Raw genomic sequence first — 44,500 nt, 5'->3', positions numbered from 1 at the left:
TCCTCCCGATCCATCCGGCGCGCGGCCTCGACGATCATGGCCGCCGAGTCGCGCGGGCTCAGCGCCATGGCGCGCAGCTGATCGAAGATGACGCCGAAACGGCGGATCTCGGTGTGGCCCTCGATCAGTTCGTCACCGGCCAGACCCTCCACATAGACCAGCTCGGGGTCGGCGGGATCGGGGAAGTCCAGCAAGGTGAACGAGCCCGCCATGCCGGGGTGCGCGCCCGCGTCGAACGGCAGGATCTGCAGGATCACGTTCTTTCGCTTGATCTCCTGCAGCAGCCGGTCGAGCTGGCCCCGCATCACCGCGGGGCCGCCCACGGTGCGCCGAATCGCGGCCTCGTCCAAGACCACCCACAGCTCGAGCGGCTCCTCCTTGGTCAGGTTGACCGCGCGGTCCATCCTGGCCCTCGCCCTGCTCTCCATGACCGACGCCTCGAGTTTCGGCATCGAGGTGTCGATCACGGCGGTGGCGTATTCGTAGGTCTGCAGAAGCCCTGGGATGAAGGAGGTCTGGTAGTGCCGGGCGGACAACGCCTCGGACTCGAAGTTGATGTAGGCGGCGTAGACCTCCGACACGCTGCCCTCGTACGCGCGCGACATGCCCGGCTTCAGCGCGTCGGACAGCAACTCCAAGGCGTCTTCGCGCTGTTCGTCACCGATGCGGTAGAGATCGAGCATCGCCATGAGGGTGCGACGCTGCGGCCGCGCCTGCGCGGTCTCGATCCGGTACAGCGTGGTGACGTTGATCCCGGTCTTCGCGCTCACCTCTTCCTTGCTGAGCTGGGCGTTTTCGCGCATCTCGTGCAGCATCGCCGCAAGCCGCCGCAACCGGACGGTCAGGACGGTGCGCTTGCCTGCCATCAGTACAACCCCTTCGGTCTGCGCACTTGCTGGAACGCGTTATCACGTTCGCCCTCGAATGCGGCCTGCGTGCAGCGGATCTGTGCCGAGTGTGGGCACAGCAACAGAGACTACCTCCCGTGATGCACGTTATGGTCGGTGTTTTCGTGGGACTCTGCGTTCGGTGGCCGACTCTGCGGGGCAAACCCGACCGACTGCTCGATCGACTCGGTGTGCGCATACTCCCGACCTGCTCGGCCTCGTTACGCGAACGGGCGGAACGCCGCGCTGCCGGAATGCGACCGCAGGATGCCGAAGCGCGCCCGCGCTCTCCGATCACGCGCGTGGCGGCTCGAGGTGTGGGCGTGGCCGTGCGGGGCGATGGCGCTCGGCGCACTCGCGGCTACGGTCAGGTCACCGGTCTCGCGGACCGGCGTGCCGACGGCCGCACAGCCCGTATTGCAGATCAATTGCTATAAAATTCAAACCTATCCAACATAATCAATCCTTCCAGGTTAAGCGCATATTTTGGAGGATGCGGAGAGTTTGCCACAATTTGATTTCATCTCGTGTTCCCGGCCGTGGGCCGCGAGCGCCGATGGATAATGGCCGCGTGACGAGGATGGATCACCTCGCGCTGAGAAGCGCCTCCGCGATAGAGAGTGTCATCGCGGGCACGCCGCAGAGCGTGGGTACCTTCCGCTTCTGGTTCGAGGATCAGCGATGGGAATGGTCGGACGAAGCGGCGGCCATATACGGCTACGCCGCGGGGAGCGCGCTACCCAGCACGGAGTTGCTGCTGGCGCACAAACATCCAGACGACCGCGAGCCGGCCGCCCAGTCGATCGCCGCCGTGCGCCGCGGTGAGCCGTTCTGCGGGCGCCACCGCGTCATCGATACCGCCGGGCGCACCCGTCACGTCATCGTCGTCGCCGATCGCATGCGCGACGAAGGGGGGCGGGTGATCGGCACGGCGGGCTATTTCATCGACGTCTCCGACATCCTCGAGGAGAATCGGCAGGAGATTCTCGACGACACCCTGCCCGAACTGGTCGAGTCACGGGCGGTGATCGAGCAGGCCAAGGGCGTGCTCATGGTCGTCTACGGCATCAACGCCGAACAGGCGTTCCGGGTGTTGCAGTGGCGCTCCCAGGAAACCAACATCAAGTTGCGGACGCTGGCGCGACAACTGGCCGGTGAGGTTCCCGCCATGGGCGGCGGCCCGGCCGCGCAACGGGCCCGCTTCGATCATCTGCTGTTGACCATGCACGACCTGCTGGCATCGAAGTGAGCGCGGCGCCGGAGACCGGCCCCCGATAGATTCCCCGGTGGGAGGAGGGCGGGCATCCGGCGACAGCGGCGCCGTATTTCCCTGCCGCGTCCGGAATCGGTCGCTTGCCTGCATGCGCCACGGCGACTCGCGTCGCGGCGCCCGCCGGGGGCCGCGAACTCGCCGTTTGCCACTGTGTCGCCGTCAAATGATCAGTGCGGCAACGTCATCGAGGGCGCGAGTGTTGCGTGATCTTCGCCCTTCGATCGATCCCACTACCGATAAGTCGGAGACAATTCATCAGAAGTCACCATAGTGGGAGGAAGTCGTTGTGGTCAGTGAGTACACATCGGCACTCGAGCGGGAAATCGTCACCATGCGCGGGCAACACGAGGCGTTGCTGCGCACCGGGCGGCAGTGGTCGTTGCGCACGATGTTCGGTACGCCCGACTGGGACATCGTCGATTACTGCCGCGACTTCCGGCCCAACCGGTTCGGCGACCGAGCGTGCGCGGAGGTGGAGCGCTTCTGCCGCGAGCACGGCATCTGGCTCGAGCCCGCGGGCCCGCATTACAACAGCATGACGCCCTACCTGCACCCCGGCGCCGTCAGCGCTGAACGGATGACGATCATCGGCCTGTACAACGCGATCCTGTTCTGGCTCAACGACACCGTCGGCCGGGAGAAGTTCGGCCACCTGGACGACGACGAACAGCGACAGGCGCGCGTGGCGATCGACCGGCTGTGCGTGCTGCTGCGCACACGCTCCGCGCCGGAGGACGCCACCCCGTTGGAGACCTCGACCACGGCGTTTCTCACGATGCTGTCCGCCCTCGCGGACCCGGACTGGCTCGACGGGTTCGTCGAATCGACCATCGATCACCTGCGGCCCGCGATCCAGGACCAGAACGCCCGAGCGCGCGGCGGGTTGCTCAGCGTCGAGGAGTACATCGATCTGCGGTCCCAGGTGTCGGGAATGTACCCGGCGATCGCGCTGTGCGAGTTCGGCCGGGACGACTACCTGCCGTGGCACCGGATCGGGCACACCGGGCTGGCCGGCGATCTCCATCGCCTGCGGGTGCTGACCGTGGAGATCGGCGCGCTGATGAACGACGTGTTCTCCTTCGAGAAGGAATGCATCGTCGATCTCGCGGACTTCAACTTGATCCCGGCGGTACTGCTGAACCACCCTGGATGGTCGCTGGAGGACGCCGTGCAAGGCGCCACCGAGATCGTGCGCGCGCGGCTGGCCGAATTCCGGGAGGTGGGCGCGATGGCCGCCGAGCGATGTGACCGCCTGGCCGCGGAGGACGCCGGCCTGGCGGCCACGGTCTCGACCCATCTCGCCGATCTGATCGCGTGCGTGCAAGCGACCTGGGTCTGGCAGGTCAAGACGCTGCGGTACAAAGGTGCGTCGATCTTCCGGGAGAACGGGTTGCCGTAGCCCGCCCTCCTCACCATGCCTGGGAATGCTTCCGGGCGGCAGTACTCGACGGTCTCGAACATGTGTGGATACGATGCGTCGGGGGCTATCTCCGGCCTGAATGGTGAGGGGGTTGCGGTGGAACAGATCGAACTCGCCAGGATGGCGAAATTGTGGTGGCGCGCGCTACAGGCCGTCACCGATGGGTCGGTGTCCGTACCGGACCCCGAGGTCGTGCTGCTCGGGATGGTCGAGGAGCTGGTTTCCGGCCTGGAAGCCGAACCCTTCGACGCGAGCGTCGGGCTTCGCGTGGGCGCGCGGCTGGCCTCCGCCGGGCTGGCCGGAGCGGCCGTGCCCAGTACGTCCGCGCAGGTGCTGTACGGGCTGGCCGAACGCGAGACGGCTCCGGACACCGGGCGGCGGCTCGCGGCACTGCTCGCGGCCGTCGGTCAGGGCTACGAGGCGCAATCGCAACACGCCGCCAGCGACGCGCGCCGGTCCTACGACGAACGGTTCCGCGTCGTGTTCGACAACGCGGCGATCGCGATCGCCATCGGTGACACCGACGGCACGCTGCTGGACGTCAACCGGGGCTTGGCCGAGATGATCGGCGTCCCGGCGGAAGCCTTGCGCGGGGTGTCGGTCTACGACTTCGCGCACCCCAACGACCGCGAGGGCATCCGCACGCTGGTGTACGAGAAGCTGGTCCCCGCCGGGGCGGGCACGGTGAAACTGGAACAGCGGATCCGTCGCGCCGACGACAGCTATGGGTGGGCGTCGTTCGCCATCACCTTCGTCAAGGGCGTCGACGGACAGAGCGACTATCTGCTCGCGGTCGGCGAGGACGTCACCGAGCAGCACCGGATGCGCGAGGAGCTGCATCGGCAGGCCCGCCACGACCCGCTCACCGGACTGCCGAACCGGCGGCATCTCATCGAACGGATCGACGCGATGATCGCCGAGGCCCGCAACGGGGACCGCGCGGGGTTGTGTTTCGTCGACATCGACCGCTTCAAACACATCAACGACCGCTACGGCCACGGCACCGGCGACCAGATCTTGACCGCGGTCGCCGGGCGCCTGCAGGACAGTGTGCGCGGATCGGGGTGCCTGGTCGCCCGCATCGGCGGCGACGAGTTCGTCGCGCTGATCCCGCCGCCTGCCAGCGACCACCGGGTGGCAACCGTGGCGAACAGCCTGCTCGAGGCGCTGGTCGACCCCATCACGGCCGGTGACCGGCGACTACGCATGTCGATCAGCATCGGCGCGGTAGTCACGGCGGTGGCGGGCGCGGACGCCGAATCGCTGCTCGACGCCGCCGATACCGGCCTCTACCGGGCGAAAGCCGACGGTAAGGGCCGGTGGGTGTTGCACATCCTGGACACCGACACCTCACGAGGTCCGCAACCGGTGTTGTGAGCAGCGGAGACGATATCGCGCGACGGTTCAGCGGGCCAGCAATCGGTGCAGGAACCTCGGCGAGACCATCGGCCGTTCCTCGGGCCACCGTCCCTCACGCGAGTCGTAGTCCAAGCTGTGCAACAGCGACATGACCAGGTGCCCCTCGTCGACCAGCGGCCGGATGAGCCCGGCTTCGGCGTACCGGACCACCACCGGGACCAGCTCGTCCTTCGCCTCTTCGGTCCGGCCGGCCGCCGCGAGACAGGAAGCCAGCAGCAGCGACGCCTGCGCTGCGGCTCGCGGGCGGCGATCGGCGTCGATCGAATCCCGCAACTGCCGGGCGCGCGCCGAGGCGGTGACAACCCGTTTGGCGGCGCCCGAACGCAGCAGCATGCGGATCGCGGAATCCTCGCGCATCTCCGCGGCCATCGTGGCGATGCCGCTCTCACCGGCCGGCGGTTCGGTGACATAGGTGGCCGTCAGGCCCAGCCGGACCTGCTCATTCGCGACGCGGGTGGCCAGTCGCGGCAGCTTCAGGGCCTGCGCCACCTCCGCGCCTTCGTCCAACCGTCGCGCGGCGGCCGCCAGGTCGCCGCGCAGGGACTTGATCCGGGCGCCGGTGGCGTAGTTCGCCATCAGGAAGTCGACCGGGCCGCCCTCGGTGCCGAGCCTGCCCGCTTCGTCGAGCAGGCGCTCGGCCGCGGCGAGCTGATCGCGTTCGTAGAGCAACTCACCGAGCAGAGCGCCCGCCAGACGAGCGGCGTAGGAACGGGGGCCGGAGGAGGTGGTGGCGATGTCGAATGCGGTGCGGAAGCTGCGTTCCGCCGTCGCGATGTCGAGCTGTTCGCGCGCCGCGACGCCGACCAGGCTGTGGCTGTACATCAGGATGAACGTGCTGCGGGTCTGCCGGTAGAACGGGGTGGCCCAGTCGTGCCATTCGCGCGCCCCGTCGTAGTCGAACCGGCTGAACGCGGAGAATGCGGCGAGGTTCGCGGCCTCGCACAGCACCCACGGCCCCAGCGTGTCGGCGCGGCCCAGACATTTGCCGACCACGGCGTCCACGCCTTCGGGACGGTCGCCGAACGCGCGTTCCACGCACTCGACGAGGTCGGCCTCGAGTGCCAGATCGGGGTCGTCGACCGGGGCCTTGTCCAGCGCCGCGCGCACCAGCCGCAACGCGGCGTGCAGCTCCGTGGGCTGCCGCAGCACCACGTGGGTCCACGCGATCGCGATCTGCAACCGCGGGCGCGCGGCGGCGGCCGCGGGCGGAAGTTTCGCGAGCAGGCCGAGGAAGGTCGCGAGTTGCGCGTCCTGCACCAGAGCGCGGGCTTTCGCCTCGAGGATGTCGACGGCCATCTCGCCGTCGTCACCGGCCAGCGCGTGGTCGATGGCCTCGCTGAGCATCCCGTGATCGCCGAACCATTTCGCCGCCGTGCGATGCAGCGCGGCGACCTCGTCGGGATGGTCTCGCTCCAGTCGCTGGCGCAGAAACTCGGCGAACAGATGGTGGTAGCGGAACCAGTCGCCGCTCTCGTCGACTCGCCGCAGGAACAGATTGCGGCGTTCGAGATTCTCCAGCAGGTCCTGTCCGTGCGGCCTTCCGGTGAGAGCCGTGGCCAGACTGCCGGAGACTCGTTCGGGGAGGGAGGTTTTCAGGAGAACGTCGCGTAGCTCGGGTTCGACGGTGTCCAGCACGTTCTCGGCCAGGTACTCGGCGATGGCATGGTTGCGACCGGACAGGTGCGCGATCAGCGAGGCCGGGTCCGGGTGCTCGCGCAGCGACAGCGAGGCCAATTGCAGGGCCGCCGCCCAGCCTTCGGTGTAGTCGCGCAGCTCGGCGCTCTCGGCGTCGGCCAGGGTGAGGCCGGTTTGCTCGGCGAGGAACGTCCGCGCCTCCTCGGCATCGAATCGCAGTGCGGCGGCATCGATTTCGACGAGCTGGTGACGGACGCGCATGGTGCCGAGCGGCAACCCTTCCAGCGACCGGCTGGTCAGGATGATCTGCAAATGTTGCGGACCCTCCTCGATCAGGTAGTGCAGGGCCTCGACGGCGGCGGGATCGGTGATCCGATCCCAGTCGTCGATCACCAGGGCGAATCGCTCGTCGCGGGCGTGGATCGCGTCGATCAGCGTGGTGAGCACGTAGCGCGCGGCAGCGGCGTCGCCCTCCTCGAGGACGGGCGTGAGGTCCGGGGCCAGCGCTGGGCTCACGCGGTTGAACGCCTCGATCAGATGGGTCAGCAACCAGACGACGTTGTTGTCGTCCCGGTCGACGTTCAACCAGGCCACCGCCACCTTCTCGGTCTCGGCGAGACGCTTGGCCCACTGGGCCGCCAGGGTGCTCTTGCCGAACCCGGCCGGGGCGTGGATGACGGCCAGGCGCGGCGGCGGCACGGTCTGCAGCGCGTCGATCAGGCGCGCACGCTGGACCAGCGGCCGAGTCGGCATCGCCGGGCGGAACTTGGTCTCGGGCGTCGGCGGTGTCTTCGGATGCGGAGTGGAGAACCGCGCGGTGGCGGTCAACGGCCGTGTGCTGAGGTCTTCGGGCGCGGGCCGGTCACCCGCGGGCAGTGTCATGTGCTCGACCTGCATGTCGTTGCCGCGCTGGATATCGCGCAGCATCTCGCCGAACGCGGCGGCCGAGGGCGGACGGTCCGCGGGATTGTGCGCCATGCTGGTCTCGATGGCGGCCGCCACCTCGTCGGGGATGCCGTCGAGCCGCAGATCCGGCAGCGGGTCGGCGGCGATGCGGAGGAACTGCGCGACTACCTGCTCGCCGGAACGACGCTCGTATGCCGCGTGCCCGGTGATCATGGCGAACAGGGTCGCGCCGAGGCCGTAGACGTCCGAGGCGACCGACGGGACGCCGGAGCGCAGCACCTCCGGCGCGGTGAACGCGGGCGACCCGGTCACCACGCCCGTAGTGGTCTCGAATCCGCCTTCGATGCGGGCGATGCCGAAATCGGTGAGTTGCGGCTCGCCGTAGTCGGTGAGCAGGACATTCCCCGGTTTGATGTCGCGGTGCAGAATGCCCGCCCGGTGCGCGGTCTCCAACGCGCCGGCCAGCTTCACGGTGATCCCGATCGCCTCGGGCAACGGCAGAAAACCCTCCCGGCGAATACGGTCTTCCAGCGAGCCGTGCGAGTGATACGGCATCACCAGGTAGGGCCGTCCGCTGCGGGTGGTCCCCACCTGCAGGATCGGCACGATGTTCGGATGCCCCGACAGCGCGCCCATGGCCTGCTGTTCGCGCAGGAACCGTTCGACATTCTCGGGTTCGAGATCCGGTCGCGCGGTGAGAACCTTGACCGCGACGCTGCGATTCAACGCCCGCTGCCTGCAGCGGTAGACGACGCCGAAGCCGCCCTTGCCGATCACTTCGGGGTCGTCGAGACCCGCGCCCTCCAGTTCCCGCTCGATCCCTGGAGGCCGATCGTGCTGTGTGGCGAACGGGTCCGAACCGGCCATGGCCCTGCTCTGCGTCGGATGTCTGTGGTCCTGCGGGTAGATACCCAGTTTATGCCCAGCGAACCTCGTCCTTGTTAATACGTTCGGTATAGAAGATGAGGTAGAAGCGGGTCCTGTGCCGCAGTGATGCCGTGGTTGTGGGGTGGCAGCCGGACACCGGCAACGCGAGGGGAGTCGTGCCGGCGGGTGGGAAGGTCTTTCGGAGGGCGTCGGAGCGACGTCCGGTGCTACGACGTGTGCCAGAATCCGCGCATGACGATCGACGTCTGGGCGCAACACCCGACCCGGCGATTCCTGGCCAACGACATGTTCGACTCGCTGCGTCGGTGGACCGGAGCGGTGATACCGACCGACGAGATCCCCCTGTCGGTCACCCTCGACGCGATGGACGCCGCGGGCGTCGACCGGGCGCTCATCTCGGCCTGGCACGCGCCGGAAGGCGTGCTCATCTCCAACGACGAGGTCGCGGCCTGGGTGGCCGAGGCGCCCGATCGCCTGCTTCCCATCGCGTCGGTGGACCTGCGCAGGCCGATGGAAGCGGTACGGGAACTGCGCCGCCGCGTGGACCAAGGGTTCAAGGGGCTGCGGGTACTCCCGTGGCTGTGGGAGTTGCCGCCGACGGATCGGCGTTTCTATCCGCTGTTCGCGGCCTGTGTCGATGCGGGGATCCCGTTCTGTACGCAGGTGGGGCACACGGGTCCGTTGCGCCCGTCGGATACCGGTCGCCCCATCCCGTACATCGACCAGATCGCCCTCGACTTCCCGGAGCTGACGATCGTCTGCGGGCACATCGGTTATCCGTGGACCGAGGAGATGATCGCGGTCGCGCGCAAGCACGAGAACGTCGTCATCGACACCTCGGCGTACACGACGAAACGCTTTCCAGCGGAACTGGTCTCGTATATGAAGTCCGGCAGCGGGCGCCGGAAGGTGCTGTTCGGCACGAACTATCCGATGATCTTCCCGCAGCACGCGCTCGACGGCTTCGCGGCCCTCGGTCTCGACGACGAGACCCGCGAGTTGTACCTGGACGGCAACGCCCGCCGCGTTTTCGGACTGGCCGGTTGACCGAATTCGCGTGGCGGCGTGTCGGCGGTGTGTTGCGCGAGCTTTCCCGGCTCGAGCCCATAGGATGCCTCGGCGCGCCGGAGTCGACCGGGCCGTCGTGCGGAACACCGGATGATCGGTTGCCGGTCTTCCCGGTCGGCGCATCGTGAGGAGGTCGAATGCTCTGGGTGGTACAAGTGTTCGCCGCCGCGGCCGCTGTGCTCCATGTCGGCATCTTCGTCATGGAGTCTGTGCGGTTCGGTGACCCCAAGGTGTATCGGGGGGTCTTCCGGCTGTCGGAAGCCGAACTGTCCTCGGCGCGGCCGTGGGCGTTCAATCAGGGCTTCTACAACCTGTTTCTGGCGGTGGTGACACTCGTCGGCGTGGCGATCCTGCGGTCGATACCGGAGGCCGGGTGGGCGCTGGTGCTCGCCGGATGCGGGTCGATGCTGGCCGCGGCGGTGGTCCTGGTGGCGCACGACCGCCGTTTCGCCAGAGGCGCGGTGGTGCAGGGCGCGCTGCCCGCGCTGACGCTGCTCGCGGCCGCGACCCAGCTCTGATTGTGGCCTGGCGGTCGGCGAGCACGCTGAAGACCGGTGCACCGCTTCGCGATCGGTCGCAGTGCTCGCGTCGCCGGGTCCGGTGCGCGTCATCGGCACACTGCCGGTGACCGAAGGTCCGCAGTGGTGGGTGAATTCGTACTCGCGGGCGGGCGTGTGGCCCCGAATGCCGACCGGGGGTCGGGAACAAGGAGTGTGTTCGCCCTCGCCGTCCGGGTCGGTAATCGGTCGGCTCCCGTGCCGAAAACGGTTGCGGCCGGTGTGCTCTCGGCGTTCAGGTGCTGTCAGGAGGCCTTGACCGCAGAAATGCAGACGCAATCTTGCGTTCTTGCATCTGTACGTGCATGATCCAGCTAGCCTAGTTGTGACAACCGATCCGATGGCCGGGATAACCGAATCGAGAGCCAATTATGTTGGTACAAAGAGCGTTGGTGTCGGGTGAACTCGGAGTGCGGCGGTGAGCGCGCCGACCGTCGGCGTCTTACCGACCGCACCGCAATTGCTGTGTGCTTTCCAAGGGCGTCGTTTCCAAGACCGGGAACTGCTGCGGTCCGCACACGCACTCGCCGAGCTGCATCAGCGCCGCGTGCAGGTGGCGGACGCCGCACTCATCGCCGAAATAGACTGCAGGCGCCGCGAACTCGTCGACGACATCAACGACTGGGTCGCGCAGGAGATCCCGCAGCACCGTAACGGGGCCTCGCTGCACACCGAAAGCCTCGGCGCCGTGGTGGACCGGATGGCGCGTAGCTGGGTGGACGCCAATCAGGTCATTCACATCGAGGGCGGGCGCAGCGACAATACCCATAAGCATTGGTACCAACTGGCCGAACTCGTCGACGGGTACACTGATCTGGTAACCGACGTGGCCGGTGGCCGCCGCCGTTTGCCCGAACAATGATTTCGTCGCGACGGAGGTCTCGTCCGCGGTAGTGACACTGCCCCGCAGCGTCACTCGTCCGAATGGCGACATCCCGGTGCCGAGTCACCCGACCAGTGGCTTCCCCGGGTGGTCCTGTCGCCGGCACAGTGACGGCGGGCGCAACGGGGCGCCCCGCCCGGCGTGCCGCGTGGTCGACTGGCGCGGCACGCCCGTGAGGGTTCCGCTACCTGGCAATCATTCCGCGACCAGAGCGCGGTCGCCTGCGCGCGCTGCCCGGCGGGCGCGCCGCCGCCGCAGATAGCGACGGATCCGGCTGGCGCAGAAGTACACCAGCGCCACCCCGATGACGAGCAGCACGGCCGCGATCACCGCGGCGGTCAGCGGATGGAACACGGCGAGGGTGACCACGCCGGCCACGGTCACGTCCTCTGCGGTGCTCACCACGATGTTGCTGGCGGGCTCGGGGGAGGTGTTGACCGCCATCCTGGTCCCCGCCTTGACCAGGTGGCTCACCAGCGCAGCCGTTCCGCCGACCGCGCCCGCGGCGAGTTCCGGCAGCGAGCCGTCCTGTCCGGCCAGCAGGGCCGCGACCACAGCGCCCGCGATCGGGCGCACGACGGTGTGCACCGCGTCCCAGAACGAGTCGAGATACGGGATCTTGTCGGCCACGGCCTCGATGAGGAACAACACCGCCGCCGCGATCAGGACGTCGGTGCGCTGCAACGCTTCCGGAACCGAGTCGGTGAAGCCGAACCGGCCGAAGAGGCCGAGCAGCAGAACCACGGCGTAGGCGTTCACGCCGCTGGCCCAGCCGGCGGTGAAGATCAACGGTAGAGCGGACACGAGCCCATGGTATGGGGAGCCAGCGGCGGCGCGGCACGACGTCGTGGGCGAGGTCGATGCGTATCGACAGCCGCGATGTCCGGCCGGGTGATCGCCGGCGCGGGGTGCCGATGGATGTCCCTCCGGCGACCTCGGGACGGGTCCTTTGGACGATGCGCTGGACCGGGTGGAACCGGACCGTGGTCCGAGGCTGTTCCCGCTGGCCCTCGGCAGCGGCGCGGTCGTCCGATTACGCTGTTCGCTATGTCTGTCCGCACTCGCAAGCCCCTCGTACCCGGAACGTTGTCACCGACCCGTGAAGTGCCGCGCGCCATCGAGCGCCCGGAATACGCGTGGAAGAAGACCGCCGACGAGGGACGCGAGCCCTGGGTGCAGACCGCGGAGACGATCGAGAAGATGCGGATCGCGGGCAAGATCGCCGCGCAGGCGCTGGAGGAGGCGGGCAAGGCCGTCGCGCCCGGCGTCACCACCGACGAACTGGACCGCATCGCGCACGAGTACATGTGCGACCACGGGGCTTACCCGTCCACCCTGGGTTACAAAGGCTTTCCGAAGTCGTGCTGCACCTCGCTGAACGAGGTCATCTGCCATGGCATCCCGGACTCGACGGTGATCGAGGACGGTGACATCGTCAACATCGACGTCACCGCCTACATCGACGGCGTGCACGGCGACACCAACAAGACGTTCCTCGCCGGTGACGTCGACGAGGAGGTGCGCCTGCTGGTCGAGCGGACCGAGGAGGCCACCATGCGGGCGATCAAGGCGGTGCGGCCGGGCCGGGCGCTGAACGTGATCGGCCGCGTCATCGAGTCCTACGCCAACCGGTTCGGCTACGGCGTAGTGCGCGACTTCACCGGCCACGGGGTCGGCCCGACGTTCCACAGCGGGCTGGTCGTGCTGCACTACGACCAGCCCGCGGTGGAGACGGTCATCGAACCGGGCATGACGTTCACCATCGAGCCGATGATCAACCTCGGTGGCATCGACTACGAGATCTGGGACGACGGCTGGACCGTCGTCACCAAGGATCGCAAGTGGACCGCGCAGTTCGAGCACACCTTGGTCGTCACCGACTCGGGGGCCGAGATCCTGACCCTCCCGTGACCGGCCCGGCCGGTCGCGGTCCGGTGGCCGCACGCCGGATGGCCGGACCGCGATGAAGGGCGCGCTGCTGGTCGCGGGTACGACCTCGGACGCGGGCAAGAGCGTCGTCGTGGCCGGGATCTGCCGGATGCTGGCGCGGCGCGGCGTGCGCGTCGCCCCGTTCAAGGCCCAGAACATGTCCAACAACTCCGTGGTCACGCTCGACGGCGGGGAAATCGGCCGGGCGCAGGCTTTGCAGGCCCAGGCGTGCGGGCTCGAGCCGAGCGTGCGGTTCAATCCCGTGCTGCTCAAGCCCGGCAGTGATCGCCGCTCCCAGCTGGTGGTGCGGGGCAAGGCGATCGGCACCGTCGGCGCGGAGGACTATTTCCGGCATCGCCGGGAGCTGCGCGACGTGGTAACCGCAGAACTCGCCGCCTTGCGCGCCGACTTCGACGTGGTCGTCTGCGAGGGCGCCGGGTCACCCGCCGAGATCAACCTGCGCGCGACGGACCTGGCGAACATGGGTCTGGCGCGCGCCGCGCAGCTGCCGGTGTTGCTCGTCGGGGACATCGATCGCGGCGGGGTACTCGCGCATCTGTTCGGCACCGTCGCCATCCTCGAGCCCGAAGACCAGCGATTGATCTGCGGGTTCGTCGTCAACAAGTTCCGGGGCGCGGTCGAGCTGCTGCGGCCGGGGCTGGAGCGTCTCACCGAACTCACCGGTCGGCCGACGCTCGGCGTCCTGCCGTATGCCGAGGACTTGTGGATCGACGCGGAGGACTCGCTGGGCACCCTCGCCGACGCGCCGGTCGGCCGTCCGCGGCCACCGGTGGGCGCCGAATGGCTCACCGTCGCCGCCATCCGGCTGCCGCGCATCTCCAATTCCACCGACGTGGAGGCGCTGGCCTGCGAACCCGGCGTGGCGGTGCGCTGGGTGGCCGAACCGTCCCGGTTGGCGGACGCGGATCTGGTGGTCCTGCCCGGCAGCAAGGCGACGGTGTCGGACCTGCGGTGGTTGCGGCGTACCGGCATCGCCGACGCACTGCGGGCCCGGGCCGCCGCGGGCAAGCCGATCCTCGGCGTCTGCGGTGGATACCAGATGCTCGGCACCCGCATTCTCGACCGCGTCGAGTCGGGTGCGGGTGAGGTGGACGGGCTCGGACTGCTCGACCTCACCGTGGAATTCGACGAGCCGAAGGTGCTGCGCCGCAGCGCGGGGCATGCCGCGGGAATTCCGGTGCGCGGCTACGAGATCCATCACGGCCGGGTCACGCACCACGCGGATCCGGCCTGGCTCACCATCGACGGCGAGCCGGAGGGCAGCGTCCGCGGCGCGGTGTGGGGCACCCACCTGCACGGGTTGCTGGAGTCCGACGACTTCCGCCGCGGGTGGCTGCGCACGGTGGCCGGGGCGGCGGGCCGGTCGGGTTTCGTTGCGGCCGCAGACGTCTCGGTCGCGACGGTGCGTGCCGCCCAGCTGGATCTGCTGGCCGATCTGATCGAAGACCATCTCGACCTCGCCGCGTTCGAGCGCCTGCTGGCCGACGGCGCGCCCGCCGATCTGCCCGTCCTGGCCACCGATACGGTGCTCGCGAGCGACCGCATCGGTTGACGCGAACCACCCTGCGCCTTACCTTGCAGTAAGGATTTCGGCTCCAAGTAAGGCGGAGTCGATCGGCATGGTCGGGTGAGGATGATGGCGGCGGAGAAGAGACCCAGCAGCCGAGGGGCGAATGTGGTGTCGGCAACGGTCACGAGCAAGGGGCAGATCACGATTCCGATCGACGTGCGGGTGGCGATGGGCCTGCGCACGGGCGTGCGGGTCGCGTTCGTCCCCACGCCCGGCGGCACCTACGAACTGGTGCCCGAGACGCGCACCATCAAGGCGCTCAAGGGCATCGTGGGCTGGTCCGGTTCGTCGATCGGCCTCGCCGAGATGAACGAGGCCATCGCGGGCAACGTCGTGGAAGGCAAGCACGGATGATCGGCCTGGACGCGAATGTACTGATCCGCTACCTCACTCAGGACGACCCGGAGCAGTCCGCGCGGGCCAATCAGGTGATAGACGGGCTCACCGAGAGCAAACCCGGCTACATCACGATGATCGTGCTCGCCGAGATCCACTGGGTGCTGCGCCGCGGCTACAAGCAGGACCCGGAGGCCGTCACCGACGTGCTGCTCGGACTGCTCGATTCGAGCGAAATCGTGGTGGAGCGCGCCGACACCGTGCGCCAGGCGCTGCGCCGGGCCGCCGACGGCGCGGACTTCGCCGACGCGCTGATCCAGCAGCTCGGTCAGGAGGCCGGCTGTGAGCTGACCGTCACCTTCGATCCCAACGCAGGTGAGCGGGCCGGGATGCGCCTGCTCGCCTGAATCCGGCACCCCCGACCCACCGCCGCGGCGCCGTGATCCGTGTAGCGTGATTCGGCATGGAATCTCGGCAGATCACGGTGGGTGACCGGGCGTGGACCGTGCGGATCGGCGGGCCGGAATCCCGGCACAGCGTGCTGCTGCTGCCCGACGCGGGCGACCCGGCGGATGTCTTCGATCAGGTGTGCGCCCGGCTGCACAATTCGGATCTGCGTACCTTCGCGGTGGAGTCGATCGAGGGTCTGGACGCGGCCGGCGTCACCGCGATCCTGGACGCCCTGGGGCTGCCGTGGGTGAACGTGGCCGGGTGCGGTGCGGGCGCCGTGCTGGCCTGGCAGGCGTGCGCGCGCGGATTCGGCCGTTTCCAGAGCCTGGTGGTGGCCGATCGCGGTCATCCGGCCACCCCCGGCGCCGACGGGGCGGTGGCGGACGCGGCGACCGGCCCGGTCGAGGTGCCGACCACGCTGCTGGTCACCAAGAATCTGCCGCGCCAGGTGGCCGACACCTCGGGGCGGTTCGTCTACGGCGAGTTCCGGGTGGTGGAGGTGGACGTCACCGACGTGGCCACCGAGGCCGACCACGAACTGGCCACCGAGATCGTGCTACGCACCAGCCTCTGGTGAGTTCGCGTCCGCCTGATAGGCGGCCAGCCAGTCCAGCCAGCTGTCGAGTTCGCGGAACGCCTGGGCCAGCGGTTTGGGGCCGGAGAGAAACACATCGTGCTTGGCGCCGTCGATCGGCACCATGTTCGTGCGATCGCCGAGGCAGCCCGACCAGCGCTGGATCTGCCTGACGTCGAGCACCGCGTCGGCCACGTCCACGGCGGGGCCGTACTCCTTGGCGAACTTGGTCATCCGGGAGCGCAGGATGAGCGAGGGGACGCCGATGTCGAGGCCTTGGTGCAGCCGAGCGTGGCCGTTGCGGATCGCCCGCAGCCAGCCGAGCCGGACCGGGAAGCCGTGCAACGGTTTCCAGTCCAAGTTGTAGTTCCACTCGCCGGACACCGAGTGGTGCAGGCTGTCGCCGTAGGCGCTGATCTTGCCGCCGGGTAGCTGGGCCATCTTCCTGAACCGTCCGACCGCTTTGATGATCGGCGTTCCGATGCTGCGGTAGTACGCCGGACCCTGCAGGTCGAACCACGGGCTGTTGAGCACCACACCGGTGATGCCGGCCGCGGCCGTTCCCTCGGCGCGGTTGAGCCGATCCAGCCACAGCGACACGACCAGACCGCCCGTGGAGTGGGCGTTGAGCACGACCGGAGCACCGGTCTCGGCCCGGATGATCCGCAGTGCCTCGGCCAGCTCCCGGTCGTAGAAAGCGAGATCCGTCACATAGTGCGGGGTGTGCCCATCACGCAGGGACCGTCCGCATTTGCGCAGGTCGAGTGCGTAGAACTGGAACCCGCGCGCGGCGAAGTGCTCGGCGAGGTGCTCCTGGAAGAAGTAGTCGGTGAAGCCGTGGACGTAGAGCACCGCGCCCGCGGTCTGCTCGACGACGCCGGAGGGCACGTAGCGCACCAGTGTGGCGACCACCTCGCCCTCGCCCTCGCCGTCGGGATCGGGGCCCAGGGGCAGCGTGCGCTGCTCGTACTGCGGACCCAGGACGTCGGGGCGCCAACCTTCGCCATCCGGCGAAGTGCTGACCGGTTCGGCAAGCGACTGTTCGTTCGTCACGCGACCAATGTATTGGACAGCGTCACGCACCGACAGACCATGGCCGCCCGCCCGCCGCCCGAGTGACGACGATCTCTGTCGCATTCCGCACATTCGGCAGGTTCGCTGCGGGGTGGCGGCGTGGTGAGGTGCACAATTGGGCTTAGGTGAACGACGGGTAACCTAAATCCCGCCATGCCGTTCGGGGCCGGCGGTCGCCGGAACCGAGCCACAACCACACCGTGCCCAGGCAGGTCCACCCGCCCGGTGGGCCCGCGCAGAAGGACAAGGAAGTCGATCTACCCGTGCCGAACGCTGCCATGACTGAAAAGACCGATGTAGTACTCATCGGTGCCGGCATCATGAGTGCCACTCTCGGCGCGCTGCTGCGGCAGCTGCAGCCGGACTGGTCGATCTCCCTGTTCGAGCGGCTCGACGCCGCCGCGGCGGAGAGCAGCGATCCGTGGAACAACGCGGGTACCGGGCACTCCGCGCTCTGCGAGCTGAACTACAGCCCGCAGCTGCCGGACGGCTCGGTGGACATCACCAAGGCCGTCGACATCAACGAGCGGTTCCAGGTCTCCCGCCAGTTCTGGTCCTACGGCGTGGAGAACGGCATCCTCCGTGACCCGTCCGCCTTCATCAACCCGATCCCGCATGTCAGCTTCGTGCACGGCGCCGACAACGTGGAGTACCTGCGCAAGCGGTACGAAGCCCTGGCGCCGCACCCGCTGTTCGAGGGCATGGAGTTCATCGACAGCCCCGACGAGTTCACCCGGCGGTTGCCGCTGATGGCGCGCGGACGCGACTTCAGCGACCCGATCGCGCTGAACTGGACCGACGGCGGCACCGACATCGACTTCGGCTCCCTCACCCAGGAACTGCTCGCCTATCTCGGCGCCTCCGGCGCGGACCTGGCCTTCGGGCACGAGGTGCGCGACCTGTCCAAGCAGTCCGACGGGTCCTGGCTGGTTACCGTGCGCAACGTGCGCACCCGGGAGACGCGCACGCTGATCAGCAAGTTCGTCTTCGTCGGCGCGGGCGGCGGCGCCCTGCCGCTGCTGCAGAAGGCAGGCATCAGGGAGGCGAGGGGATTCGGCGGGTTCCCGGTCAGCGGTCAGTTCTTCCGCTGCGTCAACCCGGCGCTGATCCAGCAGCACGAGGCCAAGGTGTACGGCAAGGCCGCGGTCGGCGCCCCGCCGATGTCGGTTCCGCACCTGGACACCCGCGTGATCAAGGGCAAGCCGGGCCTGCTGTTCGGCCCGTACGCGGGCTGGACGCCGAAGTTCCTCAAGGACGGCAAGAACACCGACCTGTTCAAGTCGGTGCGGCCGAACAACATCTTCTCGCTGCTCGGCGTCGGCGTCACCGAACTCGGCCTGACCAAGTACCTGGTCAGTGAGCTGCTGAAGTCCGAGGCGGGCAAGGTGGTCACGCTGTCGGAGTTCATTCCGCGCGCCGAGGCCAGGGACTGGGAGCTGATCACCGCCGGCCAGCGCGTGCAGGTCATCCGCCGCAAGGGCGTGGGCGGCGTGCTCGAGTTCGGCACCGCCGTGATCGCCGCGCAGGACGGCACCATCGCCGGTCTGCTCGGCGCCTCCCCGGGCGCCTCCACCTGCGTCACCGCCATGCTGGACGTGCTGCAGCGGTGCTTCCCGCAGGAGTACGCCGAGTGGACGCCGAAGCTGAAGGAGATGGTGCCCTCGCTGGGCGTGAAGCTCTCCGAGGACCCGGCGCTGTTCCACGAAGTGTGGGATTGGACCTCCAAGGCGCTGAACCTGGTCGACGGCGGCGACAACACGCCGAAACACGCGGGGGTCGCGGCGAACGCCTAGGTTGTGATAGCAAGGCGCGATGATGTCAACGGTTGCTCTCAAACGTTCCTGGGCGCAGGATCTCGATACCGCGACGCTCTACCAGCTGTTGAAACTTCGCGTCGAAGTCTTCGTCGTCGAGCAGAAGTGCGCGTATCCCGAACTGGACGGGAAGGATCTGCTTCCCGAGACGCGGCACTTCTGGCTCGATGACGAGGGCGAGGTCATCGCCACACTGCGGCTGTGCGAGGAGCACCACGACGGTGTGAAGAGTTTCCGCATCGGGAGGCTCTGCACCGCGGCGCCCGCCCGCGGGCACGGATACACCACGCGCCTGCTGCAGGCGGCGCTGGCCGAGGTCGGCTCGGCGACGGTACGTCTGAGCGCCCAGAGCTACCTGATCGACCTGTACACCAAGCACGGCTTCAAGGTCGACGGCGAAGAATTCGACGAGGACGGCGTCGCGAACGTGCCGATGCGCAGGGGAGGGGAGTAGCAGCCTCCGTGCCGCCACTTCGCGCCCGCTCCGGAAATCTCCGGGGCGGGCGCCGCGTTTTCGGCCCCCCGTCGCATCGGTTCTGAATCGAAGGGCACTGTCGGGTCGATGAGGCCGCGCCCTTAGAGTTGGGGCGTGTCCGTGTCCCATGCCGAAACAGTGCCGACGTCCGACCAGCACAGCCGAACGCTTTCCGGTTCGGACGGTGAGGCGGGCTTCCCCTTCTCGGCGGTGGTCGGGCAGGAACGGCTGCAGCTGGCGCTGATCCTGTGCGCGGTGCATCCCGGCATCGGCGGCGTGCTGGTGCGTGGTGAGAAGGGCACCGCGAAGTCGACCGTGGTGCGCGCGCTGGCGCAGTTGCTGCCGCCGGTGGTGGACGAGACCGGGGCGCGGCCCGCCCGCTTGGTAGAGCTGCCGGTGGGCGCGACCGAGGACCGCGTGGTCGGCTCGCTGGATCTGGAGCGCGTGCTGCGAGACGGGGAGCAGGCGTTCCGCCCCGGTCTGCTGGCCGCCGCCCATCACGGCGTGCTGTACGTCGACGAGGTCAACCTGTTGCACGACCATCTGGTGGACGTGCTGCTGGACGCCGCGGCGATGGGCCGGGTGCACATCGAGCGCGACGGTGTGTCGCACTCGCATCCGGCGCGTTTCGTGCTGGTGGGCACCATGAATCCGGAGGAAGGCGAGCTGCGTCCGCAACTGCTGGACCGGTTCGGGCTGACCGTGGATGTGGCCGCATCCCGGGACGTGGACGTCCGCATGGCGGTGGTGCGCCGCAGGCTGGACTACGAGGCCGACCCGGACACATTCGCCGCGCGGTACGCCGCGGCGGACCACGAGATGGCCGAGAAGATCCTGGCCGCGCGCGACCGGCTGGGCCGGGTGACGCTCGACGACGTGGAACTGCGCCGGATCGCCGCGCTGTGCGCCTCCTTCGACGTCGACGGGATGCGTGCCGACCTGGTCGTGGCGCGCACGGCGACGGCCCACGCCGCCTGGCGCGGGGGCGACGCGGTCACCGAGGACGACGTGCGGGTGGCCGCCGAACTGGCGCTGCCGCACCGGCGCAGGCGCGATCCGTTCGACGAGCCCGGCATCAGCGAACAACAGCTCGACGACGCCATGCGCGATGCCGCCGACCAGGCGCGACGCGAGGAGGAGACGTCCACGCCCAGCGGCGCGTCCGAGCCGGACGGCGCGCCACGGGACGCCGGGGAGCCGGACAATGCTTCCGGCGACGACACCGACGGCCCTGACGACCCGTCGCCGCCCGACGGTCCGGGCAGCGGCCATGCGCCGGAAGGCCGCAGTGGCGCACCGGTTTCCGCCGGTGCGCGGACACCGCGCTGGGAGGTGCCCGGCGTCGGCGAAGGCGCTCCGGGACGCCGCTCGCGCGCGGAATCACGGCACGGCCGGGTGGTGCGCTCCAGCACCGATACCTCCTCGGGCCTGCACCTGCTCGGCACGGTGTTCGCGGCCGCCCCGCATCAGCGGTCCCGCGGACGCGGCGACGGGCCGTTGTTGCTGTCCGCCGACGATCTCCGTGGGGCGTATCGCGAAGGGCGGGAGGGCAATCTGATCGTCTTCGTCGTCGACGCGTCCGGTTCGATGGCCGCCCGCGACCGATTGTCCGCCGTCACCGGCGCGGTGGTCGCGTTGCTGCGTGACGCCTATCAGCGCCGGGACAAGGTCGCCGTGGTCACCGTGCGAGGCGCGGAAGCCGAGCTCGTGCTGCCGCCCACCTCGTCGGTCGACATCGCTGTGCGCAGGCTGGCCGGCATGCGCACGGGCGGGAAGACGCCGCTGGCCGCGGGCCTGTTGAAGGCCCGTGAGGTCGTGCTCCGGGAGCGCGTGCGCGATCCGCGTCGCAGGCCGATGCTGGTGCTGCTCACCGACGGTCGCGCCACGGGCGGCGTCGACCCGGTTCCCCGCGCCCGTGCTGCCGCCCGTCTGCTCGCCGGAGAGGCGGTCGCCTCGATCGTGGTCGACTGCGAACGCGGCATGATCCGGCTCGGGCTCGCCGCGGATCTGGCGCGCGACCTGCGCGGGGGATATCTCCGATTGACCGAGCTGACCGGCGATTCGGTCGCCGACGTCGTTCGCGCCGGTTCCGGAGGCCCGAGCGGAACGTCGGTGTGGGCGGCGTGACTTCGGTGTGTCGGGTCCAGGCCGTCGCGTCGGCGGCGCGCTCGGCCCGGCCGGTGGAGAGCACGCGTCGAACGGGATGTCGGCAGGGGCCGAGCACGGCGATCACCGGCGTTCCCGGCGCGGACGCGGTGTAGTGATCCGAGGACCAGCAAGGAGATTCGATGCCCAAGGGTGTTCCGGAGACCGTTCCCGACGACGGGCTGACCACGCGGCAGCGGCGCAACCAGCCGGTGCTCGCGGTGCACACCGGGCCGGGCAAGGGTAAGTCGACGGCCGCGTTCGGGATGGCGCTGCGGGCCTGGAACCAGGGTTTCGACGTGGCGGTGTTCCAATTCGTCAAGAGCGCGAAGTGGAAGGTCGGGGAGGAAGCCGCCTTCCGCGCCCTCGGCGCGCTGCACGAACAGACCGGCGCGGGCGGCTCGGTCGAATGGCACAAAATGGGCGAGGGCTGGTCCTGGACCCGAAAACAGGGCACCGAGCAGGACCACGCCGCGGCCGCGCTGGCCGGCTGGCAGGAGATCGCCCGCCGCCTGCGGGCCGAACAGCACCGTTTCTACGTACTCGACGAGTTCACCTACCCGCTCAAATGGGGCTGGGTCGACCTGGCGGAAGTCGTCGACACCCTCCGCAACCGCCCAGGCAACCAGCACGTCGTCATCACCGGCCGAGACGCCCCCCAACCCCTCCTGGACGCCGCCGACCTCGTCACCGAAATGACCAAACTCAAACACCCCATGGACGCCGGCCGCAAAGGCCAACGAGGCATCGAATGGTGATCGCCGCGAGTGGCACATCCGTGCGGCGAATCGCGAGAGGCCCGCACAAGGGTGTGCCACTCGCGCAGCGGAGGCGGGGATGAGGGCCGTGGTGGTGGCCGCGCCGGCGTCGGGGAGTGGGAAGACGACGGTGGCTACGGGGTTGGTGGGGGCGTTGCGGCGGGTGGGACATCGGGTGGCGCCGTTCAAGGTGGGGCCCGATTACATCGATCCGGGATATCACGGGCTGGCCGCGGGGCGGCCGGGGAGAAATCTGGATCCGGTGCTGGTAGGGACGGAGCGGGTGCTGCCGCTGTTCCGGCACGGTGCGCAGGGGTGCGACCTCGCTGTGGTCGAGGGTGTGATGGGGTTGTTCGACGGCCGGATCGATGACGACCACTCCGGTCCGGTGGCGGAGGGGTCGACGGCGCAGGTGGCGGCTCTGCTGGGAGCGCCGGTGGTGCTCGTGGTGGACGCCCGGGGGCACAGCCAGAGCCTGGCGGCGCTGCTGCACGGATTCGCCACCTTCGACAGCGGAGTCCGGCTGGGAGGCGTGATCCTCAACCGGGTCGGCAGCGAACGGCACGACCAGGTGCTGCGCGCCGCCTGCGATCGCGTCGGGTTGCCGGTGCTCGGCTCGCTGCCGCGGCTGGCGGACCTCGAGGTCCCGTCCCGGCATCTCGGGCTGATCCCCGCGGTGGAACACGGTGCGGCCGCGACGGCGGCGGTAGCGGCGATGACCGAGCTCGTCGCCGCGCATGTGGACCTGCACGCCATCGCGGCACTCGCACGCGCGTCGGTCAACGGACCGGCGTGGGATCCGGCCGCGGCCGTGCGTGGGCTCGAAGGGCTGTCCGCCACGACATCCCTCGATGGAGCCGCCATCTCGCGGGCGACGGCGTCTGCGGAGGGAGCCGGACCCCGGGAGCCGTCGACGTTTCGTGGGGGAGTCGCCGGGGGCGCCGCTGATCGGGAGGGGCCTTGGATCGCGGTTGCCGGGGGCCCGGCGTTCACGTTCGGTTATGCCGAGCACCGTGAGCTGCTGGTGGCCGCGGGGGCGCGGGTGGTCGTGTTCGATCCGCTGCACGACGAATTGCCTGATGGAACAACGGGATTGGTGTTGCCGGGTGGTTTCCCCGAGGAACATGCCGCGGAGCTGGCCGCCAATTCCGGCCTGTTGCGCGCGGTGGCCGAAGCCGCCCGGCACGGGATGCCGGTGCACGCCGAATGCGCCGGGCTGCTGTATCTGACCCGTTCGCTGGACGGGCATCCGATGGCCGGGGTGGTGGAGGCCGACGCCGCGTTCGGGCCGCGCCTGACCCTCGGTTACCGGGACGCCGTCGCGCTGGCCGACTCGCCGCTGTGGCGGGCCGGGGAACGGGTTCGCGGTCACGAATTCCACCGCACGGGCCTGGTGTCCGCGCCGTCACGGACTCCGGCGTGGGGCTGGCTCGGGAGCGCGGGAGAGCGCGTCCGGGAGGGTGCGCTGAGCGGCAATGTGCACGCCTCCTACCTGCACACCCATCCGGCCGGGAATCCGGAGGCGGTGCGGCGATTCGTCACGGCGGCAGAGCGGTTCGCGAGTTGCCGTGCTCTCGGCTGAGGTCGTCGTCGGCATCGGCCTGCGACCGCGCACCTCGGCGCGCGTGATCCGCGAGGCACTGCGCGAAGGGGTGGGCGAGCACCGGATCGCATGCCTGGCCACCATCACGCAGCGTTCCGCCGAACCAGGACTACGGGCCGTCGCCGCCGAACTCCAGGTGCCGCTTCGGTCCTATTCCGCTGACGAACTGTCGGCCGTCGCCGTCCCCAACCCGAGAGACCGGACACAGGCGGCCCTCGGCACGGCAAGCGTCGCGGAGGCGGCGGCGTTGCTCGCCACCGGGGGTGGGCCGCTGGTGCTGCCCAAGCGCGTCGTGCACGGCGTGGTGCTCGCGGCCGCGCGGTGCGGGCCGCATCCGATCGTGTGAGCGGCGATCACCGGCGGACGCGGTTCGTCGACGTGATGGCGCGGGTGACCGCGCACGGTCGCTTCGGTCCGGGCGGTTGGTTCAGGGTGCCACCGAGCCCCAGTCGGCGAAGCCGGTGGGGTCGTGGCGGCCGATGCTGGCGTGTTCGAACAGGCCCCAGCCCTCGGCATCGCCGCAGCGCGCCCGGGCGACGTGGTCGATCACGCCGTACGGGGTGCGGGCGACGATGGCCGGGTCGGTGAGGTCGTAGCGGCTCGAGGACGACCAGTCGCGGCCCTTCCACTGACCGTGCTGCCAGTCGGGATCGCCGCCGTAGCCGCAGCCGACGTGCAGCGGGACGCCGATGCCCGGCGTGATCTCGATCTCCAGGGGCTTGCCGTCCGGCGTGGTCAGCTCGAGTCGCGCGCCGACGGGGATCCTTGTGCCGGAACGGTAATCGACGGAGATCCGGGGCCAGCCGAGTTGCTCGGTGCGTCCGTCTGGCCAGATCCGGGTCGCGTCGTTGAGCGTGCGCCTGCCGTCCGGTTCCTCCTGCACGATGACCACGACGGCGAAATCCTCGAAGCGCAGCGGCACGTACAGCCACCAGAACCCGCCCGCGGGCTCGGAGGCCGCGCGGCCGGGCGGCTCGGTCTCGCCGACCGGGCGGATGCCCCACGAGCGGTCCCTGGTCCCGGTCCACACCGCCGGGTCGACCGCGATGTCCTCGCCGTCCACCCGCAGCGTCCCCGCCCACGAGCCGACCTGCGCGAACCGCGACGCGTCGATGATCGGCCGGTTGCCCGTGAGGATGACATGCGGTTGCTCCTGCACGGCGGGGAAGGCGCCGGTCCAGGTGAGGTCGAAGCCGAGGTCGTCGTGGTCGCAGACCACCCGGATGCGCCGCAGCGGCTCCAGCACCTCGACGCGGTATCCGCCGACGCGCTGGTCGAGGCTCCGATCGCCGAGCGCGTCGGAGAAGCGCACGGCGCGCACCGTGTCGCCGCGCCGCACGGCGGCGTAGGCGTCGGTCACCCCGAGGTTGGGGTACACGCCGAAACCGGTGATGAGGAACGTGCCGCCGTCGCGGTCGTGGGCGTTGAAGTAGCTGCGGTCGTAGAAGTTGCGGTCGCTGGAAGCCACGCGCGCCAGCGACAGCGGGGTCTGGTGGATGGGGTATTCGTCCAAAGGCACAGGCATGGTCAGTCCCATTCGTAGGTTCCGTCGAGCAGCGCTTCCAGGCTTGCCCGGTGCATGACGTAGTCGTCGCGATCCGGCGTGTCGGTGTCCTCGCCGAAATGGATCATCCTGCGCTTGATCCGGGCCATCACGATCGCGTGCCGCAGCGCGGCGTAGACGATGTAGAAGTCGAGGTCGCGCACCGTATGACCGGTCAGTGTTTCGTAGGTCGACACCACGTCGTCGCGGCGCAGGAAATCGGGGAGGCCGGGCTGGCCGAAACGGGTGGCCAGATCCTGGAAGAACCGGTGGATGAAGATCACCCAGCCCAGGTCGAGTTCGCGCGGCGCCAGCGCGGCCATCTCCCAGTCCAGCACCGCCACCGGGTCGAAGTCGCGGTAGATGATGTTGCCGGGCCGGGCGTCGCCCCAGCTCAGCACGTCCGGACCCGGGTCGGTGGGCCAGTGCTCGTCCAGCCACGCGAAACTTCGTTCGATCAGAGGGATCTCGAAGCCGTCGTCCGCGAGCGCCCAGCGGTACCACGAGCGCTGGGCATCGACGTGCCTGCGCAGTGAATCGCCGGGTCCGTCCAGCATCGGGAAGTGTGCCGCGGGCTCGGGAATGCCGTGGATCTTGGCGATCACCTCGACGGTGTTGCGTGTGAGCCGCAGACGTTCGGCGGGGCCGGCGTCGAACAGCCAGCCGACGAACACGTACGGCGGATTGTCGGTCGGTACCCGTCCGTCGACGCGGCGCATCACGAAGAACGGTGCGCCCAGCGGCTTTTCGTCGTTCTCCAGCCAGCACAGGCCCGGCACGGGCACGTCGGTCGCCGCGGCCACCCCCGCCATCACCTGGTATTGGGTGGCCAGGTCGTAGGTCTCGAAGACGGGGAACGACCCGGCCTCGGGCGCCATCCGCGCGACGAACGACCCGCGCTCCGTTCCTCCCGCGGCGCGCCACTCGGCGTCGAACAGGATCGATGTGCTGGACATGCCCCCGGACTGCGGACGCGACAGATCGGAGATCCGCGGCAGTTCGTCCGACTCGACCTTCGTCTGCAGCCAGCGCGCCAGGTCCCCCGCGAGCGTGTCGAGGTCGCGTTCGCTGACGGTCAGCTGCTGTCGCTGTGCCGGGTCCGGATCGTCGGTCATCATGTCCTCCTGACACGTGCGGCCCGGATGCCCCGCTCGGGTGCGCCGGGATACGCGACTGTAACGCGTTCTAGTTATCGGCGGGCCGGAACCGAGCACGAATCCGGCCGGGCCTCGGCGCCGGGGGTGGGGCAGGCACGTAGGCCGGAAGAAGGACCCGAAAGTCCAGGGTTTTCCCGGAGGTCATCCCATGACCTGGTCGGATACCTTCGGCTCGCGGAAGTGTCGGTCGGCGAGGAGGGCGATGTGAGTACCGTCGAGACGGATGTCGTGGCGCCTGGTGTCGGCGAGGTGGCGGCCGCCGGCGAGCGGCCATGGAGCCTGCCCGCCCGGATCGCGTTCCGCTTCGTCTTCGCCTACTTCGGTCTGTTCTGTGTGCTGTTCGCGCAGATCCTTTTCGTGTTCACCGGCGTCGCGAGCAGATGGCTGCCGGAGAGCGCGATCCTGTGGCAGATGCGAGCGACGAGCCCGCTGGTCGGCTGGGTCGGCGACCACGTCTTCGGCGTGGAGGCCGTCTTGCACGAGGACTCCGGCAGCGGCGACCAAGCCGCCATCTGGCTGCTGATCTTCTGCGAACTCGTCGCGGCGGTGCTGATCACGCTCGTCTGGTCGATTCTCGATCGACGCCGCCGGGAGTACACGAGACTGCGCAGCTGGTTCGTATTGTTCGTCCGGCTGTGCCTGGGCGGGCAGATGCTCTTCTACGGCCTGGCCAAGGCGATTCCGTCGCAGATGCCGTCGCCGTCGCTCGCCGCGCTCCTGCAACCGTACGGGACGATGAGCCCGGCGTCGGTGCTCTGGAACCAGGTGGGCGCCGCGCCCGTGTACGAAATCCTGCTCGGTACGGCCGAAGTGCTCGGCGGTCTGCTGTTGTTCCTGCCCCGCACCGCGACGGCGGGCGCGCTGCTCAGCCTGGTGAGCATGGCGCAGGTCTTCGTGCTGAACATGACCTACGACGTACCGGTGAAGATCCTCTCGTTCCACCTGCTGCTGCTCGCACTGGTGGTACTGGCCCCGCAGGCCGGTCGGTTGGCGAATGTGCTGGTGCTGGAACGCCCGTCCGAACCGGCCACACAGCCCCCGCTGTTCGGCTCCCGCCGCGCGAATCGGATCGCGGCGGCGGTGCAAGTGGCGCTCGGACTGTGGGTACTCGTGGGTGGCGTGCACATCGGCTGGCAATCCTGGCGCGAGTCGGGTGACGGCGCGCCGAAACCTCCGCTGTACGGCATCTGGACCGTCGGCGAGTTCACCAGGGACGGCCATCCCGCGCCGCCGCTGATCACCGACGAGGGCCGCTGGCGCCGGCTGGTCGTCGATCGCGGGCACACGACCGTGCAGCGGATGGACGACTCGTTCCTGCCCGTCGTGGCAGTGGTCGACGAGGCCGCGCACACCCTGGTGCTGTCTGCGGCGCCGCCGTCGCCGGACGCTCAGCCCGCACCTCTGGGCGCCTTCGCCTTCACCCGGCCCGCCACGGACACCTTGCGGCTGACCGGTGAGCTGAACGGGACACCCGTGACGATATCGCTCGATCGGATGGACCTGAACTCCTTCCCGCTGCGCAGCCGGGGCTTCCATTTCGTGCAGGAGTACCCGTACTTCCGCTGACCCGAGTTGCGGCGGCCGTGCGCGATCGCGCCGAAACGTACTACGGCCACGGCACTTTTCGATACCTTCGGTCTGCCACAACTCGGACTGGAAGGACCGCCGTGACCGAAGCGATCCTCGACCGGACGGAAGCCGCGGACGCGCAGGGCGCCGGTATCCGTCCCTGGCGCGCGGCGACCCGGGTGGCGTTCCGCTTCGGTTTCCTGTACTTCGGGCTGTTCTGCCTGGTGTACCCGGCGATCGTCCCCGAGTTTCTCGGACTGACGCGTGAATGGCTGCCGGACTGGGTGAACTCCGGCGCGGCCCGCGCGCTGCGCCCCCTGGTCGAGTGGTCCGGTACGCGGGTGTTCGGCACCTCCGTCGCGGCGAACACGTCGTCGATCAGCGGCGACCAGGCCTACTTCTGGGTGCTGGTGTTCGTCCTGCTCGTGGCCGCGCTGCTCGGAACGGTGATTTGGAGCGTGCTGGATCGGGATCGTCCGCACTACCGGGCCGTGCAGCCGTGGTTTCTGCTGTTCGTGCGGGTGTGCCTGGCCGGGCAGATGATCGCCTACGGCATGGCGAAGGCCATCCCCACCCAGATGCCGCCGACGCCGCTGAGCCGGTTGCTCGAGCCCTACGGGAATTTCAGTCCGATGGCGGTGCTGTGGAATCACATCGGCGTGTCGCCGCAATACGAAATCCTGCTGGGCTGTGCGGAACTGCTCGGCGGCGTGCTGCTGTTCGTACCGCGCACCGCGCTGGTGGGCGCGATGCTGAGCCTGGTGTGCACGACTCAGGTGTTCGTGCTGGACATGACCTACGACGTGCCCGCGAAGATCCTCTCGTTCCACCTGATGCTGCTGTGCCTGGTGCTGCTCGCGCCGGAGGCGGGGCGTCTGGTGAACGTGCTCGTGCTGAACCGGCCGACCGGACCGTCCACGACGCCTCCGCTGCTGGGCACGCCGCGGGCGAACCGGATCGCGGCCGCGGCGCAGATCGCGCTCGGGGTGTGGCTGGTGTTCTCGAACGCGTACACCGGCTGGGAAAGGTGGACCGAGCAAGGCGCGGGGCGACCGGAACCTCCCTTGTACGGCATCTGGGCGGTCACCGAATTCAGCGTGGACGGCAAACCGCTACCACCGCTGACCACCGACCAATTACGGTGGCAACGGGTTGTTTTCGACCGCGACGGTGCTTCCGTGCAGCGAATGGACGGCCAGTTGGTTCCGGTGCTCGCCCTGGTCGATCCCGACGCGCGCACGCTGGTCATGGTCGCGCCACCGGCAGCCGTTGGCTCGCAGCCACAACCCTTGGGCAATTTCGGATTCGACCGGCCGGGACCCGAGCGGCTGACTTTGTCGGGCGCGCTCGCCGGACAGCCGGTCTCGATCGCGCTGACCTCGGTCGCCCTCGACGACTTCCCGCTGCGCAGCCGCGGATTCCACTGGGTGCAGGAGTATCCGTACTTCCGCTGAGCAGGCGGCTCAGGCCTCGAGATCGTCGGCGGACCCGATGTCCTCGTGCCACAGCGCGGGATGCTCGGCGATGAACCGGGTCATCAGATCGATGCACCGCCGGTCCTCGAGGACGGTGACCGCGACGCCGTGCCCGGCGAGCCACTTGTGGCCGCCGGAGAAGGTCTGCGACTCCCCGACCACCACCGCGCCGATGCCGAACTGGCGGACCAGGCCGCTGCAGTACCAGCAGGGCGAGAGTGTGGTGACCATGATGGTGCCGCGGTAGTCGCGCCGCCGTCCCGCCGCGCGGAAGGCGTCGGTCTCGGCATGCATGCTGGGGTCGCCGGACTGCACCCGGCGGTTGCGCCCGCGCCCGAGCAGCGTGCCGCCAGCGTCGAACAGCGCGGCGCCGATCGGGATCCCGCCTTCGGCGAGTCCACGCAGCGCCTCGTCGTAGGCCACGTCGAGCAGTCGTTGCGGTCTGAGCTGCTTCATCGGTCCGCCTTTCCGAGCGACTCCTCCGCAACCTACCGCCGCGTGCTGCCGGATCGCTCGTAACCGCTGGTCACAGTTGCGGGCCGGGCGGTGGCCCTGGCCCGTCGCCCCGCTCCGCCCAGCACCGCTCGGGGCCCGGCTGCGGCGCATGGTGCCGTTCGGCTGCGCCACGCCGATGCGCGAGGGCCGGGCGTGCCGGTCGATTGCCGGTGCCGGACGGTCACGCCGTAGGCTCGAAACTTGTGCCGAACACGTCAGACGCAACGCAAGACCAGCCCACCGGCGACCCGAACTACCTGGTCGGGCTCGATCTGCACGGACGGCGTGTCGTCGTGGTCGGCGGTGGGTCGGTGGCGCAGCGCCGACTGGGACTGCTGATCGCCTCCGGCGCGGACGTCCACGTGGTCAGCCGCGCCGTCACGCCCGCGGTCGAGGGGATGGCGACCTCCGGGCAGATCACCGTCACGCTGCGCGACTACGCCGACGGTGACCTCGACGGCGCGTGGTACGCGATCGCGTGCACCGACGAGCCCGAGACCAACGCGGCGGTGGTCGCCGAGGCGACCCGGCGGCGGATCTTCTGCGTGCGAGCCGACACCGCTCGGCTGGGCACCGCGGTCACCCCGGCCACCGCGCGCTACGACGGGCTGACGCTCGGCGTGCTGGCGAGCGGGCAGCACCGGCGTTCGGCGGCCGTGCGCAACGCATTGCTGGAGGCCCTGCAATCCGGTGTGGTGAGCGACGACTCGACGCCGATCGCGCCCGGCGTCGCCCTGGTCGGCGGCGGGCCGGGCGACCCCGACCTGATCACCGTGCGCGGGCGGCGGCTGCTGGCCAGGGCGGATCTGGTGGTCGCCGACCGGCTCGCGCCGCCGGAGCTGCTCGCCGAACTCGGGCCGGAGGTCGAGGTGGTCGACGCCGCCAAGATCCCCTACGGGCGGGCGATGGCGCAGGAAGCGATCAACAACGCGCTGATCGACGGCGCAAAGGCGGGCAAGTTCGTGGTGCGGCTCAAGGGCGGTGACCCGTACGTGTTCGGACGCGGCTACGAGGAACTCGAGGCCTGTGTGGCCGCCGGGGTTCCGGTCACGGTGGTGCCCGGCGTCACCAGCCCGATCTCGGTGCCCGCGGCCGCAGGCATCCCGGTGACCCACCGCGGCGTCACCCACGAATTCGTGGTGGTGAGCGGGCACGTCGCGCCGGACCATCCGGATTCGCTGGTGGACTGGCCCGCGCTGGCCCGCCTTCGCGGCACCCTGGTGTTGATGATGGCGGTGGAGCGGATCGAGCAGTTCGCCACCGCGCTGCTGGAGGGCGGTCGCCCGGCGGGCACACCCGCCACCGTCATCCAGGAAGGCACGCTGCGCACCCAGCGTGTGCTGCGCGCCGATCTCGGCACCGTGGCCGCCCGGGTGCGGGCCGAAGGCATCCGCCCGCCCGCCATCGTGGTGATCGGCCCGACCGCCGGATTCTCCGCGGACGCGAGCGTCCCGCGCGCCGACTCCGCGGCGGGCTAGCGTTCGCCGCCCACGCCGTACCGGAGTGCGGCTCGATACAGGGAAGCAGGGACTGTGCCTCATCGCATCGAGCCGGACCAGTCCGTGATCCGCGTCGTCGATGACCGGCGGGATCGCCGGGACCGCTGCCCGTCGTGGGGCCGTCCGGGTCGGTGGGCGGACAAATACGGCAGCGGCATCAATTACAGTGACTCACTGTGCTTCGGAACCCCGCTGCGACGATGCAGTATCCAGTGACGCAGCGGGCCTTCGGGCTCGCGATCCTAGTGCTGAGCGGATTGCAGCTCATGGTCGTGCTCGACGGCACGGTCGTGATCTTCGCGCTGCCGCGACTGCAAGAGGAGATGGGGTTGTCCAGCGCGGGCAGCGCGTGGACGGTGACCTCGTACGGGCTCACCTTCGCGGGCCTGATGCTGCTCGGCGGCCGGCTCGGCGACGCCTTCGGCCGCAAGCGCATGCTTGTCGTCGGCGTCGCGGTGTTCACGCTGGCCTCGCTGTTGTGCGGGCTCGCGCAGAACCAGGCCATGCTGCTCGCGGCGCGGGCCTTCCAGGGCGCGGGCGCGGCGGTCGCGGCACCCACCGCGTTCGCGCTGGTGGCGACGACCTTCGCGCCGGGTAAGGCGCGCAACCAGGCAATCGCGATCGTCGGCTCGATGGTCGGCATCGGCTCCGTCGGCGGGCTCGTGGTCGGCGGCGCGCTGACCCAGCTGTCGTGGCGGTGGATCTTTCTGATCAACGTCCCGATCGGCGCGCTGATCATCCTCGGCGCGGCCTACAAGCTCGCCGACACCGAACACCACCGTTCGGCTCTCGACATTCCCGGCGCGGTGCTCGGCACCATCGCCTGCGCGTCGATCGTGTTCGGCGCCACCGAGGGCCCCGAGCTCGGCTGGGGCCACCCGGCGATCATCGGCTCGCTGATCGCGGGCGTGGTGCTGCTGATCGTCTTCGTGGCGCTGGAACGGCGGGTGGACGACCCGCTGTTGCCGTGGTCGCTGTTCGACAGCCGCGACCGCGTCGCCACCTTCCTGCTGATCTTCCTGGCCGGTGGCGTGCTGGGCGCGATGACCTTCTTCGTCGCCCAGTTCATGCAGAACGTCATCGGATACGGTCCGCTCAAGGCGGGTGTCGCGGCGATTCCGTTCACCGTCGGCATCGGCATCGGCGGCGCGGTGGCCTCCAAGGCCGCGCTGTACGTCGCGCCGCGCTGGCTGCTCGCGGGCGCTTCGGTGGTGCTCGGCGTGGGACTGCTGTTCGGTTCGACCCTCGACGGCGAAGTGCTGTACTTCGCGACACTGCTGCCACTGCTCGTGGTGATCGGTTTGGGCGTCGGCATCGCCATGGTGCTCGCACCGCTGTGTGTGCTGGTCGGTGTGCCACCGGCCAATATCGGCCCGCTGGCCGCGGTCGGGCAGATGTTCATGAACCTGGCCACGCCGGTGGCCATCGGTCTGCTCACCCCGATCGCCGCCTCCCGCACCCTGTCGCTCGGCGGCCGCACCGAGAAGGTGGCCGGGATGACGTCGGCGGAGATCGCCGCGCTGGGCGACGGCTACACCCTGGTGTTGTTCGTCTGCGCCCTCATCGCGTTCGCGGCCGGATTGGTCGCCCTCACGCTGCGCTTCACCCCGCAACAACTGGCCATGGCCCAGCACGCTCAGGAAGAAGCGCAGCAAAGCGCTGTTTGATCCGGCGTGGTGACCGCCCCCGTGGGCGGCGCCGTCAGAAGCGGCCCGCCACGCGGCGGGGTGTGACGCGCACGATGATGCGCGGGCCGTCGTTGACCGAGGCGGGGTTGAAGTCCACGTACTTCTGTCCGGTGTACTTCGCCGACAGTTCGTCGGGCAGGGTCTTGTCCGGGTCGGGCGTGAGGGTCGCGCTGCCCCGGATCTCCGCGTAGACGTAGGGGTTGTCCGGCGGGTTGATCAGCACGGTGATGCGCGGGTCACGCGCCAGGTTCTTGCCCTGCTGGCGATCGGTCGTGGTGGAGAAGAGCAGGTCGTTGCCGTCGCGCTTCAACCAGATCACGGTCAGGTGCGGCTGCCCGTTGGGGCCGATCGTGGCCGCGGTGGCGAACACCTTCTCCTCGTCGAGATACTTCTTCAGGTCAGCGGAAAGCTCTGCGGTATCGGTCACCTTCGGGCGAACAAGCGGCCACGGCAAGGCATTCCCGTCGGCGTGGCGCCCGCGTGCGCCGAAGGCCGCCGGTCAGACGGTGTGCCGGTCGGCCACCGTGACCGCTTGGTCGAGGATCGCCCTCGCATCACTTCGCCGGGGCCTACTTGTTCCGCGGGAAGCCGAGGTTCAGTCCGCCGTGGCTGGGATCGAGCCACCGCGTGGTGACCGCCTTGGTGCGGGTGAAGAACCGCACACCGTCGGCGCCGTGCGCGTGCGCGTCGCCGAACAGCGAGTTCTTCCAGCCGCCGAAGCTGTAATAGGACATCGGCACCGGGATCGGCACGTTGATGCCGACCATGCCGACCTCGACCTCGTTGTGGAAGCGGCGAGCGGCGCCGCCGTCGTTGGTGAACAGGGCAGTGCCGTTGCCGTACGGATTGGCGTTGATCAGCGCCAGCGCGTCGTCGTAGGTGTCGACGCGCACCACCGACAGCACGGGTCCGAAGATCTCATCGGTGTAGACGCTCATGTCGGTGCTGACCTGGTCCAGAATCGTCGGCCCGAGCCAGAAGCCGTCGGCCGCACCGTCCGCTTCGACGCCCCGGCCGTCGAGAACCACAGTGGCTCCGGCGGATTCACCCGCCGCGATGTAGTCCGCGACTCGGTCGCGGTGCGCCCGGGTGACCAGCGGACCCATGTCCGCACCGCGAGTTCCGTCACCGGTCTCGATGGTCGCGGCCCGTTCGGCGATCTTGCCGACCAGCTCGTCGGCCGCCCCGCCCACCGCGACCACCACGCTGATCGCCATGCACCGCTCGCCCGCCGAGCCGAATCCGGCGTTCACCGCGGCGTCGGCGGCCAGGTCCAGGTCCGCGTCCGGGAGCACCACCATGTGGTTCTTCGCGCCGCCGAGCGCCTGCACCCGCTTGCCCGCGCCGGTGCCGCGCTGGTAGACGTACCGGGCGATCGGCGTCGAGCCGACGAACGAGACGGCCTTGACGCCCGGGTTGTCCAGCAGCTCGTCGACCGCGACCTTGTCGCCCTGCACCACGGTGAAGACGCCCGCGGGCAGTTCGGCTTCGGCCCACAGCCGCGCCAGCCACAGTGACGGGGACGGGTCCTTCTCGCTCGGTTTGAGCACCACCGTGTTGCCCGCGGCGATGGCGAGCGGGAAGAACCACATCGGCACCATCGCGGGGAAGTTGAACGGCGAGATGACGGCGACCGGGCCGAGCGGCTGGCGGATGGAGAAGATGTCGACCTTGGTGGAGGCGTTCTCGGTATAGCCGCCCTGCAGCAGATGTGGAATGCCGCAGGCGAACTCGACGACTTCCAGGCCGCGGCTCACCTCCCCGGTCGCGTCCGCGAGCACCTTGCCGTGTTCGGCGGTGATCAGCCGGGCCAGCTCCTCTTTGCGCTCGTTCAGCAGCTCACGGAAGCGGAACAGGATCTGGGTGCGCCGGGTCAGCGAGGTGTCCCGCCACGCCGGGAAGGCCTTCGCGGCGGAATCGATCGCCGCGCGGGTGTCGGCGGCGTTCGCCAGCGCGACCCGACCGGTCACCGCGCCGGTCGCCGGGTTGGTCACCGGTGCGGTCGTCTCGCCGGTGCCGGCGAAGTCCTTGCCGTCGAGCCAGTGCGCGATGGTCTGCATGTCTCCTCGATTCGATCGGTGAGCATCGGCGGTGCCGCCGCTCGCGGCCGGGGCGAGAACGCGGCTCGACTACCACTGTCCGGCATACACCCTTCACCATGCGCCGGCGATTCGGACGAAATCTCCGGCGCATCACGTTCCGTCGGCGAACCCCGCACCTTCCTGCACAGCACGCTGTCGATCCGTGATCCGACGGCGGGCCGAAGGTGATTCCGGTCGCCACCGCCTCGCCGCTCGCCCACGGATCCGTGAGACTCGCGCCATGACGGTGGAGGAACGCGTGCCGGCTCGCTGGATCGAGCTCTCGGGGAGCGATCCGGCGCGGTGGGTTCGGATCATGCTGTCGGTCATCGCCCGTACGCGCCGACCTCGATGCCGAACTCGCCGCGCTCTCCGGTGACCGGCCGGACCGACTCAGGTGATGATCAGAAGCTCGGTGGGCGAGGCGATCTCGGCTCGCAACCCGGCCTTGGCCGCCACCCGCGCGACGCCCCGCACGTCGGCCGGTTCCGCTCTGGTGAGCACGAGGGCACGCGCCAGCAAGCCCTTGTGGTGCTTGTTGAAATGGCTCACCACCGTGCGTGACCCGTCCGGATGCTCGGTGAGCACGTTGGCGGTGATCGCGCCGGGCACCCGCCCGAGCTGCTGATAGGTGCCCGAACGCAGGTCGACGACGAGTTCGCCGCCCGCCTCGGTGAGCAGCGCGGTGGCCAGCTCGTCGCGCCACACCGCCGACAGGGTCGGTAGCCCGGGTAATTTCGAGCCGCCGGACAGGCGGTAGGCGGGAATCGGGTCATCGGCGCGGACCGCGCCGAACAGGGCGGAGCCGATGCCGAGCCGGGCGTACGCCTTGGCGCGCTGCGCCTTGGTGAACGAGCGCGCGTCGAGCGCGTCGTAGAGGACGCCGGTATAGCGCTCCAGCGCGGGACGGGTCGGCGAGGTGCGCAGCGCGGCGTTGCGCGCGATCTCGCCGTCGGCCCCCTTGCCGAGACCCAGCGCGGCGCGGGAGCCTTCCGGGTCGGCCGCCAACCGCACCACTTCCTCGATCAGCCGGGTGCGCACGGCCGTGAGCTGCGGCATCGACAAGGAGTCCAGCGCGAGCGGCGCCCCAGCGCCGCCATCGGACTTGGTTTCGGAAGGAGGCAGCAGCACCAGCACGAACGAATACGGTAATGCGCTGGGACCGGCGTCCGGCCAGCGACTACCCTGTGCTTCCGTGATCACCCGCCTCTCCCGCCTGTTCCTGCGAACACTCCGCGACGATCCCGCCGACGCGGAGGTGCCCAGCCACAAACTCTTGGTCCGTGCCGGCTACGTGCGCCGCGTCGCCCCGGGTGTCTACTCGTGGCTGCCGCTGGGCTTGCGCGTGCTGCGCAAGGTCGAGGACGTGGTGCGTGCGGAGATGGACGCGATCGGCGCCCAGGAGATCTCGCTACCCGCGCTGTTGCCGCGCGAACCGTACGAGACCACCAACCGGTGGACCGAGTACGGCGACGGCCTGTTCCGGCTGCGCGACCGCAAGGGCGGGGACTACCTGCTCGGCCCCACCCACGAGGAGCTCTTCGCGCTCACCGTGAAGGGCGAGTACAGCTCCTACAAGGACCTGCCGGTCACGCTGTACCAGATCCAGACCAAGTACCGCGACGAGGAGCGCCCCCGCGCGGGCATTCTGCGCGGGCGAGAGTTCGTCATGAAGGACTCCTACTCCTTCGACCTGGACGAGGACGGCCTCAAGGCCAGCTATCACGCGCACCGCCAGGCATACCAGCGCATCTTCGACCGGCTGCGGGTCAAGTACGTCATCGTGGCCGCCACCTCGGGCGCGATGGGCGGCAGCGCGTCGGAGGAGTTCCTGGCCGACAGCCCGGTCGGTGAGGACACCTACGTGCGCTGCCCGGAATCCGGCTACGCGGCCAATGTGGAGGCGGTGGTCACGCCCGCGCCCGAACCGCTGCCGATCGAAGGGCAGCCCGAGGCCGTGGTGCACGACACCCCGGACACCCCCACCATCGCGACGCTGGTGGACTGGGCCAACGGCGCCGGTATCGGCGAGCGCTACGGCCGCCCGGTCACCGCGGCCGACACCTTGAAGAACGTCATGGTCAAACTGCGCCACCCGGACGGGAAGAGCGAGATCGTCGGCATCGGCGTCCCCGGCGACCGCGAGGTCGACGACAAGCGCCTCGGCGCCTCGGTCGAACCGGCCGAGGTGGAATTGCTCACCGAAGCGGACTTCGCCGAGAACCCGTTCCTGGTCAAGGGGTACATCGGCCCGAAGGCGCTGCAGGCCAACGGTGTTCGCTACCTGGTCGATCCCCGCGTCGGCACCGGCACCAGCTGGATCACCGGCGCCGACGAACCGGGCAAGCACGTCGTCGGGCTGGTCGCGGGCCGCGACTTCACTCCGGACGGGACCATCGAGGCCGCCGAGGTCCGCGACGGCGACCCCTCGCCCGACGGACGGGGCACGCTGGTGGCGGCGCGCGGCATCGAGATCGGCCACATCTTCCAGCTCGGCAACAAGTACACCGACGCGTTCGAGGTCGACGTGCTCGGCGAGAACGGCAAGCCGGTGCGGCTGACCATGGGCTCCTACGGCATCGGCGTCTCGCGCATGGTCGCGGTCATCGCCGAGCAGCAGCACGACGACAAGGGCCTGCGCTGGCCCGCCGCGGTCGCGCCGTACGACGTGCACGTCGTCATCGCGAACAAGGACGACGCGGCCCGCGCGGGCGCCGAAGAAGTGGTGTCCGGCCTGCACGCCCAGGGCCTGGACGTGCTGTTCGACGACCGCACCGCCTCGCCGGGGGTGAAGTTCAAGGACGCCGAGCTGCTCGGCATGCCGTTGGTGCTGGTGATCGGCCGCGGCTGGGCCGAGGGCAAGGTCGAACTGCGCGACCGCTTCACCGGCGAGACCGAGGAACTCCCCGCCGCGTCCGCGGTGGAAACGGTCGTGGCCAAAGTCCGCGGCTGACCCGATGTCGAACGGCCCCCGGCATGATCCCGCCGGGGGCCGTTCGCTGTTCACGCCGAGCCCGCCGGTGGCGCCGCCCCGCCGGGCGGACCCGGCTACCTACGCCACCGTAACCTGAATTCGCAGGTCGCAGATCCACCGACCTCGTCCACGCTGCTGTTACCCGCTGGTAAGTTAACCGGCATGACAAACACCGACGCGCGGTTGTTCAACCCGGCCACCTATGACCCGCAGCAGTTCGACGCCGAGACGCGGCGCCTGTTGCGCGCCACGATCGAGTGGTTCGAGGGCCGGGGCAAGCAGCGTCTGCTCGCCGACGACGCGAACGCGGTGTGGACGGCCGACTTCCTGGACTTCGTGAAGAAGGAGAAGCTGTTCGCCACCTTCCTGACGCCCGCCGCGTACGCCGACGGTGATCCGGACCGCCGCTGGGACGCCGCGCGCAATGCCGCGCTGTCGGAGATCTTCGGCTTCTACGGTCTGGCGTACTGGTACGCCGAGCAGGTGACCATCCTCGGGCTCGGCCCGATCTGGCAGAGCGACAACGAGGCGGCCAAGAAGCGCGCGGCCGCCGATCTGGCCGACGGCGAGGTGATGGCGTTCGGTCTGTCCGAGCAGACCCACGGCGCCGACATCTACAACACCGACCTGGTGCTGACCCCGACCGAGCCGGGTAGCGCGGACGCCGAGGCGGGAATCCTCTTCCGCGCCAACGGCGAGAAGTACTACATCGGCAACGGCAACGTCGCCAGCATGGTGTCGGTGTTCTCCCGGCGCGCCGACCTCGAGGGCGCCGACGCCTATGTCTGGTTCGCCGCCGACTCGCGCCACGAGAACTACCGTCTGCTCGGCAACGTCGTGCACCAGCAGATGTACGTGAGCACCTTCCGGCTGGAGAACTACCCGGTGCGCGCCGAGGACATCCTGCACGCCGGGCCCGAGGCCTTCTCGGCGGCGCTGAACACCGTGAACGTGGGCAAGTTCAACCTCTGCCACGGCGGCATCGGCATGGTCGAGCACTCCTTCTACGAGGCGATCACCCACGCGAACAACCGTGTTCTCTACGGCAATCCGGTCACCGATTTCCCGCACGTGCGGGCGAATTTCGTCGACGCCTACGCGCGCATCGTCGCGATGAAACTGTTCAGCGACCGCGCGATCGACTACTTCCGCAGCGCGAGCCTGGAGGACCGCCGGTACCTGCTGTTCAACCCGATGACGAAGTCCAAGGTCACCTCCGAGGGCGAGACCGTCATGACGTTGCTGCTGGATGTGCTGGCTGCCAAGGGATTCGAGAAGAACACCTACTTCGCCGAGGTGCAACGGCTGATCAGCACGCTGCCCCGGCTGGAGGGCACGGTGCACGTGAACGTCGGGCAGATCCTGAAGTTCATGCCGAACTACCTGTTCGACCCGCAGCAGTACCCGGAGATCGGGACCCGGCAGGACGCGGCCGACGACGAGTTCTTCTGGCGCCAGGGCCCGGCGCGCGGGGCGGGCAAAGTCCGCTTCGCCGACTGGACCCCGGTCTACGACAAGCACGCCGACATCCCCAACGTGGGCCGGTTCTACCAGCAGGCGCAGGCGCTGCGCACGCTGCTGACCACGGCGGCGCCGGACGCCGCGCAGCAGAAGGATCTGGACTTCATGCTGACCATCGGCCACCTGTTCTCCCTGGTGGTCTACGGCCAGCTGATCCTGGAGCAGGCCGCGATCACCGGCCTGGATCGGGACCTGATCGACCAGATCTTCGACTTCCAGATCCGCGATTTCAACGCCTACGCCACCGCCCTCTACGGCAAGCCGTCGGCTACCCCCGACCAGCAGGGCTGGGCCGCGTCCGCGCTGCGGCCACCGGTCGCGGATCGTCCGCGCTTCGACCGGGTGTGGGCCGAGGTGGCGTCCTACGACGGCGCCTACGAGATGCGGCCGTAGGTCTCGTCGAGCCGGCGGCGGCCGCGCGAATGCCGGACCGCCGTCGGCTCGGATACTCCTGCGGCGCTGCGGGCCATCGCATCGAGCGGTCGCCGGGTCAGGCCTTGCCCGGGAACGCGACGGTGGGCGGGTTCGCGCCGAGGATCGACTGCCAGGTGGCCAGCCGGACGGCGGCATCGGTGAGCGCGTCGACACCGCTGCGCCGGATGGCCATGGACGCACCCCGCTCGACCACCGATCGCCAGGCGACGGCGGTGTCGGACTCCACCGCCACCGCCAGCCGGGCGGCCGAGATGGGATCGGTCACGGCGAACGGCACGATATAGGCCGCGTCGGACGGCGGCGCCGTCGCGCCGCTCAAGGCGAGGGCGTCCACGGTGGTGTCGCGCCGGGCCCGATGGGCTGCGGTGTGCTCGGCGACCAGTCTCGCGCGCTCCGGCGAGGCGTAAGCGGCGATCACCCCGTAGGCGTACACCGCGCCGTATTCGGCGTTCAGCGCGGCGACGAGCGCCTCGCGTTCGTCCTCGGTCATGTCAGCAACACCCCTGCCTGCACCGCGCAGGCCGCGCTGATCGAGGCGAGCAGACCGGCCCGGTATCCGGACAGGGCGCGCGCGAGTTCGGCCGCGGATTTCTGCGAGGCGGCCAGTTGCGTACGCAACGTGTCGACGGTCGGCGGCGTGGTGGGCGGCACGGCGCTGCCGGACGCCGCGGCCGACGGGCCCGACGCGTTCGCGCGGGTGCGGTGCACGGGTTTGGTGCCGTCGGCGTAAACGCCGATCACGCGGTCGATCTCGGTGCGCAAGGCGTCGGCGTGCGCGGTGCGCTCGGTCGCGATCGCCGTCAGCGCGGCGTGCCGGTCGGGGGCGACGGCGATGGCGGCGGTGGCCGCCGCGGCGTCGGCGCGGGCCGCGACCTCTTGCGCGGCAAGCGGATCCGGTTCGTAGACCACGTCGTCGCCGGTGCAGCCCGCCAGGGCGCCGAAGGCGAACATGCCGACCGTTCCGCCGCCCGCGAGACGGAGCGCGCTGCGACGGTCGAGGGCGGAGGGCATGCCGGTGAAGCGCCCGGCACGCGGCGGGGCGGGAAGGCGGATGGGCACGGCACCATCGTGCCAGATCCGCGCGGCGCCACCGGACCAGCGTCGGTCGTGGCATGCGCAGTCCTCGACCACTGGTCCTTTACACTCTCGTGGCGCGTTACGCTAGACCTTCGGTAGAGAATTTTCCCACCGCGTCACAACTGAACCAGGAGCCGCCCCACATGCCGATGCCGACCGAGGAAAGGGTGAGCCAGCTCGTAGCTGGTCTCGTCGAACGCCGAGGATTCGACCTCGAGGGCGTCGAAATCTCGACGGCGGGCACGCGCGTGGACGCGCAGGCTCGGGTGCAGGTGACCGTGGATCGCGACACCTCCGATCTGGACGCGCTCGCCGGTCTGAGCACCGAGCTGTCGGCGCTGCTGGACGACGCGGGCGAGTTCGGCGAGACGCCCTACCTGCTGGAAGTGACGACACCCGGGATCGATCGCCCGCTGACCGCCGACCGCCACTGGCGGCGGGCGCAGGGCCGCAAGGTGCGCGTCACGCTGCGCGAAGGCGCGCAGCCGCCGGAGCGATCGACGACCTTCGAGGCCCGGGTCGGCGCGCTCACCGGTGATTCGGTGGCGCTCGTGCTCGGCGGTAAACGCGACCCGCACCGGGTGACCGTTCCGCTGGCCGACATCGCCACGGCCGTCGTCCAAGTCGAGTTCTCGCCACCCGGTGCGCGGGAACTGGAACTCGCCGGCGGAGTCGTTCCGGGGCGGCCCGCCCCGGGCCAGGAAGACGCGGTGGCGGTCGACGACCCCGCGCCGCCTCGAGGAACACCGAATGCACCATCCGAATCCGTAACAGCGTCCGATTCGCCGATCGAAGGGATCGTGGAATGAACATCGAAATCGAAGCCCTGCGCGCGATCGTCGCCGACAAGGGGATCTCGATCGAGACCGTGATCTCCGCGATCGAGTCGGCGCTGCTCACCGCGTACCGCCACACCGAGGGCCACCAGCCCACCGCGCGTATCGACATCAACCAGAAGACCGGCGTGGTCCGGGTGATGGCGCGCGAGCTGGACGCCGACGGCAACGTGATCTCCGAATGGGACGACACCCCGGAGGGATTCGGCCGGATCGCGGCGACCACCGCAAGGCAGGTCGTGCTGCAGCGGCTGCGCGACGCGGAGAACGAGAAGTCCTTCGGCGAGTTCTCCACCCACGAGGGCGACATCGTAGGCGGCGTAGTGCAGCGCGACGCGCGCGCCAACGCTCGCGGCACCGTCGTGGTGCGCATCGGCAGCGAATTGCACGGTACGGAGGGGCTGATCCCGCCCGCCGAGCAGGTGCCGGGTGAGACATACGAACACGGCGACCGGATCAAGTGTTACGTCGTCGGCGTCTCCCGGGGTCCGCGCGGGCCGCAGATCACCCTCTCGCGCACCCACCCGAACCTGGTGCGGCGCCTGTTCGCGCTGGAGGTGCCGGAGATCGCCGACGGCTCGGTGGAGATCGTCGCCGTGGCCAGGGAGGCGGGGCACCGATCCAAGATCGCCGTGCGCACCACCGTGCCCGGCGTGAACGCCAAGGGCGCCTGTATCGGCCCCATGGGGCAGCGCGTGCGCAACGTGATGAGCGAACTGGCCGGCGAGAAGATCGACATCATCGACTACGCCGAGGATCCGGCGGCGTTCGTCGGCAACGCGCTCTCGCCGTCGAAAGTGGTATCCGTCACCATCGTCGACGCCGAGGCCAGAGCGGCCCGCGTCGTGGTGCCCGATTTCCAGCTCTCCCTGGCCATCGGCAAGGAGGGGCAGAACGCCCGCCTGGCTGCGCGGTTGACCGGCTGGCGCATCGATATCCGCAGCGACGCCGCTCCCGGCGACCTGGGCGGATCCGTGCGGACGGAGGCGCATCGGAGTTGACCGGAGCCCGCCCGCGGAGTGCTCGGGATGACAGGTTCGTAACTTCCGCGGGGGAGGGGTTCGGCGTTCCGAGCGTGGCAGCGGTAGAGTGGTCCAAGGTTCAGTCCGAGCCTTCGGTTCCAATGCCCGACCGCACGACCGAGCAGCACCCGGCGCAGCAGCGCCGAGCGGCTCCCGTGCGGACGTGTATCGGGTGCCGGAAGCGCGAACTGGCCGTCGATCTGTTGCGGATCGTGGCTCGGGACCGTGAGACCGGAGACGGCTCCCACGTCCTCGAGATCGTTCCCGATCCGCGGCGCAGACTTCCCGGACGGGGTGCCTGGCTGCACCCCCTTTCGGCTTGTCTGCTCGCTGCAGAGCGGCGCCGAGCGATCGGCAGAGCACTACGAGTGTCCGGACATCTGGATATCTCAGCCCTGGAGCATTACCTCGAGAACAGGCACGAGCACTCATGAGCACACCGTGAAGTACCAACGATGAACGTCCATCGGAGATAACCCGAGGTCGTGCGGGCCGCCGTCCCCAGAACGGTGGAACTGCTCGACCTCTCAGTGAGGAGAGCAGTGGCAGGCAAGGCCCGCGTGCACGAGTTGGCAAAAGAACTCGGTGTCACGAGCAAGGAACTACTCGCAACGCTCAAGGAGCAGGGCGAGTTCGTGAAGTCGGCGTCCTCGACGGTGGAAGCTCCCGTCGCGCGCCGGCTGCGTGAGTCGTTCGCGGCGAAATCCGCCCCGTCCAACGGCAACAAGCCGGGTGCACGCCCCGGACCGTCCGGCCGTCCGGCCCCCAAGCCCGCGGGCGGTGGCCCGCGTCCCGGTCCCCGTCCTCCGGCGCCCACTCCGGCGCCCACCGCGCAGGAAACCGTCGCTCCCGCGGCGCGCACCGGCGAATCCCCGGCCGTGAAGCCGGGTCCCGCCGCGCGTCCGGGACCGGCCCCGGCGCCCAAGCCCGCTGCCGCCCGGGAATCGATCACCCCGCAGGCCGCCGCGGCTTCGGGCCCGACCGCGAGTTCCGCACCCGCGCCCGCCGGTCCGCGGCCGACGCCGGGTGGCCCGCGTCCGGGCCAGCAGCAGCGTCCCGGCGCCCCCGCTCCCGGTGGCCAGCGCCCGGGTGGTACGGGTTCCGGCCCGCGCCCGGGACCGAAGACCCCGCGCGTCGGTAACAACCCCTACTCCTCGGCTCCCGAGCGTCCCGCGCCGCGTCCGGCCCCCGGCCAGGGCGGTCCGCGTCCCGGCCCGCAAGGCGGTCCGCGTCCCGGTCCGGCTCAGGGCGGTCCGCGTCCCGGTCCGGCTCAGGGCGGTCCCCGACCCGGTCCGGCCCAGGGTGGCCCCCGGCCGACGCCCGGCCAGGGCGGTCCCCGTCCCGGCGGTCCCCGGCCGAGCCCCGGCTCGATGCCGCCCCGTCCGAACCCGGGCGCGATGCCCTCGCGTGCGGCGCGTCCCGGCGGCGCCGGAGGCCCCGGCG

At 69.6% G+C, this 44,500-nt stretch carries 39 protein-coding genes; 27 read left to right on the top strand and 12 right to left on the bottom strand.

What is annotated here, in order from left to right:
- Positions 1–866 (bottom strand): helix-turn-helix domain-containing protein (locus NNI01S_RS31335; RefSeq protein WP_063917771.1); only part of this gene is annotated, 866 nt, incomplete at its 3' end.
- Between the two features lie 601 nt (positions 867–1,467).
- Between NNI01S_RS31335 and NNI01S_RS31325 the strand changes: the two genes are divergently transcribed.
- The 3 genes from NNI01S_RS31325 to NNI01S_RS31315 all read left to right on the top strand — a co-directional run bounded on the left by NNI01S_RS31325 (position 1,468) and on the right by NNI01S_RS31315 (position 4,957).
- Positions 1,468–2,136, top strand: coding sequence for an ANTAR domain-containing protein (locus NNI01S_RS31325; protein ID WP_063024871.1), 669 nt, complete (start codon positions 1,468–1,470; stop codon positions 2,134–2,136).
- Positions 2,137–2,446: 310 nt separating this feature from the next.
- On the top strand, positions 2,447–3,559 hold the full coding sequence (locus NNI01S_RS31320) for a terpene synthase family protein (RefSeq protein WP_063024870.1): 1,113 nt from the start codon (positions 2,447–2,449) through the stop codon (positions 3,557–3,559).
- 117 nt (positions 3,560–3,676) lie between these two features.
- Complete coding sequence (locus NNI01S_RS31315; protein WP_245676451.1) at positions 3,677–4,957, top strand: GGDEF domain-containing protein; 1,281 nt, start codon at positions 3,677–3,679, stop codon at positions 4,955–4,957.
- 27 nt (positions 4,958–4,984) lie between these two features.
- Here NNI01S_RS31315 and NNI01S_RS31310 read toward each other — a convergent pair whose 3' ends face one another.
- Positions 4,985–8,407, bottom strand: a complete 3,423-nt coding sequence (locus tag NNI01S_RS31310; RefSeq protein ID WP_063024868.1) for a serine/threonine-protein kinase — start codon at positions 8,405–8,407, stop codon at positions 4,985–4,987.
- A gap of 252 nt (positions 8,408–8,659) precedes the next feature.
- On the opposite strand from NNI01S_RS31310, the gene NNI01S_RS31305 reads away from it, so the two are divergent.
- The 3 genes from NNI01S_RS31305 (at position 8,660) to NNI01S_RS31295 (ending at position 10,915) form a co-directional block, all read left to right on the top strand.
- Complete coding sequence (locus NNI01S_RS31305) at positions 8,660–9,475, top strand: amidohydrolase family protein (RefSeq protein ID WP_063024866.1); 816 nt, start codon at positions 8,660–8,662, stop codon at positions 9,473–9,475.
- 158 nt (positions 9,476–9,633) lie between these two features.
- Entirely contained in the window at positions 9,634–10,014 is a 381-nt protein-coding gene (locus tag NNI01S_RS31300) for a DUF1304 domain-containing protein (RefSeq protein ID WP_063024865.1), read from the top strand.
- A gap of 541 nt (positions 10,015–10,555) precedes the next feature.
- On the top strand, positions 10,556–10,915 hold the full coding sequence (locus NNI01S_RS31295) for a DUF4254 domain-containing protein (protein WP_063024892.1): 360 nt from the start codon (positions 10,556–10,558) through the stop codon (positions 10,913–10,915).
- Between the two features lie 216 nt (positions 10,916–11,131).
- On the opposite strand, the gene NNI01S_RS31290 is transcribed toward NNI01S_RS31295, so the two are convergent.
- Complete coding sequence (locus tag NNI01S_RS31290) at positions 11,132–11,740, bottom strand: DUF4126 domain-containing protein (protein ID WP_063024863.1); 609 nt, start codon at positions 11,738–11,740, stop codon at positions 11,132–11,134.
- A 243-nt stretch (positions 11,741–11,983) separates the two neighbouring features.
- Here NNI01S_RS31290 and map point away from each other — a divergent pair, with 243 nt between their 5' ends.
- The 5 genes from map to NNI01S_RS31265 all read left to right on the top strand — a co-directional run bounded on the left by map (position 11,984) and on the right by NNI01S_RS31265 (position 15,819).
- Positions 11,984–12,847 (top strand): type I methionyl aminopeptidase, encoded by an 864-nt coding sequence (map, locus tag NNI01S_RS31285; RefSeq protein ID WP_063024861.1) that lies wholly within the window; start codon positions 11,984–11,986, stop codon positions 12,845–12,847.
- 52 nt (positions 12,848–12,899) lie between these two features.
- On the top strand, positions 12,900–14,438 hold the full coding sequence (locus NNI01S_RS31280; RefSeq protein WP_063024859.1) for a cobyric acid synthase: 1,539 nt from the start codon (positions 12,900–12,902) through the stop codon (positions 14,436–14,438).
- 123 nt (positions 14,439–14,561) lie between these two features.
- A complete protein-coding gene (locus NNI01S_RS31275; protein ID WP_063024890.1) occupies positions 14,562–14,810 on the top strand; it encodes an AbrB/MazE/SpoVT family DNA-binding domain-containing protein in 249 nt (82 codons plus the stop codon).
- On the top strand, positions 14,807–15,199 hold the full coding sequence (locus NNI01S_RS31270; protein ID WP_063024857.1) for a type II toxin-antitoxin system VapC family toxin: 393 nt from the start codon (positions 14,807–14,809) through the stop codon (positions 15,197–15,199). Before NNI01S_RS31275 ends, NNI01S_RS31270 begins: the two co-directional genes overlap by 4 nt.
- Before the next feature lie 56 nt (positions 15,200–15,255).
- Positions 15,256–15,819, top strand: a complete 564-nt coding sequence (locus NNI01S_RS31265; RefSeq protein ID WP_063024855.1) for an alpha/beta fold hydrolase — start codon at positions 15,256–15,258, stop codon at positions 15,817–15,819.
- On the opposite strand, the gene NNI01S_RS31260 is transcribed toward NNI01S_RS31265, so the two are convergent.
- Entirely contained in the window at positions 15,799–16,869 is a 1,071-nt protein-coding gene (locus NNI01S_RS31260) for an alpha/beta hydrolase (protein WP_063024853.1), read from the bottom strand. The two genes, NNI01S_RS31265 and NNI01S_RS31260, sit on opposite strands and share 21 nt — an antisense overlap.
- Positions 16,870–17,168: 299 nt before the next feature.
- Here NNI01S_RS31260 and mqo point away from each other — a divergent pair, with 299 nt between their 5' ends.
- The 6 genes from mqo to NNI01S_RS31230 all read left to right on the top strand — a co-directional run bounded on the left by mqo (position 17,169) and on the right by NNI01S_RS31230 (position 24,031).
- Positions 17,169–18,683 carry a malate dehydrogenase (quinone) gene (mqo, locus tag NNI01S_RS31255; protein ID WP_063024850.1) on the top strand — a complete coding sequence of 505 codons (1,515 nt, stop codon included), beginning with the start codon at positions 17,169–17,171 and terminating at the stop codon, positions 18,681–18,683.
- Positions 18,684–18,702: 19 nt separating this feature from the next.
- Positions 18,703–19,158: a GNAT family N-acetyltransferase gene (locus NNI01S_RS31250; protein ID WP_063024848.1), complete on the top strand. Its 456-nt coding sequence runs from the start codon at positions 18,703–18,705 to the stop codon at positions 19,156–19,158.
- 159 nt (positions 19,159–19,317) lie between these two features.
- The gene (locus NNI01S_RS31245) at positions 19,318–21,306 is read left to right on the top strand and encodes a magnesium chelatase subunit D family protein (RefSeq protein ID WP_063024887.1); all 1,989 of its coding nucleotides are present in this window, start codon (positions 19,318–19,320) and stop codon (positions 21,304–21,306) included.
- Between the two features lie 161 nt (positions 21,307–21,467).
- Entirely contained in the window at positions 21,468–22,082 is a 615-nt protein-coding gene (cobO, locus tag NNI01S_RS31240) for a cob(I)yrinic acid a,c-diamide adenosyltransferase (protein WP_063024846.1), read from the top strand.
- Between the two features lie 79 nt (positions 22,083–22,161).
- The gene (locus NNI01S_RS31235; RefSeq protein ID WP_063024844.1) at positions 22,162–23,664 is read left to right on the top strand and encodes a cobyrinic acid a,c-diamide synthase CobB; all 1,503 of its coding nucleotides are present in this window, start codon (positions 22,162–22,164) and stop codon (positions 23,662–23,664) included.
- A complete protein-coding gene (locus tag NNI01S_RS31230; RefSeq protein ID WP_063024842.1) occupies positions 23,651–24,031 on the top strand; it encodes a cobalamin biosynthesis protein in 381 nt (126 codons plus the stop codon). The genes NNI01S_RS31235 and NNI01S_RS31230 overlap by 14 nt, the downstream gene beginning before the upstream one ends.
- Positions 24,032–24,112: 81 nt before the next feature.
- Here NNI01S_RS31230 and NNI01S_RS31225 read toward each other — a convergent pair whose 3' ends face one another.
- Positions 24,113–25,210 carry an Rv3169 family protein gene (locus tag NNI01S_RS31225; protein ID WP_063024883.1) on the bottom strand — a complete coding sequence of 366 codons (1,098 nt, stop codon included), beginning with the start codon at positions 25,208–25,210 and terminating at the stop codon, positions 24,113–24,115.
- Positions 25,211–25,212: 2 nt separating this feature from the next.
- Positions 25,213–26,343: a phosphotransferase family protein gene (locus NNI01S_RS31220; RefSeq protein WP_063024885.1), complete on the bottom strand. Its 1,131-nt coding sequence runs from the start codon at positions 26,341–26,343 to the stop codon at positions 25,213–25,215.
- Between the two features lie 246 nt (positions 26,344–26,589).
- Between NNI01S_RS31220 and NNI01S_RS31215 the strand changes: the two genes are divergently transcribed.
- Together NNI01S_RS31215 and NNI01S_RS31210 are read left to right on the top strand one after the other, a co-directional pair.
- Positions 26,590–27,951 carry a DoxX family protein gene (locus NNI01S_RS31215; protein WP_369689713.1) on the top strand — a complete coding sequence of 454 codons (1,362 nt, stop codon included), beginning with the start codon at positions 26,590–26,592 and terminating at the stop codon, positions 27,949–27,951.
- Between the two features lie 101 nt (positions 27,952–28,052).
- A complete protein-coding gene (locus NNI01S_RS31210; protein WP_245676444.1) occupies positions 28,053–29,408 on the top strand; it encodes a DoxX family protein in 1,356 nt (451 codons plus the stop codon).
- Between the two features lie 9 nt (positions 29,409–29,417).
- Here NNI01S_RS31210 and NNI01S_RS31205 read toward each other — a convergent pair whose 3' ends face one another.
- On the bottom strand, positions 29,418–29,861 hold the full coding sequence (locus NNI01S_RS31205) for a nucleoside deaminase (protein WP_063024877.1): 444 nt from the start codon (positions 29,859–29,861) through the stop codon (positions 29,418–29,420).
- A gap of 266 nt (positions 29,862–30,127) precedes the next feature.
- Between NNI01S_RS31205 and cobA the strand changes: the two genes are divergently transcribed.
- Both cobA and NNI01S_RS31195 read left to right on the top strand, forming a co-directional pair.
- The gene (gene cobA, locus NNI01S_RS31200) at positions 30,128–31,402 is read left to right on the top strand and encodes a uroporphyrinogen-III C-methyltransferase (RefSeq protein ID WP_063024840.1); all 1,275 of its coding nucleotides are present in this window, start codon (positions 30,128–30,130) and stop codon (positions 31,400–31,402) included.
- Between the two features lie 221 nt (positions 31,403–31,623).
- Entirely contained in the window at positions 31,624–33,090 is a 1,467-nt protein-coding gene (locus NNI01S_RS31195; RefSeq protein ID WP_063024838.1) for an MFS transporter, read from the top strand.
- A gap of 34 nt (positions 33,091–33,124) precedes the next feature.
- Here NNI01S_RS31195 and NNI01S_RS31190 read toward each other — a convergent pair whose 3' ends face one another.
- The 3 genes from NNI01S_RS31190 to yaaA all read right to left on the bottom strand — a co-directional run bounded on the left by NNI01S_RS31190 (position 33,125) and on the right by yaaA (position 36,329).
- Positions 33,125–33,538, bottom strand: coding sequence for a PPOX class F420-dependent oxidoreductase (locus NNI01S_RS31190; protein WP_063024836.1), 414 nt, complete (start codon positions 33,536–33,538; stop codon positions 33,125–33,127).
- Between the two features lie 142 nt (positions 33,539–33,680).
- On the bottom strand, positions 33,681–35,171 hold the full coding sequence (locus NNI01S_RS31185) for a CoA-acylating methylmalonate-semialdehyde dehydrogenase (RefSeq protein ID WP_063024834.1): 1,491 nt from the start codon (positions 35,169–35,171) through the stop codon (positions 33,681–33,683).
- Between the two features lie 414 nt (positions 35,172–35,585).
- Complete coding sequence (gene yaaA / locus NNI01S_RS31180) at positions 35,586–36,329, bottom strand: peroxide stress protein YaaA (RefSeq protein WP_063024832.1); 744 nt, start codon at positions 36,327–36,329, stop codon at positions 35,586–35,588.
- 58 nt (positions 36,330–36,387) lie between these two features.
- On the opposite strand from yaaA, the gene NNI01S_RS31175 reads away from it, so the two are divergent.
- Together NNI01S_RS31175 and NNI01S_RS31170 are read left to right on the top strand one after the other, a co-directional pair.
- Positions 36,388–38,145: a proline--tRNA ligase gene (locus NNI01S_RS31175; RefSeq protein ID WP_063024830.1), complete on the top strand. Its 1,758-nt coding sequence runs from the start codon at positions 36,388–36,390 to the stop codon at positions 38,143–38,145.
- Between the two features lie 183 nt (positions 38,146–38,328).
- Positions 38,329–40,080 carry an acyl-CoA dehydrogenase family protein gene (locus NNI01S_RS31170; protein WP_063024828.1) on the top strand — a complete coding sequence of 584 codons (1,752 nt, stop codon included), beginning with the start codon at positions 38,329–38,331 and terminating at the stop codon, positions 40,078–40,080.
- A gap of 97 nt (positions 40,081–40,177) precedes the next feature.
- On the opposite strand, the gene NNI01S_RS31165 is transcribed toward NNI01S_RS31170, so the two are convergent.
- Together NNI01S_RS31165 and NNI01S_RS31160 are read right to left on the bottom strand one after the other, a co-directional pair.
- Positions 40,178–40,612 carry a ferritin-like domain-containing protein gene (locus NNI01S_RS31165; RefSeq protein WP_063024826.1) on the bottom strand — a complete coding sequence of 145 codons (435 nt, stop codon included), beginning with the start codon at positions 40,610–40,612 and terminating at the stop codon, positions 40,178–40,180.
- Complete coding sequence (locus tag NNI01S_RS31160) at positions 40,609–41,181, bottom strand: hypothetical protein (protein ID WP_357811393.1); 573 nt, start codon at positions 41,179–41,181, stop codon at positions 40,609–40,611. Before NNI01S_RS31160 ends, NNI01S_RS31165 begins: the two co-directional genes overlap by 4 nt.
- Before the next feature lie 161 nt (positions 41,182–41,342).
- Here NNI01S_RS31160 and rimP point away from each other — a divergent pair, with 161 nt between their 5' ends.
- The 4 genes from rimP to NNI01S_RS34080 form a co-directional block, all read left to right on the top strand.
- Complete coding sequence (rimP, locus tag NNI01S_RS31155) at positions 41,343–42,008, top strand: ribosome maturation factor RimP (protein WP_063024824.1); 666 nt, start codon at positions 41,343–41,345, stop codon at positions 42,006–42,008.
- Positions 42,005–43,036, top strand: a complete 1,032-nt coding sequence (gene nusA, locus NNI01S_RS31150) for a transcription termination factor NusA (protein WP_063024822.1) — start codon at positions 42,005–42,007, stop codon at positions 43,034–43,036. The genes rimP and nusA overlap by 4 nt, the downstream gene beginning before the upstream one ends.
- Positions 43,037–43,158: 122 nt before the next feature.
- Entirely contained in the window at positions 43,159–43,491 is a 333-nt protein-coding gene (locus NNI01S_RS34085; protein WP_084489439.1) for a YlxR family protein, read from the top strand.
- 108 nt (positions 43,492–43,599) lie between these two features.
- Positions 43,600–44,500 (top strand): translation initiation factor IF-2 N-terminal domain-containing protein (locus tag NNI01S_RS34080; protein ID WP_174554517.1); only part of this gene is annotated, 901 nt, incomplete at its 3' end.

It is taken from the genome of Nocardia niwae NBRC 108934 = DSM 45340, from assembly GCF_001613465.1.
GTDB classification, from domain to species: domain Bacteria; phylum Actinomycetota; class Actinomycetes; order Mycobacteriales; family Mycobacteriaceae; genus Nocardia; species Nocardia niwae.
Note: the sequence above shows the minus strand (reverse complement) of the source record. Positions and strands in the feature narration are given on the sequence as shown.

What these genes read in the sequence shown, in the direction of transcription:
- NNI01S_RS31195 (WP_063024838.1), top strand. Translation starts at nt 31,624, where the DNA reads ATGCAGTATCCAGTGACGCAGCGGGCCTTCGGGCTCGCGATCCTAGTG.
- NNI01S_RS31305 (WP_063024866.1), top strand. Translation starts at nt 8,660, where the DNA reads ATGACGATCGACGTCTGGGCGCAACACCCGACCCGGCGATTCCTGGCC.
- NNI01S_RS34085 (WP_084489439.1), top strand. Translation starts at nt 43,159, where the DNA reads ATGCCCGACCGCACGACCGAGCAGCACCCGGCGCAGCAGCGCCGAGCG.
- NNI01S_RS31325 (WP_063024871.1), top strand. Translation starts at nt 1,468, where the DNA reads ATGGATCACCTCGCGCTGAGAAGCGCCTCCGCGATAGAGAGTGTCATC.
- NNI01S_RS31310 (WP_063024868.1), bottom strand. Translation starts at nt 8,407, where the DNA reads ATGGCCGGTTCGGACCCGTTCGCCACACAGCACGATCGGCCTCCAGGG.
- NNI01S_RS31225 (WP_063024883.1), bottom strand. Translation starts at nt 25,210, where the DNA reads ATGCCTGTGCCTTTGGACGAATACCCCATCCACCAGACCCCGCTGTCG.
- cobO (WP_063024846.1), top strand. Translation starts at nt 21,468, where the DNA reads ATGCCCAAGGGTGTTCCGGAGACCGTTCCCGACGACGGGCTGACCACG.
- map (WP_063024861.1), top strand. Translation starts at nt 11,984, where the DNA reads ATGTCTGTCCGCACTCGCAAGCCCCTCGTACCCGGAACGTTGTCACCG.
- NNI01S_RS31250 (WP_063024848.1), top strand. Translation starts at nt 18,703, where the DNA reads ATGATGTCAACGGTTGCTCTCAAACGTTCCTGGGCGCAGGATCTCGAT.
- NNI01S_RS31300 (WP_063024865.1), top strand. Translation starts at nt 9,634, where the DNA reads ATGCTCTGGGTGGTACAAGTGTTCGCCGCCGCGGCCGCTGTGCTCCAT.
- mqo (WP_063024850.1), top strand. Translation starts at nt 17,169, where the DNA reads ATGACTGAAAAGACCGATGTAGTACTCATCGGTGCCGGCATCATGAGT.
- NNI01S_RS31185 (WP_063024834.1), bottom strand. Translation starts at nt 35,171, where the DNA reads ATGCAGACCATCGCGCACTGGCTCGACGGCAAGGACTTCGCCGGCACC.
- NNI01S_RS31270 (WP_063024857.1), top strand. Translation starts at nt 14,807, where the DNA reads ATGATCGGCCTGGACGCGAATGTACTGATCCGCTACCTCACTCAGGAC.
- NNI01S_RS31220 (WP_063024885.1), bottom strand. Translation starts at nt 26,343, where the DNA reads ATGACCGACGATCCGGACCCGGCACAGCGACAGCAGCTGACCGTCAGC.
- rimP (WP_063024824.1), top strand. Translation starts at nt 41,343, where the DNA reads ATGCCGATGCCGACCGAGGAAAGGGTGAGCCAGCTCGTAGCTGGTCTC.
- NNI01S_RS31265 (WP_063024855.1), top strand. Translation starts at nt 15,256, where the DNA reads ATGGAATCTCGGCAGATCACGGTGGGTGACCGGGCGTGGACCGTGCGG.
- NNI01S_RS31170 (WP_063024828.1), top strand. Translation starts at nt 38,329, where the DNA reads ATGACAAACACCGACGCGCGGTTGTTCAACCCGGCCACCTATGACCCG.
- NNI01S_RS31280 (WP_063024859.1), top strand. Translation starts at nt 12,900, where the DNA reads ATGAAGGGCGCGCTGCTGGTCGCGGGTACGACCTCGGACGCGGGCAAG.
- NNI01S_RS31235 (WP_063024844.1), top strand. Translation starts at nt 22,162, where the DNA reads ATGAGGGCCGTGGTGGTGGCCGCGCCGGCGTCGGGGAGTGGGAAGACG.
- NNI01S_RS31165 (WP_063024826.1), bottom strand. Translation starts at nt 40,612, where the DNA reads ATGACCGAGGACGAACGCGAGGCGCTCGTCGCCGCGCTGAACGCCGAA.
- nusA (WP_063024822.1), top strand. Translation starts at nt 42,005, where the DNA reads ATGAACATCGAAATCGAAGCCCTGCGCGCGATCGTCGCCGACAAGGGG.